The organism is Flagellimonas ochracea (assembly GCF_009903685.1).
GTDB classification, from domain to species: domain Bacteria; phylum Bacteroidota; class Bacteroidia; order Flavobacteriales; family Flavobacteriaceae; genus Flagellimonas; species Flagellimonas ochracea.
The window spans coordinates 344,071-401,741 of sequence record NZ_JAAABI010000002.1; the positions used below are offsets into that span (position 1 = coordinate 344,071).

Genomic DNA, 57,671 nt, shown 5'->3' on the forward strand with positions numbered 1-57,671 from the left:
CTCAGCGAGCGGTTTCGATGGAAACTATGAAGTTGAAATTAGCGGTTCTGGCGCCTGTTTAGAGCGCTCTGCTCCAGTGACTGTAAATAATCTTGGGAATTTTGAAGTCACCAGACAAAATGCTTCGGAAATTGTGCTTTTACCGGCCCAATCGGCAATACTTTCGGCGACCACGACGGCAACATCACCAAACTATCAATGGTTCAAGGATGGAAGCCCTATTACTGGTGCAACCAACAGTACATTAAATATCTCTGAAACAGGAAACTACTTTGTAAGGGTTACTGAAACAAGTGGTGGTTGCTCCGGTTCTCCAGTGGATTCGGATACAACAACCATAGTTTCACCAGATTCCTTTGAATTTGTAATTGCCTATGTAGGGGCTTATACAGCTTGCGAAAGTTCAGATGCGACCCTAAGCCTTTCCGCCATTAATGCGGTAAGCAGCTCTGGAGCAAAAACTGATGTGACTTCGGAGGTTCAGTCTTCTTTTGCCTATCAATGGAAAAAAGATGGTGCTTCCATCGGCGGTGAAACATCTAAAACAATTACGCTATCGAGCTTTGAGGATAATGGAGGCTACACCTTAGAGGGTGTTTTGGATAGCTTCAATGCTGCGTCCAACAACCTCAATGTAAAGTTGTCTACCAGTGAGGTTTTGGAAATATCTTCCAACGGCACAGTCCTATGTGACGGGGCCGCCCCAATTGTTTTGACCACATCCAAGGATTTAACAAGTGAGACGTTCCAATGGTTAAGAAATGGCCAAGTTGTGGATTCCTCGGCAGAAACCTTAACCGCAGACGAAGTGGGAGACTATCAATTGGTGATTACAACAAACGATTGTCCTTTGAACTCAAACGTTATTACCGTTAACGCTTTTGATGAATCCTTGCTGTCCTTGGACAAGCCACAAGACCTAGTGATTATAGAAGGTGAAACGGAAACTGTCACGGCAAGTGGTGGTCAATCTTATGAATGGTTTGATTCTAACAACACCCTCTTGGGCACCCAAGATTTTTACAGCTTTCAGCAAGAAGGTGAATATTTGTTGGTAGCCAGTTTCGGCAACTGTACAATAAGCCGGGTCATAACAATCACCTATAGAGATACGTTTGCTGTTCCCAATGTGATTACCGTAAATGGTGATGGCATCAATGACCTGTGGGTATTGCCTAACACCTTTTCAAGAAACAGCGATGTTCTGGTCACCATTTATGATGAGACCGGAAAAGAAATATTCAGTCAAGCCAACTACGAAAACAACTGGCCGCAATCGACAACGACCTTCAACAAATCGAGCATGATTTTCTATTACAAAATCACGAAAGGAGGATCTAGTTTAAAACAAGGAACCATAACCGTTATTAGATAAAACTAATGCAAGCCAAAAAACCTCAACTTCTTATCTTGCTCTTTCTCTTGGCCTTTTCAGGATTACAGGCCCAAGAGGAAGACCCCTTTGTGGACTATAATGTTCCATCACAGAACCTGTTGAAATTCAATAGATTCTTAATTAACCCTACATTTTCCACGGTAAGGGAAGATAAGTCCTATATTAATCTCTTTCATAGAAACCAATCGGTATCATTTAACGATAACAATCAGGTTTATTTCTTAAGTTATAGTGGAAGGGTTAGTGATAGGAGTGGGGTTGGCCTTAGTCTATTTACAAACCGAGAGGGTCTTTTCAACAATTTCGGGGTGCACGCCAACTACGCCTATGGCGTTCGTCTAAGCCCAAAAAGCAACTTTACCTTTGGAGCTAATTTTTCCTATTATCAAAGTGCTTTCAACCAAGACCGTGCAAACGCCTTGGAGGAAGATCCACTGCTCAATACCCTGGAAAGCACTTCGCTAATTAGTTTCCAGCCCGGATTTAATTTATCCTTTGGACAATTCGACATTGGTGGTTTTGCAGAAAATCTGTTTGATTATAACCTAAAAAGCAGTGAATCAGTCACCGAATTCAACGAGAAAACCTACTCCGGGCACCTTCAATATACCCATCAGTTTAAAAATGCAGCGGGCATCCTTGAAAAAGGTAGGTTAATGCCTTTGGCTCGTGTTAGAAAAGTTGGAGAAGAAAATCTGGTTCTTGGTGGAAACCTAATACTAGATCTACCAAAACTGGGATGGCTACAGGCAGGTTATGATGATTTTTATGGAGCTTCCGCTGGTTTGGGTTTCAATTTGAACAAGAATCTTTCATTGGGATATACCGTAGAAAAAGGCCTGACCAACAATTTTGAAAACTTTGGGGTAAGCCATGAGATTTCCTTGGCCTATTCTTTCACTCCAAACCTGACCGAAGATCGCGTGTTGCTTGAAAAAGAAAACGAAGATTTGGTCGAAGCTGATAATACTCCAGAAGAAACGCTAAATCTGACTGATAAAGACCTAAGGATTGCCGAGCTGCAAGAAAAATTGGCTGAAAACGATGCCATTTTAGACGAGCTATTGCTAAGACAGGACTCTATTGAGACTACCCGAAAAAGTGATTTGGAAAAACGTTTTGAAACAGTGATGAAAATGGTACGACGTGAAACCCAAGGGGAGCGTCCAGATTTAGAAGAAAAAGCCAAGGAAGTTTACTTTGCCAATATGGATAGTATGGATGTCGTTAAAAAACGTCCTTCTCAGCCATTGGCCAATCATGGACTTTCCAATGCCTCTTCCACCAAGAAAATCATCCGTTTGGACAAGGCACCCAGGACTACCTCTAAAGTAGCCAAAAACACAGGTGTTAAAAGAGATAAAACCAAGCGGTATTCTTCAAAAAGCAGAACTCGCTTCAAGCCTTTTGAAATCCCCGCAGTGGAAAGTGGCCATTATTTAATAGCCAATGTTTTTAGAGACCCGGAAAACGTAACCGCCTTTATTGGCGAACTGCGTGCTCAAGGAATCAACGCGGATTACTTTAAAAACCCAAAAAACGGACTCAACTACGTATACCTCGAGAATTATCAGAATAAACAAGATGCCGTTTATGCACACAGCACACAGTTCAATGGAGCTTATCAAGGTGACGCTTGGATTATGAACGTAAATAATATGGATGTTGTTTCTCACATAGATTATGTAGCCGTCAAAAATGAATCCAACTCAAAATACGGGGATAATTTCTTAAGCAAAAATGTAGCTCAATCCAAGGGCAATATCTCCAAAGCGTCCTATGCATCGCACAAAATCAACGGTTTGCCAGAAGGCTACTATATCATTGCAGATGTTTTCGAAACCGCTTCTGACGCATCCCGTTTTGTAAAAGATCTAAATGCCAAAGGGCTTCATGCCAGTTATTTCATTAATCCAGAAGACAATCTAAGATACGTCTATCTAAAAAAACATGAGACCTGGAACAATGCCCTAACCTCATACTACACCAAACTTAATGCCTCGTATGACGAAGAAATGTGGATCATGCGGGTAAAACCAAACTTCAACAGCTAAAATGACAAAACACATTGTTAAATCAGCTTTATTCCTAGCAATAGGACTTGTTTCCCACGCCCTCTTTTCGCAGGAATACAACAGTTTTGATATACGCTACCAAGACAATATAAAGGGTGATCTTACTTTTATTGCCAACAACATTGTCAACCGTGATGGGGGAACAGGCTCTACAGAGCCTGAAGATTCTTATAACGCCACAGGAAGTTCTTCCACCTATAACGATTGGTTGAACATGCAGTATGTTGATGTGGACAGTGACCCAACAACTTTTAGTTCCAGTAGGGCAACGTTCACATTTCCACAGACCAACTGTAACCTTATCAGATATGCGGGATTGTATTGGTCTGGAACCTATCCCAGTGAACAGGCTGGACAAGCGGTTGGAACCAATAGGCAAAACGATTTCAATCAGGTAAAATTCATGGTGCCAGGTGGTTCTTATGTGGACATTACCGCAGACGAAATCATATATGATGGTTTTACCAGTGGCGATTCTTCCATGAGGCGCAATAGCCCTTATGCTTGCTACGCCGATGTTACTACGTTGGTTTCGGCCTTGGCAAATCCAACAGGGGATTATACCATAGCCAACGTACGAGCTGTGACAGGTTCCCTTTCTCCGGGAGGTGGAGCTTCCGCAGGATGGACTCTGATCATTGTTTATGAAAACCCAACCCTTACCGGTAAGCTAATCACCACCTTTGATGGGTTTGCTCGTGTAAACAGCGCTAATCCATCAGTAGATATTAATTATAGTGGCTTTAACACAATTCCAGCGGGTCCGGTAAATGCCAATATTGGTGTGGCCGCTCTTGAGGGAGATAACAGAATCACGGGTGACCGTGTAAGAATAAGGGCCGCCAGTAGTGGTTCCTTTACAACCATAAGCAATGCCACCAATCCATCAGACAACTTCTTCAACAGTAACATTACATTAAACGGAGTTGTAACCACAAACAGGGATGTAAACAGTGTGAACACCTTGGGATATGATACGGATATGTTTTTGCTAAACAACCCCTTAAACTCCGTAATACCAAACAGCGAAACCGCTGCAACTTTTCGTTTTACGTCAAGCGGTGACCAATATTATCCATTTTTCAACTCATTCAATGTAGAAATAATTGAGCCGGAAATTGTTCTGGAAAAAAGGGTAGAAGATATTGCTGGTAATGATATCACCGGTGCGGGGGTAAACCTCGGTCAGTATTTGGACTACGTCCTATCGTTCGAAAATACAGGGAACGACGACGCAACCAACTATACCATACGCGATGTGCTCCCCATCAATACAACACTGGATGAAACAGCATTAACACTGCCTGCAGGGGTAACTTATGTTTATAATGCCCCAACTCGTGAAATAACTTTTACAATTCCAGACAATCTGGTTGAAGAAGGTGATCCCGTTTCTGAAATAAGAATGAGGGTGCAAGTAGCAGAAAACTGTTTCGATTTCATCGATGCCTGTACGGATCAGATCCAAAACTTGGCTTACTCTACCTATCAAGGCGTTATTAATAACAATCAAATTACAGATGACCCAAGTGTGTCCGATTTTGACAATTGTGGATTTACTACGCCCGGGGCCACCAACTTCCTGTTGGATGATTTGGAAAGCTGTGACTTTACCAGAACCGTTCAATTATGTGGGGATGATGTGCTTTTGGATGCAGGGGATAATTTTGATGCGTACACATGGTACAGGGACGAAAACGGAAATGGCCAAATAGATCTTGGAACGGACACCGTAATCAACGATGGAGACCCAGATGGAGATCCAAGCACATTATTGGTCACCGATATCGGCACCTACATTGTGGACAAAGAAGTGGCAGATCCTTGTAAAGGATTTCAAGAAATAATTATTGTTGAGCTCTTTGGGGCCATTCAATCCAATCCCATTTCGGCATTGATCAACGACACTACCAATACTGTGGATGGTGAAATAGTTGTCTGCCCCAACGATGGTAGCGAACTCCCTGAAATCTTCCTTTGTGGACTAAACGACACCGAACTCATTCAGGTAAATATTCCTGACGCGTTAAGCATAGAATGGCAACAATTGGACGAGGCCAGCTGTGCCGCGGCCACACCAGATTGTGCCAACACAAATAACAGCTGTACCTGGAACACCGTTGACACGGGCAACGATTTTACAGCTTCCGACGCTGGAGAATATCGTTTGGTCATCAACTATCAAGATGGATGTTTTACCCGTTTCTATTTCAATATCTTCAAAAACCCATTGGATCCGCAATACACGACTAGGGATATTGTTTGTGATACAGATGGCAATATTACGGTAACCAACATGCCTTTGGACTATGAATATCAGCTCATAGATCAAGCAACAGGAAATGTAGTGGTTGCCTACAATCCAAGTCCAAGTTTTGATATTGCTGACAATGGTTCCTATCGGGTAGAAATGAGACAGCAAGGTGTAACCGATGGCTGTATTTTCATTTTAGAGAACATCGGAATCTTGGAAAGAAATTTTCAGGTTGACATAACAACTACAGATACTGATTGTAATGGTTTCGGGACTATTTCCATTTCCGCCCTGAATGTCTTTCCACAATATTATTACGAAATATCGCAAGGGGGAACTATTGTGGACACTTTTGGTCCATCAAACGACAACAACTACACCTTTGAAAACCTTAACGATGGCGTGTACGACGTCTCTGTAAGAACAGACGATAACTGTACCTACACCGAGCAGGTGACCATTCAAGACCTTAACAATCTAGAGCTCAATGCACGGGTTTCTCAACACATTACCTGTCGAGAAGGCAACATCCAAATGGAATCCACAGGTGGTCAAACTCCACATACCTATGCCATTTGGTCTTATGTAGACGAAGGGGGCAACACGGTCATCTCGTATCCTACGGTAGACGATATTCCTTCGAGTGCTTACCAGACCAGTGTAATCTTTGACATCTTGGATCCTGGTGATTATACTTTCGTAGTGGTGGACAGAAACAACTGTCATGATATCTCCAACACGGTGACCATCGAATTTAGGCCCGCCGCCGATTTCAATGCCACCAGTGTTATCGATGTGCTTTGTTATGGTGATTCCACAGGAGCCATAAACTTCAATCTTGTAAGCAGTAATGGGTATCAACTTACCTATTATTTGTTCGATGCAACAGGTTTTGATGAGAACAACTATGATTTGAACAATGCTTTGGCCACCAATTCTTCGGGCAATTTCACTGGATTGCCAAGCGGCGATTATGTAGTGGTTATTAACCAGCGAAAAGGAAGCGCAGCTTGTGATTATTTTGAATATCACACAATTTCCGCGCCATCCAATCCCCTTGACGCCGACGCCGTTCTGGTACAAGATTACACCTGTCTACAAAACGGAATCGTAGAAGCACAAAACATCACAGGAGGAACCGCGCCTTACGAATATAGTATCGATGGGGTTAACTTTGGGGTAAGCCCCACATTCAGCAATCTCACCGATGGAACCTATACCATCACCGTAAGGGATGACAATGGGTGTACTTTCCCTACCAACACCATTACGTTGGACCCATTAAATCCACCTTCGGATCTAACCTTTGTAGCCACTGCGCCTAACTGTCCTGCTTTAACTTCAGATGTTACAGCAACCGTTGTGGATGGCAATGCTCCTTTTGTTTTTGAAATAATAGCCCCTGCTACAACTGCCGCTACCTCCATAACCGGAGCTTCTGCCAATTTTGATGGGTTGGCACCGGGCACTTATACCTTTAGGGTAACCGATGATAAAGGTTGTGTTTATGATGAATCTTTTACAATTGACCCGGTCACCCAAATCAATGTTACAGGCCAGCTGGTAAGCAACATCACCTGTTTTAATGATACAGATGGGGAGCTGTTGTTTACAATTACAGATTTCAATACCGATTATGACTATACTGTTTCAGGACCGGCTAACTTTTCTGGAAGCAACGAATCCAGCGGTACCGTTTCTTTAACTGGATTGGATGATGGAACCTACACCATTACTGTTACTGATAACTTGACCAACTGTACCGACACAGCAAGCGTAACCATCAATGCTCCTCCTTCAATGTTGACGATAAACGCTACAGAAACACAGCCTACTTGCGTTTCCGACGGTAGCGTTACCCTTACTTCATCTGGAGGGTGGGGTGGAAATTCTTTCACTTTAACCAATCCGGACACTACCCTTTTTGGAACAAACAGCACAGGTGTCTTCACAGGGTTGACACAAACAGGAACCTACACGGCTTCAGTAACGGATACTAACGGTTGTGTGGTCACCACTACGTTTGACTTGAATGCCGCAATTGCGCCCGTTCTTGACATTGTGCCCAGTGACCTATGTTACGACGACGCTGTTGGTTTGACCCTGACTGCCAATGTTACTTCAGGCGGTGATGGAAATTATGAATATAGCCTTAATGGAGGTCCTTTTGGTGCCAGTAATATTTTTTCCGGACTTACCCCAGGAACCCATACCATTGATGTTCGTGACGGAAACAATTGTACTGATACTGCTTCTATAACAATTAACCCTGAATTGAGTGTAATTGCTTCAGCTCCAAATATCACTGCCTGTGGTACCGACACGGACATTACGATTACTGCAGCAGGTGGCGATGGAAATTATGTTTATGCAGTGGTTGGTGATGGAGTTGCTCCTGTAGGTGGTGACTTTTCAATTACAAATCCTGTAACTGTGACTGGTGCTGGAGATTATGATGTCTACGTGCGGGATAATGCCGGTGCGGCAGGTTTTTGTGAAGCTTCATATGATATTACAATAATTCAAGATGTTCCACTTGCCATTGCGCCAACCGTGACCGACGTAACTTGCTTTGGCGGTTCAGACGGAGCCATAACTTTAAGTGCTTCTGGTGGAGAAGGACCTTATTTGTTTAGTATAGATAATGGTTCCACTTACCAAACCTCCAACAGTTTTGTAAATCTGGGTGCTGGATCTTACGATGTAAGGATAAGGGATGCCAATAACTGCGAAGCTACCTTGACCGTTGTCGTCAACCAACCAAATCAACTGGTTGCTGAAGCCCTACAAACCCAAGCCTATACTTGTCTACAGCTTGGTGAAATTACCGTGGGAAGTATTACTCCCACCTCTGGTGGCTCTGGTGACTATCAGTATAATATTAATGGAGGCCCTTGGACTACTTCAACAACTGGCGGAACTGTTTTTACAGGTCTGATGAATGGAACATATACCATCCAAGTACGTGATGCTAATCAAATTGATTGTTTCATCACACTGTCCGATGTTATAATCGCACCCCTCCCAACAGAGCCCACATTAAGCACCTCGATAACATACAATTGTGATGGAACGGGGGATATCACTGTACTTCCAAACGACCCTTCATACACCTATAGCTTAAATGGTGGCGCACCACAGGCTGGAAATATGTTTGCCAATGTTGCGGTGGGAACCCATACCATCGACGTTGATTATGGAAGTGGTTGTGTTACTCAAACAACGGTGGTTTTGGAGCCAGGAAACTCATTTGGTTCAACAGTAACGGCATTCTCCGACATCACATGTAACGGTGGCGCAGATGGATCAATCACTTTTGAAGTGGAAAATTTTGAGCCAGGAACTGGCTTTACGTATCAAGTGGATGCCGGTCCCGTTTCGGCAGCCCAATTTGCAAGTCCTATTACAATAAACGGTCTAACTGCAGGAAATTACTCCATAACCGTAATTGACCTTAGAGATCCTACTTGTTCCATTATCCTAAACCAAACACTTGCTGAACCAGCAGCTTTAATTGCCTCAGCTTCAATTACTAGTGTTGCAACCTGTACCAACGGTGGTGCAACTATTACGGCCTCCGCATCCGGGGGAACGCCCTCCTACGAATTTCAATTGGAGGATGGTGTTGGTGGTATAATTGCAGGTTTTGATTATGTAACCAATGGAAATAATACCGTTTTCGCCGGGCTAGCTGCCGGTGATTACGTTATTCGGGCAAGAGACACTAATCTTTGTGAAGATCCTATTGATGCTGTATTAACAGTGATTCCAGCAGCTACAATAACATTTACTACAACCCCGACTGCCTGTTACAGCGGAAATAATGATGGAACTATCCAAGTGGATGTTACGGCTGGAAATGGAGATTATCAGTTTAGTTTAAACGGTGGTCCTTGGATAACACCAACACCCACTACCGCAACAACACATACCTTCGCTTCGCTGACTTCGGGGAACTACACCATAAATGTCAGGGATGGTTTTGGTTGTGTGGGAACACTTCAGAACGTAACCATCAACGATGATTTGGTCGCCTCAGTAGATGTCGTGGATGTAAGCACTTGTGCCGATGGAAGTATATCTGTAACGGCTTCTGGCGGAACCCCTGTATTGGAATACGCCTTTGTGCCAACAACTACAGACCCTACTGGGTTGTTCTCAACAACGAGCACATTTACGATAACCGCAGGGAATGAAGGAGACTATGATATTTATGTAAGGGACAATTCGGCCACGGTTCCTTTTTGTGAATACATGGAAACGGTAACGGTGAACCCGGCGACGCCTTTGAACATTACTGCCACACCAACCGACCCACTTTGTCATGACGGTACCGGTTCCATTCTAGTGGACATTACATCCGGTATTGCTCCATACACTATCCAAATAATAGACTTGGATAATGGTGGTGCTTCAGACCAAACGGATACGAATGTACTCAATACGAGCAGAACGTATTTTAACCTCATGCCAGGTGACTACACAATCAACGTAACTGATGCTACAGGATGCGTTGTGACAGAAACTCCGGTAACCCTCAACAATCCAGATGAACTTACCGCAAGTATTATAGGAATCACTCCAGCTACTTGTACTGGTGACCCCAACGATTTTGGTTTTGGGTTCTCAGGCTATCCTACAACGCTAGGTACAATTGAGTTCAGTGCTGATGGTGGAACTACTTGGATAGGGAACAACTCCGTTCCAGGCACTACCGACCAATTCACGGGATACAATTCCGGAGATACCGTCTATCCCTCCATGCGTACGGTGGACGGTTTTGGAAACACTGTTTGTCAAACCAATTTGCCTCCGTTCATCATTCCATATCCTTTGGATGACTTAGACATTACCATATTGCCGATTGTTGTCAATTGTAATGAGCTTCAAGTAACCGTTAGGGGGCAAAACGGAACCGCTCCCTACGAGTATACCTATTCAGACGATCCAGCAAACTTTGACCCAGCGACCGCTACATGGACGGCCCCATTGCCCTTGGGGACAACCCATACCTTTGTTGGACTTGTGCCCGGTAGATCCTACACGTTCTATGTAAGGGATGCCGCGGGTTGTGTGCGTCAGAGTAATGTGAATGTAAATGATATAATTACAGTTCCCCTAGAAATCACATCTTCCATTACCCCCAGTTGTGCCGGGGCCAGCAATGGTAGTATAACCTATACGGTCACTGACAATCAAGCTCCTTTTGAAACACAGTTCAGGTGGGATTTTTACGACATGAGCTCTGGTTCTGCTGTTTTAGTAACCAGCAGTGGTGGAATAGTTCCCTATTCCTCCCCACAGGACATCGTAATTGGTGGTTTGCCAGCAGGAAACTATTTCATTGAAGTCGTTGAAGTTGATGGGGGTGGTGTTGACAGCTGCGTTGGGGCAACCGAAAACGAGCTCTTAATAGAATTAGATCCTTTATCGGGAACACCTGTTGTTTTACAAAATATCAGCTGTAATGCCCCGGGCCTAATTCAAGTCCAAAACCCACTAGGTGGTGGAGGGGTTTATACCTACACCGTAACTGGGCCGGCTCCATTTGTTACCATTACATCAACCTCCGATAACCCTATAGAAATTCCTGCAAATTCACCTGCCGGAAACTATGACGTTACCATGGAGGATCAATATGGTTGTTCCGTAAATTTGGGCACTGTTCCGTTGACACTTACTCCCAACCCTACTGTAGACTCCATTGTTGTGAACAATTGCTCAACTCCAATTTCAGTAACTATAAATGCAACAAGTGTCGCTGCACAGATTTTTTATTCTATAGATGGCGGGGTTACTTATTTGGATAATGGCGGAATTTTCAACAATGTTGCCCCTGGATCCTATAATGTTTCGATCATTGACGGTAATGGCTGTACCGACACTGACACATTCGATGTGTATCCTATCTTGGAATTTACCGCAATTCAAACCGTAGCTCTAGATTGTGAACCAGGAGCAGCGGCTAATGCCGAAATCGAGATTGATGTGATTTCTGGATCTGGAAACTACGAATTTATCATTGATGGCCCTGGTGCAAACGATCAGGCCCGGACCGTACTCCCAACCAATCCGTTTACATGGACCGGCGCTGCAGCGGCAGGAAGTTATGAAGTAATCGTATTTGATATTGGAACAGCTCCACCTAACTGCTCGCAAACAATTACCATAGATGTGCCGGATGCTCCACTACCAAGCTTTACAGAAACCCATACGGATATTACCTGTAATGGGGCCAATGATGGTAGCATTACCCTTACTGAAGTTGACACTGGAGTGGGGCCATTAAACTATACGCTAACACCTATGCCGGGCGGCGCGGTATTGAATGGCAATACTTTTGAAAACCTTCCCGCAGGCACATACAGTGTTCGTGGAGCAGGAACCAACAGTTGCTTCACCGATATCTTCAACATTCAGATAGCCGAACCCAATCCAGTGGTTGTCCCAGCACCCACTGTGGTTGAATTTGGATGCGTTTCTGGCAACAATACCAACAATGCCTCCATTACAGTGGATACAGCTTCTATTACAGGTGGAAGTGGAACATATGTGATTTATGAGTTCATCAATGACCAAAGCACTCCGGCAACAGGGGATGATATTGTGGTTCAAACTGGGCCAAACAATGTTTACATAGAAACAGATATTAATGGAGGAAGCTATACTATCAATGTATACGATGAAAATGGCTGTGTTGGAACAACAAATGTGGCAATTGCGCCATTTGACAGCCTCGATGCAGCCAACATTGTGGTAGATGCCATAGCCACTTGTGTTGCCGGTGAAGATATAACCATTACAGCGGTGGGTTCAATCACAAATTCAACTACACATCCAGCCAACTATGAATTTAGGGAATTACCTTCCGGAGTGTTCCAGGCTTCAGGTAGTTTTACTGGATTGTCTGTCGGTACCCACAACTTTGAGGTGAGAAACACAATAACTGGATGTGTTATTACCATACCACATGAAGTCGCAGATCCTGAAGTACTGGATTTGATTGTGGTTGGAACAACAAACATCACTTGTTTTGGTGATACCGATGGCGCTGTAGACCTAAACCTGGTTGACGCTTCCGTTGTGGCCTATCCAAGCGCTACTAGCTATACATTATACTACGATATAAACAACACTCCTGGAAACTTGGCTGATGATGTTACTTCTTCTGGTTCTGATGCTGACGGCAGCTTCACCATCAGCGGTCTTGCGGCCGGTGCCTACTATATTGAGGTTACCGATACGAATCCTCCAGGAGCTGCTTGCGTGTATATTGAATCCTTTAACATTGCTGGACCAAGTGCTTCAATTGCAGGATCTACGGTGGTAACCGAAATCACCTGTGTCGGAAACGATGGTGCCATTCAAATTACCAACGTTACCGGAGGATGGGGAGGCTACAGTTACTATGTAGGCACTTCTGCCCCTACAGGTCCCAGTGATTATGTGGTAGGTGACAGCTTTGCCGGCCTTCCTGTAGGCACCTATGAAGCATGGGTGATTGACTCTAGTGGTTGTGAACAATTGGTGGATACCGTTTCACTATCAGACCCATTGCCAATTACCGCTTCGATTCAAATAAATCAAGAAAACTGTACTGACCTCCAAGGTGAAATTGAAGTTCTTGGAACTGCTGGTGGTCAGGGTAGTAACTATACGTACCAACTTATCCGTAATGGGTCAAATATCGGTTCTCCACAAACCAATACTGTTTTCTCTGGTTTGGGTGCAGGATCTTATGAAGTAATGATTGCTGATCAATGGTCATGTACAACAACCGTTGGCCCTGTAGTACTTACAAATGCTATGACTGCAACGACCACCGTTGTAAAACCCATTGACTGTACGCTTGATTCAGGAGGTCATGTCACCGTAAGTGTAAGCGGCGGTTCTTCTAACCTTACTTTCGATGTGGTTTTTCCAGATGGATTTACCACAGCTAGCAACGCAACAGGGGTCTTTACAGGACTCACGCAACCTGGAGTCTATACATTCACGGTTACCGACAATAACACAACTACCCCCTGTACGTTTGTCATCACACAAGAACTGGATGACAAAGTTGACCCCATTATTGATGATGTGCTGATGGATCCTGTAAGCTGTAATGGCGGTGCTGATGGCAACTTGACCGTAGTATTGGATCCTACGACCATAGTTGATCCCGTGTACACGTACGAGCTATATGAGGCGTCCAATTTGGTGACACCATATCGATTCGCACAGACGACTCCTACATTCGATAACCTACCAGCAGGAGATTACCGAGTACGCGTTATCTCATCAAGAGCTTGTGATGATTTCTACGATGCCACAGTTACGGAACCTGTTGTTCTATCTGCATCTGCATCTGCTACCACATTTGTGTGTAATCCAAACAATACGGTAAATACATCAACAATTACCGTAACCGGCGGTGGTGGAACAGGCCCATACTTATACAGTTTGGACAATACAAATTTCCAGTCCGCCAACACATTTGATGTGGTTGATACTGGTGTGGACCAAAATATCACAGTATATGTTGAAGATGCCAATGGTTGTACGACCACAGCGGCAGTCTTTATACCAACAATAAACACATTCACCGTTGGTATAACACAAAATGCAGCCATCAGCTGTGCCAACCCTGAAGAAGTACTGTTGACCGTTTCTGATGATGGGAACCCTGCTAATACCTATACTTTTGAGTTGTTGCCCCTTGGAAATCCGAATGGTTCGTTAACCGCAACACTTACAAACACAACGGCTACATTTGAATTGATCGCCCCTGGAAACTACACATTCAGGGTTACCGATGACGCAACAGGTTGCTATGTTGATACCACACATAATATCGCTCCGTACGATTTGATTGATGTAGTGGCAACGGCAACAGCGCCAGCTGTTTGTTTTGGAGACGCAGGCACTTTGGAAATCAACGTAACAGGATACTCCGGAACCTATGATTACGAAGTGTTCCTATCTGATGGTTCTGTGACCGGAATTACTGGAAGTGCAAACACTTCGACCAATCCATTGTCCATTACCGACCCTGCCCTAATAGGTGGAAATTACTTTGTAAGGGTCACTGAGACTGCCAACCCATTGTGCGTGGAGGATTCCAATGTCATTACCATTGTTTCACCAAGCAGTGCTTTGGTAGTGACGCCTCAAGAAGTCGCCAATGTTACCTGTAGTAACGATCAAGGTGAAATAGTTGTAGCCCCAACTGGGGGTTACGCTCCTTACGATATTGTGTTGACCAATACCACGACATCACAAGTATATACTGTCAATGATGTTCCAAGTTATTTGTTCACTGGTTTATCGGCTGGAACATTTGATGTACAGATAACGGACGATAACGGTTGCGTCATCAACGAACCTATTGTTCTGGTTCAGCCAATTCCAATTACTGCGGATATCAATGCTACACCCACAACTTTGTTGTGCTATGGTGATACCAATGCATCCGTCTGGGCGGAAAACGAAGCTGGAGGTGAGGGCGTATACGATTATCAACTAAACATATATGATCCAACGGGCACAACGATAGTGTTCACGTCTGGAGAACAGTCGTCTCCAACCTTTAACAACTTGGGCGCTGGAATTTATAGTATTACCGTGTCCGATAACTGGAATTGTGACGTGGAAACCATTCAGGTTACCATAAGCGAACCTACAGATGTCATGGCATCCTTAATTGAGTTAAGCGCAATGACCTGTATTAATCAAGCGCAATTACAGCTTGATGCTTCCGGAGGCACAGCCCCCTACGAATATAGCGTCGATGGAACCAACTATTTTGCCATGAGCGGCGGTAGTACCCATATATTCAATGTTGGCGCTGGAATCTATCAATACTATGTGCGCGATGCCTTTGGTTGTGAAGCTCAAATCTCCAACCAGGTAAGCGTGGACATGGTTCCCCCGTTAACTATTGACATAGATGATTCTGCGGCCATGATCAATTGTACCGGGGAGGCTTCAGCAACTATTGTGGCCAACACCACCGGCGGATTGGGCAATTATAGCTACGAACTATTTGGTGATGCGGCCTTGACCAATTTAATAGCTGGTCCTCAAACAAACGACACCTTTAGTGGTTTAGTGGCAGGCAGTTACTACGTAAGGGTAACCAGTCAAGATTGTGTTGAGGTTTCACCGGAAATAATAATCACAGATCCTGCTCCATTGCAGGTAGACCGTGAAGAGTTCACCAATGTAACATGCTCTGGATTGAATGACGGAACGATCACGGTCGAAGTTTCAGGAGGTACCGGTGAAATTTTCTATGCTATTACACCGAATCTTAATCAGTTTGATACCGTAAACGTATTCGAGGATTTGGCCCCAGGCATTTATGATGTGATTGCGCAGGATAGAAACGGTTGTTTCATGACCTTCCAGTTTGAAATAGAACAGCCAGAACCTATCCAGGCCGAGGCCATTAATATAATGCATGAAGTGTGCTTCAACAGTGCCGATGGCTCATTTGAACTTCAAATCACCGGAGGTACTGCACCATACGAAACTGCTTTGAACTCAAACGCTGACGCTGATTATGTTCAGGATCAAATCTTGTTCCAAAATCTTCCTGCAGGAACACATGTAGTGTTTGTGCGTGATTCCCAAGGATGTGAAACCAATGTTTTTGTGGAAATAGAACCAGGGGTAAACCTTGAGGCCACGGTTACGCCCATGTATGAGTGTACTGGCAATATTCCTGAAAATTACCTGAACATTGTATTTACAGATCCTTCAGTCTCTGCGGATGTGCTATATGCCCTGGACTCAACTGACCCAGGTGATATGCAGCTTTCAGATGATTTCAGAAATATGGCTCCGGGCGATCATTACATCACCATAGCACACGCCAATGGATGTATGGTCACTTATGACTTCACCATAGAAGGGTATGAACCTTTGACCCTGATATTGGAAAACAACAATATAAATGAAATAACAGCGGTTGCCGAGGGTGGACTGGAAGATTATACCTTCTATTTCGGAGATGTAGACAACGGAACGGACAATACCTTCTATATCAATAGAACGGATACCTATACCGTTACTGTTGTAGACCAAAACGGTTGCGAGGTTCAGGCAGAAATATTTATGGAATTCATTGATATTGAGATTCCTAACTTTTTCACTCCCGACGGAGATGGTCTCAACGACATGTGGTTGCCAAACAACTTAGAAACGTTCCCCAACGTACTAATGATTGTTTTTGATCGTTATGGTAGAGAGCTCTATCGTATGGAATATGGCGATAGTGGTTGGGATGGTATTTACAACAACAAAGAGCTCCCCACCGGTGATTACTGGTATATTGTTAAACTGCAAGGTGAAAACGATGACCGTGAATTCATTGGACATTTTACCCTATATCGAGATTGACCTTAACCTGCTTGACCATGTTGAAAAAAACTTGTTTTCTAATTCTTCTTGCTCTTTTGGCCCATGGCGCTCGCGGTCAAGAGTTGACCATACCGCAGTTGTCCCAGTACATTGCGGATAATCCCTTTTTGATGTCCCCGACCTATGCGGGTATTGGGGACCACATAAAGGTTAGATTGAACGGCCTTACCCAATGGGTGGGTATTGAAGATGCACCAGACACTCAAACTTTGGCCGCCGATGCACGAATTGGAAACAGGTCTGGTTTGGGCATGTTATTATATAACGATAGCAACGGAGAAACCAAGCAAAGAGGTGCCAGGGTTTCATTTGCACACCATTTGGTTTTAGATCGATATGATGATTTTTTCCTTTCTCTTGGTATCTCATACAACTTTAACCAGTTTCGGATAGATGTAGAAAACTTTACCGATTTCAATGGACAACTTCCTACGGACGACAAAGCAACTACGAACCACAATTTTGATCTTGGTGCCCTTATTCGCTACAACAAGTTTTATTTCAGTGTCAATGCTTCCAATATTTTGCCTAAAAATCTAGAGCAATTCAATCCGGTGTTCGAACCCAACACCTTGAGAAATTATTATGTGTATACCGGATACAGCATTTCCAAAAACAAGAACAGTAAACTAGAGTTGGAACCCTCTGTATTTTTTCAATGGTTTGAAAGCGATGGGCGCTCAGTTACCGACCTTAATGCCAAATTCCGTTTTCACGATTTTGAGGACTATTATTATGTGGGCGCCACTTATCGTTTCTTAAACGACCAGTTGGGTAAACCGCTATATATTGCTCCTATTGCCGGGCTAAAGAAAAGTAATTTCTATTTTGGCTATTCGTATCAAGTAATTACCAATGAAATTTTGGGCTATAGCACCGGAACTCACGTGGTTACGGTTGGTATGGATTTGTTCCAGGGCATTAGCAACTGTAGGTGTATGTACTGATTAAATGGTTTTACCCTATTTTTGTCCCGCAAAATCCTAAACATTGTGGGAAAGATAAGGTTGAACAATATTAGAGTACACTCCAACCACGGATGCCTAAAAGAAGAAATGCTCATTGGTAGTGACTATAGAGTGGATTTAGTGGTAGAAACCGATCTATCTGTTCCCGCAAAATCAGATAAGCTTATCGAAACAGTTGATTACGTTCACCTGAACAACATCGTAAAAGATGAAATGGCCACTCGTTCCAATTTGTTGGAACATGTTGCGCAAAGAATCATTTCTCGTATTTTCCAAGAAATTATTGAGGTAACAGAAGTAGAAGTAACAGTATCAAAAATAAACCCGCCCATTGGTGGTGATGTGGAAAGCGTAAGCGCAATTTTGAGTGCCAAAAGGTCCAGTAAGTAGTTTGGGCAAGCTAAAAAAAGTAGTACATTTGCAGCACAAAAATGGCATCGTGGCCGAGTGGCTAGGCACAGCTCTGCAAAAGCTTGTACAGCGGTTCGAATCCGCTCGATGCCTCTAAAACACCCAACATTTCGTTGGGTTTTTTTATGCTGCTAATCCGCTCGATGCCTTCTTTAATATCAAACTTATCCTTGGGTAAAAACCCCTTGGTTATCAATACGACCCCACAGATAATCAAAACAATGCCCAACCCTTTTTTAATGAGTACAATACGGTCTTTGGTAAGGTATCCTTTCAATTGTTTTGCCAGCAATATTTTAATTAAGTCGGTAGCAAAATAAACGGCTAGAACGGTGCTAAAAAAAACGAATATCCTATCAGGGTCGTTGTCCAAACTTGGACCGACAATAACAATGAGCCCCAACCAAAAAGCAAGCACTCCAATATTTATAAAGTTCAACAAAAACCCTTTTACTATAAGCGTAAAATAGGTTCCCTTTGTAACTTTTAGGTTAGCCTTTTTAGACTCTTTTTTGGCAAATATTACAATACCATAAACCAAAAGTATCATTCCGCCAAATACAAAAAGACCTGGTTGATTACTAAGGTTCTCCAAAAGTTGAAAACTAGTAAAATAAGCTACCAACAAAAACAAAATATCCGCAATAATAACTCCGATATCCAAGCAAACTCCCGCTCTAAAGCCCTTAGTTGCGCTGGTTTCCAGTAACACAAAGAACACCGGTCCTATCATAAAGCTTAATAGGAATCCCAATGGAATCGCTGCCTGAATATCATCAATCATAGCATTAGTCCACCCGTTTTATTTTTCCTCCGAAAACCTTTTTTTCATCCATTTTTGCCGGATTTCCATAAACCAAAACTTCTCCGCCTCCCTTTACATTGGCCTTGACATAGTCCGTAGCATAGATTTCACCATTGCCTCCAGCACTTACTTCAATCGTGGTAAAACTGGTCTTAAACGTCTTTCCGTCGTAAGCGCCTCCGGTATTGATAATTACGTCTTGGTTTTTTCCAAACCCAGAGGTAACTATTTCACCTCCCGAAACTGCCTTTACCAAAAGTTGGTCCACTTGGCAATTTAATTCTATTTCACCTCCTTCTTGTGCTTTTAGCTCCAAAACATCCTGAATGTAAGTGTCATCTGATGAAATTCTGGCGTCTTCATTTACATCAATTATATTTAGCCCTCCGTTATGATAAAGATCAACATATGTCCTATATCCGCTGAACATTTTGTCAATTTCCATTCTAATTTTCAATATACCATCGTTGTTCACCACGGCAACCTTATCGGTATTGACACCTGAAATGACCACTTTGTTTTCATTGGATTTTATCAACTGAAGAGATATCCCATCAAAAACCTTAACCTCGTTAAACTTTTCAAGGTTTCTTGTAATCTCACTCTCCTGTGCCTCCAAAACTTGAAGCGATAGCATCAAAAATAATATCGCAATAGATTTCATACAGTAAAATTTGGTTGTCGATACAATAACAAATTTTATTCCAATATAGTGCCCATTACTCCTTTTTTCCGACCAATGAAAAATCCAAATGTCTTTTAATCAAATCTGTGTCCTTTACCATAACATACACTTCATCACCCAATTGGTAGACACGTTTAAAGCGTTCTCCAACAATGGCATATTGCCGTTCATCGAAAATATAATAATCATCTTTTAAATCACGGATACGAATCATGCCCTCACATTTGTTTTCAATGATTTCCACATAAATGCCCCATTCGGTCACCCCAGATATTACCCCAAGAAATTTTTGGTCCCTGTGGTCTTCCATAAATTTTATCTGCATGTATTTTATGGAGTCGCGCTCTGCGCTGGATGCAAGTATTTCCATATCTGAAGAATGTTTACATTTCTCCTCATACACAATAGATTTTGGCGGTTTCCCGCCATCTAAATAATGCTGCAACAACCTGTGGACCATTACATCAGGATATCTTCTTATCGGAGATGTAAAATGAGTATAATAATCGAATCCCAGACCGTAATGTCCTATATTTTCCGTGGTATAAATCGCCTTGCTCATACTACGTATGGCCAAAGTGTCCACTAGGTTTTGTTCTTTTTGCCCTTTTACATCTTCCAGCAATTGATTCAGCGAACTGTTGATGCTCTTTTTATCCTTAAGATTGATACTGTGTCCAAATCTTGAAATAACACCATTCAACGCTATCAATTTTTCTTCGTCCGGCTCATCATGCACCCGGTATACAAATGTCTTTTTCTTTTTACCAATAAATTGTGCTACTTTTCTATTGGCCAAAAGCATAAATTCTTCAATGAGCTTGTTCGCATCCTTTGCTTCTTTGAAGTAAACACTTTCTGGTTCATTTTGTTCTGTAAGGTTGAACCGCACTTCAATCTTATCAAAGGAAATGGCCCCAGCATCCATTCGTGCCCTGCGCATTTTCTTTGCTAAAGAGTCTAAAGAAAGAATGGCCTTAACCACTTCTTTAGATACCTCATAAGGTTTTTCCCGGATTGATATTTCTTCTGGAATATGCGGTTTTTTTGTCTCTATAATATGCTGTGCCTCTTCATAGGCAAACCGTTCATCGGAGTTTATGACGGTTCTACCAAACCACTGATCATGAATCTGTGCATCATCATCTATTTCAAAAACTGCAGAGAACGTATATTTTTCTTCATGTGGGCGAAGGGAACAGGCCATATTGGAAAGAATTTCCGGAAGCATGGGTACCACCCTGTCCACTAAATATACCGAAGTGGCCCTGTTATACGCTTCTTCGTCCAAAATGGTATTGGGTTCTAAATAATGTGAAACATCGGCGATATGAATTCCTATTTCATAGTTTCCACTTTCCAAGATTCTAAATGAAAGTGCATCATCAAAATCTTTTGCATCCTTTGGGTCAATAGTGAAAGTGAGCACTTCACGCATATCCCTCCTTTTAGATATTTCCGGTTTGGTGATGGAGGTGTCCAAGGTTTTGGCAAATTGCTCCACTTCGTAAGGAAATTCATAGGGCAGGCCATACTCCGCCAAAATGGAATGTATTTCGGTTTGGTGCTCCCCAGGCTTTCCCAAAATATCCACTACTTCTCCATAAGGAGAATCCGCATCTTCAGGCCAGTTTCCCAAACGTACCAAAACTTTTTCACCATCTTTGGCTTTTTTCAGCTTTTCCAAGGGAACAAAGATATCAGTGTACATTCTGGTATCCGTTGGTCTAACAAAAGCAAAGGTTTTTTGTTTGTCAACAATGCCAACAAAAGTATCTTTCTTTCTTTCCAGTACTTTGGAAATCTCACCCTCCATCTTTCTGCCATTGCGTTTGGGTTTCATGAACACCTCAACAAGGTCACCATGGAACGCTCTATTCAACTTATTGTACGGCACAAAAACATCATCTTCCAACTCATCAATCAAAATATAGGCATTACCACTTGTGGTAAGATCAACCTTGCCAGTGAAACAGGTATGCACAGAAGGTTTCTTTTTGTACCTCCCTCGTTCCGATTCCAATATTCTATTGGTGGCCTTGAGTTGCCCTAAACGCTTTATCAATAAGTTACGATCTTGGGTTTCCGTTATTCCTAATTTGGAAGCTATTTGTTTATAGTTCAGGCTTTTATTTGGTTCTTTTTCCAGTACATTGAAAATGCCTTTTGTAATCTCATTCTTCCGTTGACTCCTTACCCTCTTTTTTTTATTTGACATTTACATTATTATTTTTTTGAAAAATACAAATTATAATACTGCATACCCAGTAATTGACTATTATGAATAGCAATTCTAATGTTATCAACAATCATTAAATAGTATTTATTTCTTTTTTAAAATTTAAATCAAAAAAGATGGTAATGATTGTTTGTTGATTTGTGCAATAAAAATATGTACTGAAAATTGCTATGAACAAATAAATTCTTTTGTTCACAATTTTTCAGTTTAGGGATGATTTAAGAATCAACCTATTAGATTTTTTATTAACCATATTTGATAAGTGGTTTCAACAAGAGTTTATTGAAAAGTAAATACCATTTAAATGTTTATTACTTCAATTTAATGTTCTTAATTGGTTGATTGTTTTGTGATCGATTTTTTGTTTGTTGTAAAAAATATGTTGTAATGTGAAAAAGAAATAAGAAATAAAAATTCATTTTTTCAAAGTTTTCTTAAAACCATCAACAAAGGCGGTTTTATGCTAAACCGCTGCTGTTTAATGATATGGGTATATTATTACTGTTTTTATGAACATTGCTGCTTAAAAAGAATTGTACCTTTGTTATATAGGCATTTAACTCTTCAAATATGAAAATAGCCATAGGAAACGATCACGCAGGAACAGATTATAAATTGGCCATCGTTGGAATGTTGAAATCCAAGGGCATTGAAGTTACCAATTATGGAACTGATGGTACGGATAGTGTGGACTACCCGGACTTCACCCACCCGGTGGCGAGAGATGTGGAGGAAGGCAAGGTGGACATGGGCATTGTGATTTGCGGAAGCGGCAATGGAGCCACCATGACCATAAACAAACATCAAAACGTGAGGGGTGCACTCTGTTGGAACAAGGAAATTACTGCTTTGGCCAGAGAGCATAACGATGCCAATATATTGAGTTTGCCCGCAAGATTTATAGCGTTGCCCCAAGCCCTGGAAATGGTGGAAACTTTCCTAAATACTGAATTCGAGGGAGGCCGACACGAACGTAGAATCGAAAAAATACCCTGTCGATAGCGTTATGGGCCACCATCACCATCATGCTCATTCACATACCCATAATGATTTAAAGGGAAGGAATCTTCTCATTTCCATTCTTTTGAATATTGCCATAACCGTTTCCCAGGTAATTGGTGGAATCATTTCAGGGAGTTTAGCATTATTGTCCGATGCGCTTCACAACTTTAGTGATGTTATTTCACTGATTATTAGTTATGCAGCAGCACGTTTGGGTAAGAAAAGAGCGTCCAGTTTAAAAACCTTTGGTTATAAACGCGCCGAAATCATGGCCGCCTTTGTCAATGCGGCAACCTTGATGGTGGTAGCGATAATATTGATGAAGGAGGCGGTGAAGCGCTTGTTGGAGCCCCAAGAGATTGAATCCAACCTGGTGATTTGGCTGTCCTTGTTGGGTGTTGTGGCCAATGGTTTCAGTGTATTGTTGCTTAAAAAAGATTCCAAGGAAAACATGAACATGAAATCAGCATATCTGCATTTATTAACGGATATGATGGCCTCGGTAGCGGTGCTGGTCGGGGGATTGTTGATGAAGTTCTATCAAGTTTATTGGGTAGATGCCGTTTTGACCATGCTTATTGGTCTCTATCTTATTTATATGGGGTATGATTTGTTAAAAGAATCTACAAAGGTATTGATGCTTTTTACACCAAGATCTATCGTTGTCCAAGAAATTGTGGAATCCATTTGCACCTTAGAACCCGTTAAAAACGTACATCATGTGCATATATGGCAACTCAATGAAGAAGAAGTGCACATGGAGGCCCATATCGACTTTAAAGAAGACATCAAACTTTCAGAATTCGATGTTATTTTGGAACGAATAGAGGAGCACGTATACCACAAGCATGGCATCAACCACGTCAATATTCAGCCAGAGTTTGACAAATGCGATTCCAAAAACGTAATCGTACAGGACTGATGCAAATACAGGTCAAAACATTTGATGAACTTACCACCAAAGAATTGTACCAGATCATGCGACTGCGTAGCGCAGTTTTTGTAGTGGAACAGGATTGTGCGTACCAAGATTTGGACGGCAAAGACCAAAAAGCACTGCATGTAATGGGTATAAAAGACGGTGAGCTTGTAGCCTATACCCGAGTGTTTGGACCTGGGGATTATTTTGAAAACGTAAGCATTGGCAGGGTAGTGGTGGACCAGGACCAACGAAAATTTGGTTATGGAAAGCAAATTATGCTCGCCTCCTTGGCCGCAGTTGAAGAAAAATTTCACAAACCGGCCATCGAAATATCGGCCCAGACTTATTTGGTAAAATTTTATTCGGACCTGGGCTTTACACCAACTGGTGAAGAATACTTGGAAGATGGCATTCCACATGTAAGGATGCTCAAAGAATGATTAAACCAATCTTTTAGCAACTCCGATTTCAATCAAGTAGTCCAGTTTTAAAATCAAATTGATAGGTTTTTCTGCCTTATTTTTTGTTGAAAAGAAGAGATAACCTTCCCTTTTGGGATGGAGTTGCTTCAATTCAACCTTTCCATGGGATGAATCTTGGTGACCAAGGACAATTCTTCCCAGAACATCTTCAGTTAACGCCAAATCGTCCAAGTGTCGGATTAGCTTTTTCCGATTCACAAAAGTGATATTACAAGAGGTGAAAACATTTTCTTCATCAACAAAGATGCTGGTCACCAAAGCATAAAAGTGCGTCTTTTTTGAAGTATCGAAAAGCCACCCCTGTTTTTTAGCACCCCTCTTGTTATAGCACAGTTCAAATGCAAAGGTGGGCAAGCGTTCGTTCACATAGTCCAGCTGTGCTTTTTCATCAACGTAGTATATGCTATCAGTATTCCTTTTACGCATAATAAGGTCTATGCCCGACAGTTGTTCTTTTAGATTGGAAACACGCTCAAAACAATACTGCTTCAAATGCTTTTTGTAATAAGAATCCAATAAAGGGGCCAATTGTTTTTCTTTGGACAAATCCTCTTTAAAACTGCTTTTCAACTTGGTCTATTTTGTGGAACAGGGCCGCGCCTATCTTTTCCACAATACCGACCACTAATGCATTTCCCATAAAAAATGCCCGTTTAGTATCAGAGATTCCCTCCAAAAAAGTGTGGTTATCCGGAAACATATTCAACCGTTCCAATTCTACTGGTGAAAGTCTTCGCGGCCCCTTGGAGGTTTGGACTACGTGCTTGAACCGCGAGGGGGACTTTCCGCCCTCTCCGGTAATAATGGTTCTGGAAGGTTGATTTATCGCATCAGGAAACATCATGCTTCCTTCGCTATACTTGTATTCAAAACCTGCTTTGGTCTTGCGTATTTCTTTTTTGGAACCCTTTAGATATTCCCACTTGGGCAAGCTTTCCTCGTGAATGAAAAGGGAAGGGTCCGCAGAGCCATTTTCCAACACATCCCCAAGCACAGCCCTAGGACCATCATAAACAGGCTTGGTTTTTAAAGTGACCACTCGACCTTCAACGCAAACTCCAGAATTTAGAAAGGGTGAAGGTCCCTTTTCAGCATTAAAATGTTCGGACAATGAAGCCAAATCTTCTTCAAGTTCAAGGGAATGAAAAACCTTTTTATGGTGTTCTACAGGAAATGTAGAAGCGATGGTGCCATCGCTTAACACCCAATCTGAAGGATTGGAATCTTGTAAGGCTTCAAAAATAGCTGTTGATTTGTGATAGGCCAGAAAAAAAACACGTCTTCGGCGTTGGGGCATACCATATTCGGCAGCATTAATCACACGCCACTCCACAGCATAGCCTAGGTTTGACAAACTGCGTAGCATTACGGCAAAATCCCGGCCCCTTTGTGTGGAAGGGGACTTCAATAACCGATCTACATTTTCCAAAAAAAGGTATTTGGGTTTGTTCTTTTTCTCTGAGAGGATACGGTGAATGGACCACCATAAAACACCTTTTTTGCCGATTAATCCTTTAGAGTTTTTAAGGGTGGTGGCTACAGAATAGTCTTGACAAGGAAATCCACCCACCAAAATGTCGTGGTCCGGAATTTCAGAGGTTGGAACATCTTCAATATTGGCGTTCGAATGATTTTTTGCGCCAAAACGGGCTTCATAAACCATGGAAGCATGCTGGGTTTTGGTGGAAGGCTCCCATTGATTGCTCCACACAATGTTATAACGCCCCGTTTTTTCCAATCCCAAACGAAATCCACCCACACCGGCAAAAAGTTCACAGACCTCAAGTTGTTGCATATCCAAAAATAGGATTATTCTATCTTGTTTTCGTCAGCATCGTACAGGCCGACCAAAATACTGTTTCCCTCATCGTCCACTTTAATCCCCCCGTATTTGGCGGACTCATATTTTTCAGCTTCGGTTTCTTGAAAGAAGTAGAATTCTGCTCCAATGTTGATGCCAACATAAGCTTTTGAAGTGTATTCAATGACCAACTGATTATTGTCTTTGGGCAATACATCTTCTTGAAGGCGCACCTTTTTTCCGATACCAAGAGAATCCAACGTTACGACCAAAAAACCACGTTTTGCAACGCTGTCTGTATAAATATCTTCTGAGATGGCATATCGCAAATTCATATAATCCCCCTGCATTAAGGATCGAGGGTCGACCGGGGCCAATTCCAATAACACCAACTTTCCATTGGATAGAAGGCGCTCTTTTTCTGTTATGGAATAATTAAACAACCCCAAGAAAAAAATAAGGTTTACAACAATAAGAATTAGGCTATACTTTTTCATTTGGAACCAAGCTTTTTGTTGAAAACCATATAGAAAACAAGAAGTAACACACCTGACAAAAACAGGATAATGGATTTGGTCAACAAGGTGAAACTAAGATCATAATAGTATTGACCAATGGAATAGATCAAGGAAATGATTCCAATGATAAACCCTGTCTTGTAATTCACCTTAAAACACAACAATACAATTAAAAGCGATCCGGAAATACCAGGCGCAAAAAGAGTTGGCACTAGTGAAATAAAACTCAGAAAAAGAATCCAATATTGCCTTTTTTTTGGGTTTCCCCAAAATCCAACAATACACTCCTAATCATATAGAGTGTCAGTAAGATAATTACCAAGGAAGAAATCCACAAGGTGCCATTGTAAACCGGAATAAGTCCTTCTTTGCCAAGGGCAAGAAGCCCAAATAAAAATGAAAAAATAAAACCAATACGCAGGGGGTCATAAAGTTGCAGCATTCTTGGGGCAAAGGCCATTAGTGATCCCTCCTCTAAAACAAAAAAGGTGAGACCCACTGCGTATAGCACAGTATAAACATGAATGACCTCATAAACATCATTTGAAATTATCAACAAAATAAAACAAACGCCAACGGTAAGCATTGAAATGAAGGAAAGCACGTAGTTTTTGACTAGGAAAAGCGTTATAAGGGCAAGCACTATTACCATTAACAGAACATCGTCTTCTCGGAAATCAAACGAAAACAAGGCAACTACAAATAAACTAAACCCCAGAATATAACAGGAAACACCAAAGGTGTCAATAATCAGCTTCTCAAACCGGTTGGTCATCATGATAGCTCCAATAATGAATCCCAAACCCACCACAAACATGCCCGTAGTTGAATTGTAAATACCCAAAATCATCAAAAACCCTAGAAACCCCAAAGAACTTAGAAGTCCACCAAAGATGGAAAGTATTTTAATGGCCAAATTCGCTTTATTGTCACGTCTTTTTTGATATTCAGTGAAAACCGCATCCTCATCAACTTTGAAATCATCGTTTTCTTCCGACCGTATCTTTTGCAGTAAGCGCATGTTGTTTTCTAACTCGCCCATTTTTTCTGAATTTGATTGAGAAAACGTATTAAAAAGGTAACGGCCGTAACAATGAAAACTCCAATGGTTAAAAGCATGCCGGCATCATCCGATTCATTCAAAAGAAATGCACTTATAATAATTATGATGCTAAAAGGAACAATGGCGAGGTAAAAGCCCCTTTTCATGACCAAACCATACCAAATTCCTAGACCATAAACCACAGGTGTCATTATTAGTAGGACATTAAAAAAAACATCTTGCCCCCTGCCTATTCCTTTTATAATTCCGATGGTACTAAATGCGATAGCCGTTAAAGCCAACACATTGGTGAACCAAACAGGAGAAACTTTTAAAGGCAGAAATTTTGGAAGCCAGAGAAACAAAACCAAAAACAGCACATTAATAGTAAAAAGAAGTGCAAAAACATACATTTCCGACCAATCGTTGGCCACTTGCTCTGCATAGAGGACAACTGTAATGTTTACCAGCGCAATGTAGATTACCCATAATGGAGGAAAATTGGAAACGATTGCCCATACTGTTACAAAAAGGGTCCAACCCAAGAAAAAGTCATACGCGTTTGCCCCTGTCTGATATACTTGACCAAAAACTGCATACAAAACCCCCACCAGCATAGTAGTTGCTGTGAGAATTATCCTTTGTATCAGTGGTTTTCTTTGGGCAACAAGAACCCCGAGAACTCCAATAATTACCAGCCCTTCCAAAATTCCAATTTTGATGAATTTATGAAGCTTATCCCAATTATAGGCAAAAAAGAAAATTATGCCCAAAACAGTAAATGAAACGCCGAGAACCAACAGAAATAGGGAAATAAAACGATGCCAGGCTTTTTTTCCAGTATAGACATGGTTCTTCAAAGCTTTTGCCACGGAATTTTCTGGCCAATTGCTGTGCTTGGTTATAATTTGGATGTCTTCCCTGGTTATTTTAGGCATAGGCTATAGTAGAACCAACGGAAATATACCAAAATAAGTGCTATTCTTAATATGGAATTGACGGTTTGCCCATTTCAGTTCATCAATATCATATTAAAAAGTAAGAATAAAGAGTTCATTTTTGAAAGGGTAGAGAAAGTCATTTAAAATTGGGATAGACAAGTTGCAGTAATTGGTTCAATGAGGCTACCTGAGCTGTATTTGAAGATTGCATGATTCCATTTTTTCTTACAAAGGCCCTAGCGAAGAGGTCATATTTGACGCGGGCGGCCATTTTTTTAATTTCATCACCTTCTTTTTCGGCCAATACTTCCAATTTTCCCAATTCCTTTTCCCACCAATTGTAATTAAACGTATTTGAGTTCTCGAATTCTTGTGAGAATCTAGATCTAAACTTGGAGCTAAATTTTTCTTCAATGTTTAATGCACGATTTAATGCCGCCACCGACTTTTTGTAATGTTTTGAATTTTTAAACAGATGATACTTGGTCTCAAGACTGTCAACCTGAATATGGTCCTTGTAATCCTTGATGATTCGTTCGTACTGTTCCGCAGCAAAAAGCCATTTCTTATTGTCTAAAAATTGTTGCAAAAGATTGTAGTCCGTTTTATAAAAAGACAAAACGGCATCAATCTGTACTGGAGGGCTATTCTTGGTTCGTTGCAAGTATAACCAATCAAATGCACGAAGTATCTGCCCGGATGGGGGCCAACTATGATTGTCGTCATACGTTATCAGCGCGCTATTGAAGTTTATAAGATTTAAGTATGCTTTGTTTTCAAGCATTTCCCTATAGTTCATATCTCTGTTTCCGCAAAGTCCTACGTAAGCATAGTTTTGGGTAGAGGGCATATGCTCCTGAAGCCCTGAAAATCCAGCCCCACAGCCAATAACACCGGAAAATTTGTTGGTTAAAGAGGCTATGGCACTGGCCAATCGGGATCCCCCAGAAAATCCAGCAGCAAACATTTCATCATCTTTAATATTAAAATTGGAAAAAACATGATTAAATAGGTTGTTGGCAATGGCAAAGTTTTGGTCGTAAGGCCCGTTTTTGGAATTGTTTGAGCAAACCAAAATCAAACCATATTTTTCCGAAGCGGCTATAAAGGGCTGAACCCCAATAGTACCCCTCCCCATTGGTTCATAAATATAGAGAATGGGCTGGGGCGTCTCGCTCATAAAAGATTCAGGAAGATAGAGCGAAAATGTTTCATTTTGAGCTTGTGAAACGGCAATGGAGTCGATTATTTTACCTTTCTCGTAATTGGATTGAGCATTAACAAGAGTTACGACAGCAAAACAGGCACACAACAACAAAAAGAAAGGCCGCATAATCTATTTCAAGATACTATGGTACTTGGAGGTGTCTTTCAACAAGGATTTTGCAGAAACAATAGCATCGTCGTGGGTTAGATAATGATCATAAAGACCCGCCCGATAAAAGTAGCGTTTGATAATTTCGTCCTCTAATTTCTTTTTGATTTCTTTCTGATAGTTGTCCAAAGCAGAAATTTTGCCCCTGCTCACAGCCAAAAGAAGATCTTTATACTTTTCTTGAACCTCTGCCCCAAGCAAATGCTCATCTGTGTTTATGGATTGTTCCAACAGCGTTTCGGTTTCGGTTTGAAAAGTAAAATTCTGAGCTTGGGCGTAACGCTTGAATGCCTCATAGTCCGAATCAGGGAACGAAAAATCGGCCACTGAATCAAAAGAATGATCGTAATAGTAATCGGTGGCAAAATCGAAAATAATGTTGTTTTGCTGCAACGCATCAATAAGGGTATTGGATTGAAGGGATGCAATCTCAACGTCTGGCATTACACCTCCACCGTCCCGGACTTTGCGGCCATTTTTAGTGGTAAATTCCTTGAAATTGGTATTTCTTACCGCATTACCCTCTGTATCCCTATTCCAATAATCCAAAGACTGAATACAACGCCCAGAAGGCGTGTAATAACGAGAAATGGTGACCTTGAGCTGAGTTCCATAGGTGAGTTTTAGTGGTCGTTGCACTAACCCTTTTCCAAAACTTCGGGCTCCAATTATAATGGCACGATCTAAATCTTGCAATCCTCCAGAAACAATTTCACTGGCAGATGCACTACGGCCATCTATTAAAACGGCCAATGGTATTTCCAGGTCTTCCGGTTTGTTTTTGGTTCTATATTCCTGATTGAATTTTTTTACCTTGGACTTTGTGGTTACAATCAGTTCGCCCTTAGGCACAAACAAATTGGTCACATTAATTGCCTCGGAAAGCAACCCCCCCGGGTTTCCCCTAAGGTCCAGCACCAATCTTTCAGCCCCTTTTCCTTTAAGGTCTTGCAAGGCAGATTTTGTTTGGCTCGATGCCTTTCGGTTAAAACGGGAAAGCACAATGTAACCTGTTTTGTCATCAATCATGCTATAAAAAGGCACGGCATCGACCTCTACAGCTTCCCTTGTGATCGTGGCTGTTTTCGTTTCGCCCTGGCGAACAAAGGTTACGTTTACCTGGGTGTTGTTTGCCCCTTTGAGCAATTCACCGGCATCATCGTTAAAATCTGAAACCTTAGTATCGCCAATTTTAATGATTTCATCTCCTGCTTTTAATCCTGCCTTATCTGCTGCATATCCTTCATATGTTTCCACAATAAGCAACTTGCTTTCGTAGGAACGCACCAAGGCCCCAATACCGGAGTACTCACCCGCATTGTTAATTCTGTAGGCCTCAACATCCTGTTCATTCAAAAACTGGGTGTACGGGTCAAGCTCACCGAGCATATTCTTTATGGCTGAATCCATGAGCTCTGCAGGATTGGTCTCATCCACGTAGTTCATGTTCAGCTCTTTAAAAAGTGTTGTGAAGATTTCTATCTGCTTGGCAATCTCGAAAAAATCACTTTTAAAACTGCTTGCCCCAATCAATATGCCAATGGCCAAGATGGGAATTAATATGTGCTTTCTACGCATTTTTCTCATTGCATTCTTTGTTTATAAAAGAGGCCAAAATTTGCTTCATGCCTTTGTTAACGTCTTTAAAATTGGGCATCTGGTCTCCAATATATAAAAATAAGAACGCAAACTTTCCCTCCATGTTGTTAAAAACTAGCGGTTTGTTCAAACGATATGCTTCACGCATCAACCGCTTGATACGGTTTCTACTTACGGCACTTTTGAATTTTTTTTTGGGTGTTACAAACCCAGCTTTGATTGGAACATCTTCTTCAAAATAGGTTTTTATGTACATCAGCTTCAAGGGATACTCACGAATATTTTTGCCCTCGTCGAACAGCCTCTTGAACAAGGCCCTGCTTTTAAGCTTTTCTTTTTTAGGGAAAGAAGACTTGGCAGTGTCCCCTTGAGGGAACTTTGGGGATTTTAAAGAATGACTTAAGAGCTTGTCATTCTCTTTTCTAATCTGAGAAATAACATCCTTGAGAACATGTAATACATGGAACATATCGTCTTTTACTTCGTTGTCGGAAAACCTAACAACTTGTACACCCACCTTGGCCAATTCACACTCCCGCTGCAAATCTTTTTCATATTTATAATCATGGGATATCCCGTCAATTTCAATAGCCAACTTTAGTTCATAACAATAGAAGTCCACAATAAATTCCAATAAAGGAACTTGCCTGTGAAACTGAACCCCCAAGGCACGCTGTTTTAGTTTTTGCCAAAGCAAAACCTCAGAAAGCGTACTGTTTTTTCTTAGTTGCTTTGCAAATTCTTTGAGTTTGGGATTGTATGGAATGATTTTGTTCTTCACTGGACACCCCTAAAGTCCCCTTAAGGGGATATTTGCTTATAATGCCAAGTTAGTCAAATTAAAACTTGAAACAGATTAATTCGGCGATTACACTATGATTTAGAATCCTTCGGAGAGTAAAAGAATTCAGGATAAAACTTTCGTAAGGAGACGAATTTTCGCCCCCTATGTTCTGTTTAAATAAGCCAATATTAAGGATCGGACTGGTACACGTTATTTTCCTCGTTAACATCTGCCATCAGTTGGGAAGGATCGAGCACGATAACCTTCACGTCATCAATGGGAACATTAAGCGTGAATTCGTAAGTGGGGTGGGTCCAAGACCAGTCTTTCAAAACAGTGCGCTTCAAGTTGGAATAGGGATTCTCCTTTTCACCCCGCATCATTCTTAAGGGAACATAACAAGTTTCCTGATTGCCCTCTGCATCTACTATCAGAATATCTAGGGGCATGGGCATTTCTCCTATCCGCTCAAGGACAACTTTGGTTTTGTCTTCACTTGCCTCCACGCTTTTAATGCCATAGTCTATCGTGTTGGTGGTTTGGGTCCAATCAGTCAAATACCAGTCTAGCTCCATACCAGAAACTTTTTCTGCAGTTCTTTTGATATCATTAGGAACAGGATGCTTGAATTTGAAATCTTCATAATATTTCCTTATGGCCTCCATTAATTTATCCTGCCCAATAACATACCCTAGTTGGGACAGAAATATGGAGCCTTTGCTATAGGCTGCGATACCATACGCAAAATTCGTTGCATAGCGGTCCGCATGGGTGGTCTGTGGCTTTTCCAAACCGGAGTTGACCAATGCGTAATATCCTTTATAGGAGTTTTCGAAAGGATTTTCCTTGTTCTGTTCCATAATTTCGTTCATGCAAAGACTACTGATAAAGGACGTGAAACCTTCGTCCATCCATTCATGCTTGGACTCATTGGTGGCCAACACATGTTGAAACCAGGAATGGGCCATTTCGTGCACCATGACCCCAACCAAACTGGAGAATGTCCTTTTGCCTGTAATAAGGGTGCTCATGGCATATTCCATGCCACCGTCCCCGCCTTGCACAACAGAATATTGATCATACGGATATTTACCAATGTTTTTGTTGAAGAACGCCATGGCGGCCTCGGTTTTTGGCTGTAATTTTTTCCAATTCTCAATAATTTCAGGGTCGTTCTTATAATAAAAATGCAATGTGGGACCATCAGCCATTTCAACGGTGTCATGAATATAATCTGGGTCTGCTGCCCACATAAAATCGTGCACATTTGGAGCTTTAAAGTGCCAAGTAATCGTCTTTCCTCTGGTTTTTACTTTGCTCCCTGGCCTCTCATATCCATGGCCTACTTCATTGGGGTTTTGCAAATAACCGGTCCCTCCCACGGTGTAATCCTTATCTAAGGTGAGCTTTACATCAAAATCTCCCCACACCCCATGAAACTCTCGGGCAATGTAGGGATTGGGATGCCACCCCTCATAATCATATTCTGAAAGCTTTGGATACCATTGACTCATGGAAAGCGCAATACCTTCTGCATTGTTTCTTCCAGACCTCCGGATTTGTAGTGGCACTTGTCCTTCAAATTTCATGTCTAAGGTGGTCTTTCCCCCAGAAGGAATGGGGCTGGCCAAATCGACCACCAAAATAGTACCTTCCTCATGGAAGGCAACCGGCTGTCCATCTTGTGTAAGGGAAGTAGCATGTATATAGCCCATTTCACTTTCTGAAAGGGAGGCAATCCTACTTTTCCCATCTTCCATCATCCTTTTATCGGGGTCTTTGACATTTTGAAGCCTCACATCCATATCACTACCTGGCTGAAAAGCATTGAAATAGAGGTGATAATACACACGTTTCAGTTCATCTGGAGAATTGTTGGTATAGACCAATTTTTGTGTTCCTGAATATTGAAAAGTCTTAACATCCATTACCACATCCATGGTATAATCTACATGCTGTTGCCAATAGCTGGAATTGTTTTGCGATGTTGCAAAAAATATCCCAGAACAAATTGTCATTAGAAATACTATTATTTTTTTCATATTACTTTGCATTGCTGTTTAGGGTTAATTTGCCTTTGGAAATACTCTCGGCCAATAGCAACGCATTGTAGGCATTGACCATTTTCCCTGATTTTGATATTTGATTGAACGTGGTTGCTTGGGACGCATCTCCCGATACAATTACCGATGCTTTTGAGCGTAATCCTGATTGCATCAGAACCTGTTTGACTTGGGAAGCCTTAAGTTTTGGATAGTGTGATCGAATTAGAGCGGCGATGCCAGCAACGGCCGGAGCCGCCATTGAGGTGCCGCCCTGAAAATCGTATTCGTTGTTGGGCATGGTCGAGTAGATGTCGCTGCCTGGCGCGAAAACATCCACATTTTGATTTCCATAATTGGAAAAAGAAGCTACCATTTTAGAACCATAGCTACTGGTTAATGCACCAACAGTGATGACATTATCCGAGAATTCCGAATCGGAGAACATGTGATCGTTGGGATAGTTGGGATTTTCGGGTTGGTCTAAATTACTGCCATCGTTGCCTGCAGCGTGAACAATCAGCACATCTTTTAAAGCGGCATATTTAATGGCATCATAGACCCATTTAGGATTTGGTGAAAAGGATTTCCCAAAACTGCAGTTTATAATTTTTGCACCATTGTCCACCGCATATCGGATGGCCAAAGCGATGTCTTTATCGTACTCATCACCATTGGGAACAGCGCGCAAACTCATCAATTTCACGTTGTTGGCCACACCATTGATGCCGACTCCATTGTTCCTTTCTGCCGCAATAATGCCCGCCACATGGGTTCCATGGCTTTCGGTATCTACCTGGTTTTTAGGGTTGCCGTTGCCATAATCTCGGTCCGAGAAATTATAAGGATCATCTCCAACGGGCTCCCTTCCATTAAAATCTTTGTTGAGATTGTAGTTTACCTGATCTGTAAAATAGTCGATTCCATCGGTCAATTCTTCCAAAACGGATGGGATGTCATCACCATAGGCAAACATCTGGGTCAGCACAGCAACATGTTGCTGCATTTGTTCCGTTTTAGCCTCAATGCCCACCAAATCCTTTTTGGTATAGGTGTCTTTTCCCAATTCTTTTTTAACGGCCTCATCTGCATTTTTCACAACCTGGAGAATTTGTTCGTACTGTTGTTTGTTTTGCAGCGCAGAAGGATATTCTTCATCCAACTTTAGACGTGCTTTTGCCCTTTCAGCGGAGTCGCCTATGCCCAAGCGCAGCATGCGGACATATTCCAGTTGTTCGTTATAGGATTCACCCAAAAAATTATAGCCGTGTATATCGTCCACATATCCGTTGCCATCATCATCTTTCCCGTTGTTTGGCTGTTCATCTTTATTGGTCCAAAGTACCCCATCCAGGTCTTCGTGTTCCAAATCAATACCTGAATCAACAACGGCCACCACAACGGTTTTTCCTTTTTTGTTTTTAATGATTTCGTTGTATGCTCTATTTAGGCTTATCCCAGGAACGGTGTCGGCAATAAGGTCGGCATGCGCCCAGTCTTTCTTCTGGTCCTCGGAAAGCTCTGAAATCTTTAAAGGAACTTTATCTATGTTTTCTACAGGAGTCGAAACCAATGTGGTTGCCCCACAGCCAACAAGCAACAAGGCCAAAAAGCATGTAACAAATGATGTTTGAATACGGATAAATGTCATATAGGAAATTGTATAGTAAGTAATTTATTATGGTTTAAATATTTCGTTAAAAGTGTATAATTCATCAAGGCGAACCCCTTTTTCGGTCTTTTTCAAGCTGCAAATTTCGTTGTGGGCATCATGTTCAAATAACAGTAGCCAATCATTCTCGGCAGCATCGTTCAAAAATTTGGCCTTCTCTTCCAAGGTTAACAAAGGTCGGGTGTCGTATCCCATAACATAAGACAAGGGTATGTGTCCCACAGTTGGAACTAAATCGGCCACAAAAACTATGGTTTTGTCTTTATAGTGAATGTGTGGAAGCATTTGTTTTTCGGTATGACCATCAACAAAATGGATGCCGAATCCCAATTCTGATTTTTCTATAAAAGAAGTTTTATCCTGTTCAACAAAGTTGAGCTGACCACTTTCCTGCATGGGCAAAAGGTTTTCCTCTAAAAAAGAGGCTTTTTCACGGGCATTCGGAATAGTGGCCCATTCCCAATGATTTTTGTTGGTCCAAAAACGTGCATTTTTAAAGGCCGGCTCGTATCCGGTTCGGTCTTTGTTCCATTGCACACTTCCCCCGCAATGATCAAAATGAAGATGGGTTAAAAAAACATCGGTGATATCATTCCTATGAAACCCTAATTTTTTTAGGGAGCCGTCCAAAGAATGGTCGCCCCACAAATAATAATAGCTGAAAAACTTCTCCGATTGTTTGTTTCCCAAACCATTGTCGATCAAAATAAGCTTTTCGCCATTTTCCACCAAAAGGCATCTTGCAGCAAGGTCGATCATGTTATTGGCGTCGGCGGGATTGGTCTTGTTCCAAAGCACTTTTGGGACCACCCCGAACATAGCACCGCCATCCAACTTAAAATTACCGGTCTCAACAGGATAAATAGTCATTTAGAAAGTAAATGGCATGCAAAATAAGAAAAGCCCGACGCAAATGATTAAAAAATAGGCTTTTATTGATGCTATTTTAACAAAAAAGAATCACCAATAATCTTTGATGTCAATTTTTGCCCAGCACTAACTCAACACCAAAAATCATCGAATATGGAGTATACCAAACCTCAATGTGCTATATGTACCAAAATTCTAAAAGAAAAACTGTAAATTTCAAAAAAACTAAAAAGATGCTGGAACTTGCGGGAATTATAATTCTTGGAATAATTGCGCAATGGGTGGCTTGGCGATTTAAATTACCGGCCATCTTACCCCTTATTTTGATTGGGCTTTTGGTGGGACCTATAGCTACTTTGTATACCGAGGATGGCTCCAAACTAATAGAACCCATCTGGAACGGGGAAAAGGGACTGTTCCCAGGTGACGGGCTTTACTATTTTGTCTCTTTGGCCATCAGCATTATCCTTTTTGAAGGAGGACTGACTTTAAAAAGGGCGGAAATTGCCAACGTGGGGCCTGTAATCACAAAACTCATCACTGTTGGGACCGTGGTTACCTTCTTTGGTGCAGGAATGGCCGCACATTATATATTTGACCTTAGCTGGCAAATGTCTTTCCTTTTTTCGGCACTTATTATCGTTACTGGACCTACGGTGATTACACCAATATTGAGAAACATTCCTTTAAAGAAAGATGTTTCTGCTGTACTGAAATGGGAGGGGATTTTAATAGACCCAATTGGGGCACTGGTTGCGGTTTTGGTTTTTGAATTTATCAGCGTAGGAGAGGGACAGGCATTCACCAAAACGGCATTGATAGAGTTTGGAAAGATTTTACTTTTTGGAACCACTTTCGGATTCACTTTTGCCCATGCACTTGGTTTTGCGATTAAAAAAGGATTTATACCGCACTACCTGTTGAATGTGGTATCACTATCCGTGGTTTTGCTCGTTTTTGTGGAATCCGACATTTTTGCCCACGAATCTGGGCTTTTGGCCGTAGTGGTGATGGGAATGGTGATGGGGAACATGAACCTGCCCAACCTCAAAGAACTGTTATATTTTAAGGAATCTTTGAGTGTGTTGCTCATTTCCATACTCTTTATCCTTTTGGCGGCTAATATCAGCATAAGTGATATGCAGTTGGTATATACTTGGAATTCCGCCGCTCTTTTTGCGGTGATTGTTTTCGTTATACGGCCTCTAGGTGTCTTCTTGAGCGCCCAGGGCTCCAACTTAAAGCTTAGGGAAAAGCTTTTTATCGGATGGGTGGGTCCCCGGGGTATAGTTGCCGCAGGTATTGCCTCCCTGTTTGGTTCCAAATTGTTGGCCAAGGGCGAGCCCGGTGCTGAGTATATCACACCACTGGTGTTCATGATTGTGTTGGGGACCGTTTTATTGAATGCGACCACGGCGCGGCTGTTTGCCAAGTTGGTGGGGGTATTCTTGAAGAAATCGGAAGGAATTTTGATTATAGGGGCGTCCAGACTTTCCCGATTGATTGCCAATTATCTTAAAAATAACAATCGGCACGTGGTGTTGATAGACAATAACCAAAGCAATGTGGACAAGGCCAAAAATTTGGGATTGGAGGCCATTACTGCAGATATTTTTTCCGATAACCTCACGGACAATATTGAGTTGAACGATATGGGCTATCTAATGGCGCTTACTGGGAATGCAGACATAAACAGCTATGCGATTGATAAGTTTCAAAAGCAATTTGGGGAAAACGGAGCGTTCCGATTGGTCAATACCGAGGAGGTAAGGGATCCCAAAAAGAATCCCAAGGAAGGTTTATTTTCGCATACCGATGACTTCATCAGGTTGATGGAAACTGTTAGAAGCTATCCAACCATTCGGGAAATTGACCTTGTTGACAAAGCTCACTATGATGGCTTGATAGACATCACCCAAAAAGAAAAGGATATCATTCCGGTGTTTACTAAATCTCCTGATGGCAGCATTGAAATAATTCCGGCAAACAGCAAGGATTTTGAACCTCAGGGGGAAGGGTACAAGCTCGTGTATTTGGGAAAACAATTCGAAATAGAAAAAGAAAACTCTTAGTTGTGGTCGGTCTCACATCTCATCGAGACACCCCAAATATCCTATAATCCATCAACTCAATTGGTGCATACGTCAATTGTGGCAGCTACTGGCCTTGTCACAAACTTACTTTTGCTTTAAATGAATTGGCAAAATGAGAAATTTAATGGTATTGGCAACAGTATTGTTGTCAATGCTGTGCAAAGGATGTTCAAAAGAGGAAAACAATTCTTGTGATTCATGTAGGATTCAAGATCAAAGAGTTAGCTTTTGTGATAACGGAGATGGAACAATTGATTTGTCATCTGGTGGGGAGTCCATAAGGTATTCATTAGAGGAATTGGATTCCATGGGATTAACGTTTGACGAAATGAAAGAGGAAATGTGTTCAAGCGGCCAAATCATTCACAAGAAGTAAACCAAACCAAACCTTTTTATGAGCGGTCAATTCATTTGCGCCATAGATCAATCGGCCTCAATTTATTTGTAGGACACTATATATTTTTCCCAATAAACACTAAAACTTTTTATTATGAAAAAACTGATTTATTGCACTCTAGCTGCGTCGCTATTTGTAATGGCGTGCTCCAAAGATGATAAGAAGTGTGATTCATGTACAGGTGCTTCTGGAACAAAATACGAAATTTGCGATAACGGAGATGGGACATATTCTTCTCGAGTTGGTGATGAAACAACAACCATTACCGAAGGGGAACTAGAGGGATTTACGCCTAAACAAGTGGTAGAACTAGCTTGTGAAATAGACGGGGAGTTGACATTTTAAGAGAAAAAAGGTCGGCTAAAAAATGGAAGGGTCACACTTCCTAGTCATTCAGCTTTAAAACGGCCATAAAGGCCTGTTGTGGAATTTCCACATTACCGACCTGTCTCATGCGCTTTTTACCCTTTTTCTGTTTTTCCAAAAGCTTCCGTTTTCGGGAAATATCACCACCGTAACATTTGGCAGTAACATCCTTGCGCAACGCTTTGATGGTTTCCCTTGAGATAATTTTAGAACCAATGGCCGCTTGTATCGGGATATCAAATTGTTGTCTTGGAATAAGCTCTTTAAGTTTTTCACACATTTTTTTGCCCAGAGTTTGGGCATTATCAAAATGAACCAATGCAGATAAAGCGTCAACAGGCTGGGCATTTAAGAGGATATCCACGCGTACCAATTTGGACACGCGCATTCCTATGGGGGTATAGTCGAAAGAGGCGTAACCTTTGGACACGGTTTTCAATCGGTCGTAGAAATCAAAAACGATTTCAGCTAAGGGCATATCAAAAATAAGCTCTACGCGCTCTGTGGTCAAATACGTTTGGTTTACAATTTGCCCTCTTTTTTCAATACAAAGGGACATTACATTCCCGACAAAATCGGATTTGGTAATAATGGTGGCCTTTATATAGGGTTCTTCAACCCTGGATAGAGTGGAAGGGTCTGGCAGGTCGGAGGGGTTATTCACAATAATTGGGGTTTCCTCGTCCTTTGTGGAGTAAGCGTGATAGCTAACATTGGGAACCGTAGTAATTACGGTCATATCAAACTCCCGCTCCAAACGTTCCTGTATAATTTCCATGTGGAGCATTCCCAAGAACCCACACCTAAAACCAAATCCTAAAGCAGCACTGCTTTCGGGAGTAAAAACCAACGATGCGTCATTGAGTTGTAGTTTCTCCATGGACGAGCGCAATTCTTCAAAATCCTCCGTGTCCACAGGGTAAATTCCCGCAAAAACCATCGGCTTTACATCTTCAAAGCCTGCAATGGCATTTTGTGTAGGTTTTGCCGCATCGGTAATAGTATCACCTACCTTAACTTCGCGTGCATCCTTTATTCCCGTTATCAGATAACCTACATCCCCTGCTGAAATCTTGTTTTTAGGAACCTGGACCAATTTCAAAGTGCCCACTTCATCAGCATCATATGATTTGCCTGTGGCCACAAACTTGATTTTTTGTCCTTTTTTGATTTCTCCATTGATTACCCTAAAATAGGTCTCCACACCTCTAAATGGGTTATACACAGAGTCGAACACCAATGCCTGTAGTGGTTCGTTGGGGTTTCCCTTAGGAGCTGGAATGCGTTCTATAATTGCCGTCAGAATGTCTTCAACACCGAGACCTGTTTTGGCACTTGCTGGTATAACCTCTTCGGATCTGCATCCCAAAAGGTCCACGATGTCATCGGTAACTTCTTCTGGATTGGCACTGGGTAAATCTACTTTGTTCAGCACAGGAATAATTTCCAGATCATTTTCGAGTGCCAGATATAAGTTGGAAATGGTCTGGGCCTGAATGCTTTGTGCGGCGTCCACAACCAAAAGGGCTCCTTCGCAAGCCGCGATCGAGCGGGAGACCTCATAGGAGAAATCCACATGACCTGGAGTATCAATTAAATTAAGAACGTAGTGTTCGCCATCGTGAACATATTCCATTTGTATGGCGTGGCTTTTAATGGTAATACCACGCTCACGTTCCAAATCCATATTGTCCAACAGTTGGTCCTGTTTCTCCCTTTCGGTCACAGAACCAGTAAAGTCCAACAAACGATCTGCCAAGGTGCTCTTACCATGGTCTATATGGGCTATTATGCAAAAATTTCGGATGTTCTTCATATAAAATATTGCTAAGCAATAGTTGGTTTATAAACCACTGCAAATATAGATGTTTTAGGCACCTGAAAAATGCGTTTTATCCAATAATGAGAAGGGGCATTCCTACCGCTCTAAAATATTTTCTTAGATTTGGGTGCTAACCCCATCTATAAATGAAGCGCAGCACCTATGTACTGTTAATGGCATTGCTATGTTCCAGTTATTTTGTTGGGCAGACCCACCAAATTAAGGGAAAGGTGGTCGATGAGAAGAACGAGGTTATACCTTTTGCCAACATATTGTTATTACGGGCATCGGACACTACGTTCGTACAAGGAACTTCGGCAGATGACAATGGCCTGTTTTTATTGCGGGGGGTGCAAACGGGTCTTTATCTTTTACAAGCAAGTTATGTGGGTCGTGGCTCTAAGCCATTGGCACTGGACATTTCTGAGGATATTGCCTTGGGCGCATTGATTATCCCAGTGCAACATAATGAATTGGATGAGGTAGTGGTCACTGCACAGCGTCCTAAGTTGCAAAAATTAGCGGACAGACTGGTCTTTTCAGTTGAAAATACTGTGGTATCCCAAGGAACTTCGTGGGATATACTCAAAAACACTCCAGGGGTCATTGTTAATCAAGACGAACTATTGATTCGCGGAGAAAATGCCACAGTATATCTAAACGACCGAAAAATCCAATTGTCGGGACAGGAAGTGCAGGATTTGCTCCAAGGCCTTTCCGGAACCAACATCAAATCTGTTGAAGTCATTGCGAACCCTCCTGCCCGCTATGATGCCGAAGGAGGCCCGATTCTCAATATTGTTACCAGCAAAAACATTGTTCCCGGATATAAGGGAAGTGTAAATGGTGCTTATACACAGGCCGTCTTTCCGAAATACAATATAGGTACCAGCCACTACTACAAAACAGAAAAGCTTAATCTGTTTGCCAATTACAACATCAACCCAAAAAAGGAATTGCAAAAAACCGATAAGGGAATCAACTTTCAAGAGGATAATGGTCAAGTATTTTCCATATGGGACACAGAGTATAACCGAACAAACAGATCCCAATCGCAAAACGTCAATTTTATATTGGATTATGACTTTGATGATCACAATAGCCTAAACTTTACTTCGAACCTAATCTTCAATTTGGACCAAGAGCAGCAAACCAGATTGAACAATGCAATCAACAACGGTCAAAATCAGTTGGACTCAACTTTTACCACGCTGAACAATACGGACATGGACAATACCAATCTGGCTTTTGACTTATCTTATGTGCACAAGCTCAAAAAACCTGGGGCGAGCATAGCGGTCAATGGACATTACACCTACTATAATGGTGAATCCTTTCAAGATTTGAACTCGAATTATTTTGCTGCTAATGGCGATTTTCTTCGCAGCTTTGGTTTTAATTCGGATTCACAACAGGATATAGAAATTTTTACTGGGCAGGTAGATTATTCCACCCCAATTGGCAATGCATCTCTTGAAACAGGCGCAAAAGTATCCTCTATAAACTCGGATAGTCGAGTGGATTTTTTCAATTTTGCCGGCTCGAGCAACACGGTGGATGCCTCGCTATCTGATAGATTCAATTATACGGAAAACGTGTTTGCAGCCTATTTCAGCATTGTAAAGAATTGGGAAAAGTGGTCTGTTAAATTAGGACTAAGGGGCGAGTTGACGGATGCCGATGGAACTTCATTGACCCTTAATCAAACGAATACCCAAGATTTTTTCGAACCGTTTCCGTCCCTGTACTTGCTTTATTCGCCTTCCGACAAGCACAGCTTTTCTTTTGATTATGGAAGAAATGTGGACCGACCGAAATACAACGACCTGAATCCGTTTCGGTTCTTTTTCAACGAAAATGATTTTGAAGAAGGAAATCCAAGACTTTTTCCTAGCTTCAGTCATAACTTCAATTTGAACTATACACTGAACAGCGAGTATTTTTTTGATGTGTATTATCGGGACAATGGCCGCAACATTGCTGATTTAGTATTTCAAGACAATGACAACCAAACCCTGGTAGAGTTGAAACAAAATGTGCTGGAAAGCAAATCCTATGGCTTGGATTTCACCATTAGCAAAGCTATTTCACCATCTTGGTTTTTATATGCCTACACCTCATTTTTTCATGAAGAAGAGACTTTTCTGGCGGTTCAAAGCAACAATCAGGAATTTACCAATGAAGTCAACGGGGTGTACGGTTATTTGGCCAATTACCTTACGCTTTCCAAAGATGGCACTTTTACGGGCGAACTTGCACTGACCTATATTTCGCAATTTCTGTTCGGCTCCTATGTTTCGGATGAACAACTAAACCTTACCCTTGGCCTTAGAAAGTCACTCTTTAACAATCGAATGGTAGTTTCCTTGGCGGCAGAGGATATTTTGGAGCAATATGTCCCCACCTATACCTCTAAGTATCTAAATCAGGATAATTTTTATAGAAGACGGCCCGAAACCCAGTTTATCCGATTTGGCTTTACTTATAACTTCGGGAACTTTAGGCTCGAAGACAATCAACGGGCCATTGATAAAAATGAACGTGATAGACTCAATAAAGAGGAATAAAAAATTGTTTTACGCCTATTTTGTATTTTTGCAATCCAAAAAAAATAGGATTGACCAAGATTGCCGACATAGAACTTCCTGATTTTCCATTGCTTTTGGCTCCCATGGAAGATGTAAGCGACCCACCGTTTCGTGCCCTGTGCAAGGAACAAGGTGCCGATGTGGTGTACACAGAGTTCATTTCTTCGGAAGGATTGATCAGGGATGCTGCCAAAAGCGTTATTAAACTGGATATTTATGAAAAAGAACGTCCTGTAGGGATTCAAATATTTGGTGCTGAATTGGATTCCATGCTACAAGCTGTGGACATTGTTGAAAAATCTAAACCCGACATCATTGACATTAATTTTGGATGCCCGGTAAAAAAAGTGGTTTGCAAAAATGCCGGTGCTGGAATTTTGCGGGATATTCCATTAATGGTAAAACTAACAGAGGCTTTGGTGAAGCGGACCAATTTACCTGTAACCGTGAAGACTAGATTGGGGTGGGACCAGAATTCCATTAAAATTGTAGAGGTTGCCGAACGTCTTCAGGATGTAGGGATAAAAGCCATTTCGATACATGGGCGTACCCGAGTGCAGATGTACAAGGGCGAGGCCGATTGGAAGCCCATTTGCGCGGTGAAGAACAATCCGAGAATGCATATCCCCGTTTTTGGCAATGGCGATGTGGATTCTCCCGAAGCTGCCGTTAAAATGAGAGATGAATATGGATTGGACGGCGCCATGATTGGTCGTGCCAGTATAGGATATCCATGGTTCTTCAAAGAGGTGAAACACTATTTTGAAACAGGAAAACACTTACCCCCACCGACAATGGAGGAGCGTGTGGAAGCAGCACGAAGGCATTTGCAGATGGCCATTGATTGGAAGGGAGAGAAACTGGGCGTATTCGAAACAAGAAGACATTATACCAATTACTTCAAGGGAATCCCACACTTTAAGGAATATCGCATGAAAATGGTCACCAATGATGATTCAGCCGATGTTTTTGCCGTGTTTGATGAGGTACTTGAAAAATTCGGGGACCATCAATTTGCTTAGGCAGCAATCAGTTTACGGGTAATTCTATTGCTGGCAATTTTTGATGAAATGACACCCAGGACCACGATGGTGGCTAGCACCAACAAAACGTTAATCACGTTATATTCCACAGGATAGGCTAAGGACGGGGTGATTTTTAGCCATTCAAACATTAATTGGGAAGCAATCAACAGCGAACCAATCAGAACTCCGATGAAACCACCAAAAGAAGTCACTAAAACCCCTTGAATAAAATAAACCCTTCGAAGCTCTTTGATGGTGGCGCCCAAACTGAAAAGAGTCTTTGAATTTTGTTGTTTGTCCAGAATCATCATAATAATGGCCCCTACAACATTGAAAAGTGCAATGATAAGCACCAAGGTGAAAATAAGATAGGTTGCCAGATTTTCGGTATTCAGCATACGGTAAAGTGTGCTGTTCAGCTCCCGGCGGGAAAGCACCAGAACCTTGTCGCCCAGCGTATTTTTAAGTTGGCTTTGCACTTCATTTAAGCTGGCCCCATCATTCAATTTAAAATTGATTCCTGAGATTTGGGCACTATCTTTTTCCAGCAGGGCCTGAACCAACGGAAGTTGGACAAAAACATACTTTTTATCGAGATTTTCTTCGACCGAATATACCCCGCTAATGGAAACGTTCAATTGATTATAGGGCTTGGCATTGAAGCCTTGATTGGTCAGAGAGCCTTTGCCCGGTTTGGGGACCAGAATGGTCAAAGGACTTCTGAAGTTGTTCAGCGGCACGGCAAGTTGATTGTATATTCCAATTCCAGTGACCGCATTGAGTTCCGACACACCCCAATTGCCAAAATACAGGGTGCTGTCAATCCCAGTGATGTTCCTAAAATTGTCATCCACACCTTTTATATAGGCAATACAGCTTTTTTCCCTGAAGGTGAGATAGGCCCGTTCTTCAATTTCTTTGGAATAACCTATTAAACCCTCAATAGTTTCCAGAGCTATCTCGTCTTCTGGTGAAAGCGAAAAATACTTTCCAGTGGCCGGAATAGCCTTGAGGTCAGGATCAAAAGTATTGGTAAATGAAAGACTAAAAGTTTTGAGCCCAGCAAAAGCCGAAAGCACAATAAAGAGGGCCGCCGAACCGATTACAATCACCAAGAACGTGATAAAATTGATAATGTTCACCGCATTTTGGTTGCTTTTGGAGACCAAATACCGCTTGGCGATGTAGAACGGAAAGTTCAAAATCAGGATTTCTTTCGTTTATCGAGTAAATCCCTATTTTCAATGGGGTTTTCATCCCCTTTCAGGGATTGCTCTATCTTATCGATGTAGTCTAGGGAATCATCAAGATAAAAAATGAGCTCCGGGACACGTCGTAATTGGTTTTTGGTTCGTTGGGCCAATTCATAACGAATGGCTACTTGATTGGCCTTGATGCCGTCCAATAATTCTTGTGCTTCCTTATTGGGAAAAATGCTCACATACACCTTGGCCAGCGATAAGTCAACAGTTACAAATACCTTGGAAATTGAAATCAAAGTCCCCTGAAGCCCCCCATCGGTGGCTGCGCGCTGCAATATGTCCGCTAAATCCCTTTGGATTATTCCAGCTATCTTTTTTTGCCTTTGAGTTTCTTCCATAATGCAAAAATAAGCGATTTAATGACTAACCTCATGATATGGTACTCAAACAGTCTGTAATTTTGCACTATTGTATGGAAAAGGGACCCTTAAAAACATATCATGGATAAAATTGAACATATTGGCATTGCGGTCAAAAATTTGGAAGCCTCGAACGAGTTGTTCGCCAAAATTTTTGGATCCCCTCATTATAAGGTAGAAGAAGTGGCTTCCGAAGGAGTAAGGACTTCGTTCTTTAAATCAGGACCAAACAAGGTGGAATTGTTGGAAGCTACAAACCCTAGCAGCCCCATAGCCAAATTCTTGGAGAAAAAAGGAGAGGGCATTCACCATATAGCCTTCGCCGTTGAGGATTTGGAAGCAGAGATGAAACGTTTAGAAGGGGAAGGGCTTGTTATTTTGCCTGGATTTCCTAAAAAAGGAGCTGACAACAAGCAAGTTGCCTTTTTACATCCCAAGGGTACTAACGGTGTTCTTGTGGAGCTTTGCCAAGAGATAAATAAGGGTTAGGGACGTTAAAACCTTGCGGTAAAGCAAAATAAACATTAATATTGCATCCGCAAAAATGCGGGTCCTATAGCTCAGTTGGTTAGAGCACCTGACTCATAATCAGGGGGTCCCTGGTTCGAGCCCAGGTGGGACCACCAAAAGAATCCGTAACACATTGATAAAAAGATGGTTGCGGATTTTTAATTTAATATTTGTACGGTATTTGTACTGTTAATACACCTTGCCAGATACAGTTTTAATAAGTAGTTTGAAAATTGCTATGTTTGGGTGACTACAGTAAAGTTAAGATTTCTTCGAGTTTTCAACTTTACTTTCCCATCTAATGATATCAAAGGTGAAGTGGAATATTTCCATCTTCCGATCAGGTAAGTCTCCTGAAAAACTTTGATTCCATGGGATTTCATAAGAAGGCAATGAAGTGGGTTAAGCTACTCATGAAAATTGTCCAGATTATTAAAGAAATCGCTTGGATAATTGGAACTTTGTGGTAAGACACGTTAAAATTTGTATTCCAATTAAATTAAATTAAATTAAATCAAAGTTTCAGTTAGACAGGCTGATTGAAGGGGTGGTGCTAAGGCGCCGCCCCTATTTTTTTGCCACAACTTATAGGAAGGCATAACCTAAGCAACAAAAATCAAAGGCGTTGATTTTGTTAATTAATCAAATTAGGGCAATTGACATATCGACTAAACCCAAAAAAGTTAAAAGATTACATACTCATTTGAGGCCTAAAACCCCGCCCCCCCTTGAAAAATTGGTTTTCTTTTTACAAGAACCACCCCCTAATTATAGTATCACCTTACTCCAAAAATGAAAGACTCCAAAAAAATTAAGGATAAGACAAGCGAATAGAACCCTAATCCACAGAATATCTGTGTCTTATGTGATCACTTTTGTTAATTTTAGGATTATTCACCATCAGAGTAAGTCAATTGTTATATCCTTGTGGGGGATGGAGATATGACAGGTTTTTTACCTAAATGAAATGATATTTCGCGAATAAAAATATGAGGGTAACGAAAAGGAATAAGTATTCATTTATGTCCTTGGGAAGTATTTAGGTGAACTTAATTGTCTTATGGAAATGACTATATTCGTAAGACAGAAGAAAAGCAGATTTTTCTAACCGTTGTCAATTTATGAGGTATAATAATGCTCCCATCAAGGAAGCGATTTTTGATATTAGAATCGATAAACTCGAGAATGGTTCATTGGAAAATCTCGAAAAGTTTCACGAAAGAATTATCAAAGACTATCCCGAGAAAAAGAAGCAAATTTCATTTGTTGGGAAGATTCAGCTGAAAGATGGTGTAAAAGTTAAGGATGAAACAGACTCCCATATGAAGGGATATGTATTTTCGTCGAAAGATTCAAAAACGCAAGTTCAAGTAAAAATTGATGGATTTACGCTTAACCGTATAAGTTCATATGAAAGCTGGGATAAGTTCTCCTCTGAAGCAATGAGAATTTGGAAGATGTACCAGCGAAGTTTTGGACCCCTAAACATAACAAGGATTGCGGTAAGATATATCAATAGAATTGAGATCCCTTTGCCTTTAGACAAGTTTCAAGATTATATTATTAACATGCCTCCAATTCCAAGAAATTTGCCTCAGTCTTTTGAAGGTTTTTTCATGCAAATACAAGTCCCTGGATCAGGAAACGGCACAAGTGTTATTCTAAATGAAACTATTGAAAAACCTACAAAATCTCATTTGCCATTTATCTTGGATATTGATGTATTCCGAATAGGGGAGTTAAGTATGGAAACAAAAGACTTGAAAGAAGCATTTGAACAATTACGTGTAATAAAGAACAACACATTCGAAAGTTGTATTACTGACAAAACAAGAGAATTATTCAACTAACATGAGTTCAATAATCAAAACAGAAACCGTACAACCTGCTGGCCTTACTGATACTGCTCAAACTTTGGACATAAATTTCTCCAATGCCTTCAACATGTATTTAGGAGAGAGTGTTTTGATGACCCAAAAATTTGAGAAAAAGGGGTATAAAAAATTCCTTAAGCTTAAGGATCAATGGTTAGAAGAGACCATGTTTGCCTCCAATAGCTCTGATATATTTTCTAATTCTGCTTACGAACAAATTATTTCTATGGGAGAGCTGGCTATCCCTTGGATTATCCGTGACCTAAAAAGGTCTAACAATCACTGGTTTTATGCCCTACGAAATATCACAGGAGAAAATCCCATACCTCAGGAGCACGCTGGTGCTATTGATCAAATGAAGGAGGATTGGGTTGATTGGGCTGAAATCAATGATTACTTATGACACGAATAAGTTTTCCAAATTTTCCAAATAGCCATAGAGACCCTTTTCTTATAACAAGCACCTTTACCACTAATTATAACTGCATAGCCTGGGCATATGGCGATGATACAAAATGGTACTGGCCTGATCCGGACTATATTTTCTATTGGCCGCCGGGAATACCAAGGGAGATTACTATCGAGGCATTCATCGAGCTATTTAGGTCAATAGGATATGATATATGCCCAAATGGCGATAAAGAGGAAAATATAGAAAAAATTGCAATTTTTACGGATAATAACGGAGAGCCTAAACATGCAGCGAGGCAATTGCCGGAGGGTATTTGGACAAGCAAACTGGGCCCTAATATAGATGTAAGCCATTCGATCACCTCTATGGAGGGGGGTGAATATGGAAATGTACGAGTATACATGTTCAGAAATTTATAATCTTCATTACAAATACCAGTTGCATTGAGCTTCCAAAAAATATTAGATAAATACAGAAAAATATCATTCTCAGAACGAGACAAAGGCGAGCGCTTCGAAAGGCTGATGCAAGCCTATTTACAAACCGACCCTAAATATGCCTTCAAACTAAAGAATGTTTGGTTATGGAATGAGTTCCCAGGTAAACTCGAATTAGGCGGCGGGGACACCGGAATAGATTTAGTGGCACTGACCCACGAAGGGGATTATTGGGCGATTCAATGTAAATGTTACCAAGAAAATTCGTTGATAGACAAGCCAGCGGTAGATAGCTTTCTCTCCACTTCCAGCCGGACCTTCTTGAACGAACAAATGCAAACCACACGGTTCGCTCAACGTATTTGGATTTCCACTACTAATCGCTGGGGCTCCAATGCTTCTGAGGCAATCAGAAACCAGGACCCACCTGTAACCCGGATTAACCTCTTTGATCTCATTGAAGCACCTGTTGATTGGGTCAAACTTGAGGAAGGTATCCACGGCGAACAGGCAAGGACCCCGAAAAAATCTCTCTACAAACACCAGAAAGAGGCTTTAGAAAAAGCTCACGAGCATTTCAAAGAAGATGATCGTGGGAAACTTATTATGGCTTGTGGTACGGGAAAAACGTTTACAGCGCTTCGTATAGCAGAGCACGAGACTGATGGAAGGGGGCTGATTCTCTTCCTGGTTCCATCTATTGCTTTGCTCGGTCAAACACTCAGAGAATGGAGCGCGGATGCAAATGAGCCAATAAATGCTATCGCGATCTGCTCAGATCCAGCCATTACAAAACAAAAATCAAAGAATCCAGATACAGATTCTTTTAGTGTTGTTGACTTGGCTTTTCCTGCATCGACGGATTCGGATTTTATCCTACACCAATTCGAGCAGATCAAACAAACTGGAAGCCAGGGGATGACTGTAGTCTTCTCCACATATCAGTCTATTGAAGTGATTGCAGAAGCCCAAAATGTATTGCTGAAGAACGGCTTCTCTGAATTTGATTTGATCATTTGCGATGAAGCTCACCGTACGACGGGTGTTTCATTAGCCGGGGATGATGAATCAGCCTTTACCAAAGTTCATGATTCAGGTTTCTTGAAGGCTAAAAAGCGCCTGTATATGACTGCAACTCCCCGGCTGTATAGCGACGAATCTAAAAGCAAAGCAGCTCAGGCAGAGGCAATCCTTTGCTCAATGGATGATCCGGCCTTATATGGAAATGAAATCTATCGCATTGGTTTTGGTGAAGCCGTGGAGCGGGATTTACTTACCGACTATAAGGTTCTCATACTTACGTTAAACGACAAAGATGTACCTCCCGCAGTACAGCGCATGATCTCAGATGGTGAGTTTGAAATTAACACGGATGATGTTTCCAAGATTATTGGAACCATCAATGCTCTGTCCAAACAATTTTTAGGTGATGGGGGGGAAACAAAGGAATCTGATCCGGCACCTATGAAACGTGCGGTGGCATTTTGTTCCAACATTGCTACCTCAAAGAAGATAGCAGCTACGTATAACACTGCAAACGAGACCTACCTCAGCCAATTACCGTCTGAGAAGAAAACTCAGATGGTTACAACCGATGCCAAACACATGGACGGAACAATGGCTGCTCCGGAACGGGACGAAATGTTGACCTGGCTCAAAGAAGAAACACCTGATAACGAATGCCGAATTATAAGCAATGTACGGGTGCTAAGTGAAGGGGTTGATGTGCCAACCTTGGATTCTGTTCTCTTTCTCTCAGCCCGAAACTCCCAAGTAGATGTGGTCCAATCCGTAGGACGGGTTATGCGGAAGGCCCCTGGTAAGAAATACGGCTACATTGTTATTCCAGTCGTAGTCCCTTTTGATGTAGAAGCAGATAAGGCGCTGGACGACAATGAGCGCTACAAGGTTGTATGGACTGTTCTGAACGCTCTTCGTGCGCATGACGACCGCTTCAATGCTACTGTAAATAAAATTGAACTCAACAAGAGAAAACCTAACAATATCCTGGTTGGCCGCCCCGAATATTCATTCGATGAGAATGGAAACCCTCAAGCCTGGAATGAAGATCAGGCTGGGTACGGAACACCTAAAGACATAGCACAACAGCTTGCATTGCAATTTGAAGAATTACAATCTGTGGTTTTTGCCAGGATGGTTGAAAAAGTGGGCGATCGAAGATATTGGGAGCAATGGGCAAAAGATGTGGCCCAAATTGCCGACCGTCAAATAGAGCGTATAACTTATCTAATCCAGAATAAAACAGATCAACGAAAGGCCTTTGACAACTTCTTAGAAGGACTTCAAAAAAATATCAATCCAAGTATTGCTGAGAGCCAGGCTGTTGAGATGTTAGCGCAGCACATAATAACTAAACCAATATTTGAAGCATTATTTGAGGGTTACTCTTTTGAGAATAATAATGCAGTCTCAGTAGCCATGCAGGGAATGCTGGACGCTTTGGAAGATGGGAGTAACCTGGCAGAGCAGGAAGACACTCTGCAAAAATTTTACGATTCAGTAAGGAAGCGGGCAGAGGGTATTGATAACGCAGAAGGTAAGCAGCGCATAATCATTGAGCTTTACGATAAGTTTTTCAAAACTGCTTTTCCAAAAATGGTGGAACAGTTGGGGATCGTATATACACCGGTTGAAGTCGTAGACTTTATTATTCACTCGGTAAACGATGTTTTGAAAAAGGAATTTGGTCGTAGCATTTCAGACGAAAATATCCATGTTCTTGATCCATTTACGGGCACAGGAACTTTTATCACCAGGTTATTGCAAAGCGGATTGATTGATTCCAGAGATTTAGATAGAAAGTATAGAAATGAGCTACATGCAAATGAAATAGTCTTGTTAGCATACTATATCGCTGCTGTGAATATTGAAAACGCTTATCATGATCAAATTGGAGAAGATAACGAATATGAGCCGTTTGAGGGAATCGTATTGACTGACACATTCCAATTAGGAGAAATAGAAACAGGAGAACAGCTATTCTCTGAAATGTTTCCTCAAAACTCGGCACGTGTAGAGCGCCAGAAAGATGCTCCACTAAGGGTGATTCTTGGAAATCCACCATATTCAGTTGGACAGCAAAGTGCAAACGACAACGCTGCAAATCAAAAGTATGACCATCTCGAAGATAGAATAGCAGAAACCTATGCCTCACTTTCAACAGCAACAAATCGAGGGGCGCTCTATGATGCTTATATTAAGGCCTTTCGCTGGAGTACAGATCGATTAGATTCTGAGAATGGTGGGGTAATTGGATTTGTTACAAATGGTGCCTGGTTAGACAGTAATAGTACGGATGGCTTTCGAAAATCCATTGAAAAAGAGTTTTCAAGCATTTGGGTTTTCAATACCAGGGGAAATGCCAGGACTCAAGGTGAGCTTAGGAGAAAGGAAGCAGGAAATGTATTTGGCCATGGGTCAAGAACTCCCATTTCGATAACATTACTTGTAAAGAAACCCGGGGATAACAGGAACAAGGCAGAAATCAATTATTACGACATTGGCGACTATCTCAGCAAAGAAGAGAAGTTGGATATCATCGGAAATCATAAATCGGTATTTAGTGATCAAATAAAATGGAGGAAATTAAGTCCAAATATTCATGGTGATTGGCTTAATAAGCGTAATGAGTTATTTGAAACTTTTATTCCTCTTGGCGACAAAAAGGGAGATGAAGAGTATAAATCCTTTTTTACTCCATTCTATAGCAATGGTGTGAAAACAAATCGCGATGCCTGGGTTTACAATTTTGACAAACAAACATTAACCAAAAATATGCACGAGACGATTCGTCTCTATAATGAAGGGTTAAAGGTTTTTATTGAAAAAAGCGCTGGGAAGAAAAAGCCAAAGGCAGACGATTACATAGACTTTTCTCAAAGAATGATTTCTTGGACACGTGAAATTAAGTGGGATATAGAAAAAGGAAAGGAATATACTTTCGAGCCAGATTGTTTGACATATGGATTATACCGTCCTTTTGTAAAGCAGCATTTGTATTTCAATAGCGGGTGGAATAATATGCAATACTTAATGCCTAAGTTATTTCCCACTGGAAATTCTGAGAATCAGGTAATATGTTTACCAGCTCCAGGAGGCAAGAAAGACTTTACGGTTATTATTTCAAATTTAATCCCAGACATTCATCTTAATGGCGACAATCAATGTTTCCCTTTGTATTACTACGAAAAACGGGAGAAAAATACTCTTAGTTTATTTGACGAAGCAGGAGATAATGAATTTGTACGTAAGGAGGGGGTTTCTGACTTTATTCTAAACAGATCCAAAAAAGTTTATGGAAAAAATGTAGAAAGAAAGGACATCTTCTACTACGTCTACGGCATTTTACATAGCCCAGACTATCGTATGTCTTTTGCGAACGACCTAAAAAAAATGCTCCCCAGGATTCCATTAGTGGAAGATGTTAGAGACTTCTGGAAATTAAGTAAAGCAGGCCGAAAATTAGCCGATCTTCATCTAAACTATGAAAATGTTGAAGGGTATCGAGAAGTTGAGGTTATCGGAGAAGAATCAAATTATTTCAGGGTTGAGAAGATGCGCTTCCCAAAAAAGGGAAAGACGGACACCATTATTTACAATAGTAAGATCACTATTACTAACATCCCTGCAAAGGCATACGAGTATGTTGTAAATGGTAAATCTGCCATCGAATGGATCATGGAGCGCTACCAGCTAAAAACCGATAATAAAAGTGGCATTACCAATGATCCCAATGATTGGGCTAAGGAGGTTGACAACCCTCGGTATATTCTGGATTTACTACTGAGTATTATCAACGTTAGTATGCAAACTGTTGAGATTGTGGAAGGGTTGCCGGAACTTGAATTTGAAACCGATTAACCTGGACTAAGCTATTTTATTTTAACACTATTTTAGGAGTGTACTCATAAAGCCTGAAGAAGTTGAAAATCAGCATATTATAAGCTAATAATTTCTACAATTAACAGAATCACCAACATTAGGGGTAAAGGAAGGGGATTCTATTCTAAGTATCTCCTACTATAATTAGAATATTGTCTTAGCATATTCCTTTTGTTTAGATTTTGTAGAGTCCTCCCCCAATACTCCAATTCCAATTTTGGCTCGAGACCAGTAAGTTCATATAAGGATTCGGCCGCCTGCTTCTGAAGTTTGCGCGCAAAAGGCCTTGATGTGATCAACGCATCGTGAAGACTAAATATAGGCATGTCTACGTTTCTTCTATGAAGAGTGCGTGCAACTTCATCAAGCAGACAATGCGCTTCCACATAGCTAACTAACCTACTAACTTTCAAGCCTTCATCGATTATAAACGAAAAGAGCCTGGAGATTTCGGGAAATTCCTTTCGCAAGGCAACGATTGCAGTTTCCTTGTATTGCTGTCCCGCGTTGAAGAATACCAGTAGGACCTCCTTAACCAAATCTCGCTTAGAATTGAAGTGCTTTTTTACTTTGGGGCGACCATATACATCTTTAGGCCAGACCATTCTGAAGTATCCTTCATGATCCTTTTCCGTCGGAATTACTGATGCCAAATTCTGGTATATATCCCCCTGGAGTACAAAATTTACAAAATGACGTAAGTTAGATACGTCAAGGTCCAACCTGAGCAATTTTCTTGTCAGTTTTATCCCAAGTACTTTGGTTACGCCGATTTTGGAAAGGTATTTCAGGTCCTTCTTCATTACTCCCTTCAAAATGGCGCACAAAAAATAGGGCTGTGAAGTTTTGATGTCCAAAGCCGCAAGCACCTCTCCATCATACCGGATATGCTTTCTTAACTCCCTATTTGTTCTTGTAAGTAGAGTGTGAAGCCTATAGTCTGTTTCGGAGCTAACAGAATAATGCCAGGCTTTTTCACCCCATTCTAAAATTAACTGGGAGGCACTTATGTATTTTATTTGATTTCTCCTTAGATGGGCTGTAATTGCCTCTGATGCGGATTCAGTGTCCATTTCCAGGAGGTCATTGAAATAGCGAATCAAATGAGCTCGTTTGCTCAAGGCGAATTGCACCTTCTTTTTTCGCCGATGATCACGCTCCTGGGAAGTAATTTTCAGAAGAAGGCCCTTGTCGGTGAATCTGTGTTGTATTGTTTCATCATAAAAATATGAGTCATTGAGCTTATAGGCAATACACTTTTTACTGTGAGTCCCATAATTCTTGATTCTTATGATAAATTTCTCCTTCGTAAGAAAGCGAACATAGTTATTATATCGATTATGAATCTTTTGGAGCTTACGGGAGCATAAGTTAGCCGAATAATCCTTGAAATCATCATCCCTGTTTAGGGTAGGCAGTCTTATTATCAGGCCAATGAAATAGACGCAGTAATCTAATTTCAAAGGATATGAGCCTTTGGTATTATGCAGCTCAAGTTTGTGCTTTAGGTCTATGAGCAGGTTAACTGGAATTATCGCCGTTTTCATTCTTCAAGAGTTTATCTGAATGAGTGCCTCCTGAATATCATGATGCTTGTAATAGACTCGGTTACCCAGCCCATAACAAGGTATCCGGCCTTCCTTGGTCCACCTGTAAATGGTAATTGGAGAGACTTTCAGAGCCTTTGCGGCTTCTTCTCTGGTTAAAAGCTGGGTGCCTTCAGCTTGGGGGATTCCATCCTTGAATGCCTCAAGAATCTCTTTTATCTCTTCGATCAGGGCCTCCTTGAAGCTCTGTTGATCTAATAATGAAATTGATAAGTTTTGCATTGAAATATGATTTAGTTTCAATGCGAAGCACGGAAGTACGAGGTACGAACTCCAGAACCAATAAATTCTATTTTGAGAACCTTAATTGGTCCGACTCAAGAAGAGGTCTTTGAGTTGGGAGTAAAGAGAGTTTCTTTTTTGTGAAGAGATTTGGTGTAGAGATTTTACCTTTTCAATTTCCACTTCATCAGTTTCCAATACAAAATCGATATAAATACTCTGCTTAACATCTTGATATATGAAACCATCCTGGGTCATCTTCCGGAATACGTAAGCATAGTCATCTTTATTACTAATGAATTTCTCTTTCAATAGGAGGTAAAACTTATATCCATGATTTGTAAATAACCGAGGGAATGGATTTTCATGTTCGTCCGAGCTTGGCGGCAGCAAATCATTTGATGCAGAGGCCCCGTGTAATTTGAAGAAGTCAGCGAGCACCTCTTGTTGGATGGATAGGAACTCCTGAAGATTAACACTTTGTAGAATAATCGTTTTGAGAAGCT

Annotated in this window: 37 protein-coding genes, 2 tRNA genes and 1 pseudogene (2 of these 40 only partly in view); 19 read left to right on the forward strand and 21 right to left on the reverse strand. The window is 41.4% G+C overall.

Annotation, left to right across the window (positions count from 1 at the left end; all coding sequences use genetic code 11):
* The 6 genes from GTQ34_RS07145 to GTQ34_RS07170 form a co-directional block, all read left to right on the forward strand.
* Nucleotides 1-1,375: the 3' portion of a T9SS type B sorting domain-containing protein gene (locus GTQ34_RS07145; RefSeq protein WP_166523091.1), read on the forward strand. The gene continues 887 nt to the left of window position 1, outside the view; only the last 1,375 of its 2,262 coding nucleotides appear in the window; the start codon falls outside the window, past its left edge; its stop codon occupies nt 1,373-1,375.
* A gap of 5 nt (nt 1,376-1,380) precedes the next feature.
* On the forward strand, nt 1,381-3,450 hold the full coding sequence (locus tag GTQ34_RS07150; RefSeq protein WP_166523092.1) for a PorP/SprF family type IX secretion system membrane protein: 2,070 nt from the start codon (nt 1,381-1,383) through the stop codon (nt 3,448-3,450).
* Nucleotide 3,451: 1 nt separating this feature from the next.
* Entirely contained in the window at nt 3,452-17,110 is a 13,659-nt protein-coding gene (locus tag GTQ34_RS07155; RefSeq protein ID WP_166523093.1) for a T9SS type B sorting domain-containing protein, read from the forward strand.
* 17 nt (nt 17,111-17,127) lie between these two features.
* A complete protein-coding gene (locus GTQ34_RS07160; RefSeq protein WP_166523094.1) occupies nt 17,128-18,078 on the forward strand; it encodes a PorP/SprF family type IX secretion system membrane protein in 951 nt (316 codons plus the stop codon).
* Between the two features lie 45 nt (nt 18,079-18,123).
* A complete protein-coding gene (gene folB, locus GTQ34_RS07165) occupies nt 18,124-18,489 on the forward strand; it encodes a dihydroneopterin aldolase (protein WP_166523095.1) in 366 nt (121 codons plus the stop codon).
* Nucleotides 18,490-18,532: 43 nt separating this feature from the next.
* Nucleotides 18,533-18,603 (forward strand) — tRNA-Cys (locus GTQ34_RS07170).
* Nucleotides 18,604-18,643: 40 nt separating this feature from the next.
* Here the strand turns inward: GTQ34_RS07170 and GTQ34_RS07175 are convergent.
* From GTQ34_RS07175 to rnr, 3 genes and pseudogenes are all read right to left on the reverse strand, one after another.
* Nucleotides 18,644-19,294, reverse strand: a pseudogene (locus GTQ34_RS07175) (LysE family translocator); the annotation flags it as partial.
* Nucleotides 19,295-19,298: 4 nt separating this feature from the next.
* Entirely contained in the window at nt 19,299-19,979 is a 681-nt protein-coding gene (locus GTQ34_RS07180; RefSeq protein ID WP_166523096.1) for a head GIN domain-containing protein, read from the reverse strand.
* 55 nt (nt 19,980-20,034) lie between these two features.
* Nucleotides 20,035-22,218 (reverse strand): ribonuclease R, encoded by a 2,184-nt coding sequence (gene rnr, locus GTQ34_RS07185; protein WP_166523097.1) that lies wholly within the window; start codon nt 22,216-22,218, stop codon nt 20,035-20,037.
* A 591-nt stretch (nt 22,219-22,809) separates the two neighbouring features.
* On the opposite strand from rnr, the gene rpiB reads away from it, so the two are divergent.
* From rpiB to GTQ34_RS07200, 3 genes are read left to right on the forward strand one after another with little or no spacing between them, the layout of a single operon-like run.
* Complete coding sequence (rpiB, locus tag GTQ34_RS07190; RefSeq protein WP_166523098.1) at nt 22,810-23,241, forward strand: ribose 5-phosphate isomerase B; 432 nt, start codon at nt 22,810-22,812, stop codon at nt 23,239-23,241.
* Nucleotides 23,242-23,245: 4 nt separating this feature from the next.
* On the forward strand, nt 23,246-24,163 hold the full coding sequence (locus tag GTQ34_RS07195) for a cation diffusion facilitator family transporter (RefSeq protein WP_166523099.1): 918 nt from the start codon (nt 23,246-23,248) through the stop codon (nt 24,161-24,163).
* Entirely contained in the window at nt 24,163-24,603 is a 441-nt protein-coding gene (locus GTQ34_RS07200) for a GNAT family N-acetyltransferase (protein WP_166523100.1), read from the forward strand. Before GTQ34_RS07195 ends, GTQ34_RS07200 begins: the two co-directional genes overlap by 1 nt.
* Here GTQ34_RS07200 and GTQ34_RS07205 read toward each other — a convergent pair whose 3' ends face one another.
* The 12 genes from GTQ34_RS07205 to GTQ34_RS07260 form a co-directional block, all read right to left on the reverse strand.
* A complete protein-coding gene (locus tag GTQ34_RS07205) occupies nt 24,604-25,215 on the reverse strand; it encodes a hypothetical protein (protein WP_166523101.1) in 612 nt (203 codons plus the stop codon).
* Nucleotides 25,199-26,440, reverse strand: coding sequence for a DNA (cytosine-5-)-methyltransferase (dcm, locus tag GTQ34_RS07210; RefSeq protein ID WP_166523102.1), 1,242 nt, complete (start codon nt 26,438-26,440; stop codon nt 25,199-25,201). Before dcm ends, GTQ34_RS07205 begins: the two co-directional genes overlap by 17 nt.
* Nucleotides 26,441-26,454: 14 nt before the next feature.
* Nucleotides 26,455-26,943, reverse strand: coding sequence for a GDYXXLXY domain-containing protein (locus GTQ34_RS07215; protein WP_166523103.1), 489 nt, complete (start codon nt 26,941-26,943; stop codon nt 26,455-26,457).
* Entirely contained in the window at nt 26,940-27,176 is a 237-nt protein-coding gene (locus GTQ34_RS17000) for a DUF4401 domain-containing protein (protein WP_417936263.1), read from the reverse strand. The genes GTQ34_RS07215 and GTQ34_RS17000 overlap by 4 nt, the downstream gene beginning before the upstream one ends.
* 14 nt (nt 27,177-27,190) lie before the next feature.
* A complete protein-coding gene (locus tag GTQ34_RS07225) occupies nt 27,191-28,006 on the reverse strand; it encodes a DUF4401 domain-containing protein (protein WP_166523104.1) in 816 nt (271 codons plus the stop codon).
* The gene (locus GTQ34_RS07230; RefSeq protein WP_166523105.1) at nt 27,994-28,944 is read right to left on the reverse strand and encodes a DUF2157 domain-containing protein; all 951 of its coding nucleotides are present in this window, start codon (nt 28,942-28,944) and stop codon (nt 27,994-27,996) included. Before GTQ34_RS07230 ends, GTQ34_RS07225 begins: the two co-directional genes overlap by 13 nt.
* 139 nt (nt 28,945-29,083) lie before the next feature.
* Nucleotides 29,084-30,280 carry a hypothetical protein gene (locus GTQ34_RS07235; RefSeq protein WP_166523106.1) on the reverse strand — a complete coding sequence of 399 codons (1,197 nt, stop codon included), beginning with the start codon at nt 30,278-30,280 and terminating at the stop codon, nt 29,084-29,086.
* Nucleotides 30,281-30,283: 3 nt separating this feature from the next.
* Nucleotides 30,284-31,909, reverse strand: a complete 1,626-nt coding sequence (locus GTQ34_RS07240; RefSeq protein WP_166523107.1) for a S41 family peptidase — start codon at nt 31,907-31,909, stop codon at nt 30,284-30,286.
* Complete coding sequence (locus GTQ34_RS16935; protein ID WP_166523108.1) at nt 31,893-32,702, reverse strand: ribonuclease P protein component; 810 nt, start codon at nt 32,700-32,702, stop codon at nt 31,893-31,895. Before GTQ34_RS16935 ends, GTQ34_RS07240 begins: the two co-directional genes overlap by 17 nt.
* A gap of 191 nt (nt 32,703-32,893) precedes the next feature.
* Nucleotides 32,894-34,747 carry a M1 family metallopeptidase gene (locus GTQ34_RS07250; RefSeq protein ID WP_166523109.1) on the reverse strand — a complete coding sequence of 618 codons (1,854 nt, stop codon included), beginning with the start codon at nt 34,745-34,747 and terminating at the stop codon, nt 32,894-32,896.
* A gap of 1 nt (nt 34,748) precedes the next feature.
* Nucleotides 34,749-36,398 (reverse strand): S8 family peptidase, encoded by a 1,650-nt coding sequence (locus GTQ34_RS07255; protein WP_166523110.1) that lies wholly within the window; start codon nt 36,396-36,398, stop codon nt 34,749-34,751.
* Nucleotides 36,399-36,425: 27 nt separating this feature from the next.
* Nucleotides 36,426-37,289, reverse strand: coding sequence for an MBL fold metallo-hydrolase (locus tag GTQ34_RS07260; protein ID WP_166523111.1), 864 nt, complete (start codon nt 37,287-37,289; stop codon nt 36,426-36,428).
* Between the two features lie 233 nt (nt 37,290-37,522).
* Between GTQ34_RS07260 and GTQ34_RS07265 the strand changes: the two genes are divergently transcribed.
* Nucleotides 37,523-39,361, forward strand: a complete 1,839-nt coding sequence (locus GTQ34_RS07265; protein WP_166523112.1) for a cation:proton antiporter — start codon at nt 37,523-37,525, stop codon at nt 39,359-39,361.
* Nucleotides 39,362-39,872: 511 nt separating this feature from the next.
* Nucleotides 39,873-40,124 carry a hypothetical protein gene (locus GTQ34_RS07270; RefSeq protein WP_166523113.1) on the forward strand — a complete coding sequence of 84 codons (252 nt, stop codon included), beginning with the start codon at nt 39,873-39,875 and terminating at the stop codon, nt 40,122-40,124.
* Between the two features lie 40 nt (nt 40,125-40,164).
* Here the strand turns inward: GTQ34_RS07270 and lepA are convergent, their stop codons facing one another.
* Nucleotides 40,165-41,961 (reverse strand): translation elongation factor 4, encoded by a 1,797-nt coding sequence (gene lepA, locus GTQ34_RS07275; RefSeq protein WP_166523114.1) that lies wholly within the window; start codon nt 41,959-41,961, stop codon nt 40,165-40,167.
* 152 nt (nt 41,962-42,113) lie between these two features.
* Between lepA and GTQ34_RS07280 the strand changes: the two genes are divergently transcribed.
* Nucleotides 42,114-44,534: a TonB-dependent receptor gene (locus GTQ34_RS07280; RefSeq protein ID WP_166523115.1), complete on the forward strand. Its 2,421-nt coding sequence runs from the start codon at nt 42,114-42,116 to the stop codon at nt 44,532-44,534.
* A gap of 50 nt (nt 44,535-44,584) precedes the next feature.
* Nucleotides 44,585-45,577, forward strand: coding sequence for a tRNA dihydrouridine synthase DusB (gene dusB, locus GTQ34_RS07285; protein ID WP_166523116.1), 993 nt, complete (start codon nt 44,585-44,587; stop codon nt 45,575-45,577).
* On the opposite strand, the gene GTQ34_RS07290 is transcribed toward dusB, so the two are convergent.
* Both GTQ34_RS07290 and rbfA read right to left on the reverse strand, forming a co-directional pair.
* Nucleotides 45,574-46,782, reverse strand: a complete 1,209-nt coding sequence (locus tag GTQ34_RS07290) for an ABC transporter permease (protein WP_166523117.1) — start codon at nt 46,780-46,782, stop codon at nt 45,574-45,576. The genes dusB and GTQ34_RS07290 overlap by 4 nt on opposite strands.
* A gap of 2 nt (nt 46,783-46,784) precedes the next feature.
* Entirely contained in the window at nt 46,785-47,180 is a 396-nt protein-coding gene (rbfA, locus tag GTQ34_RS07295; RefSeq protein WP_166523118.1) for a 30S ribosome-binding factor RbfA, read from the reverse strand.
* Nucleotides 47,181-47,282: 102 nt separating this feature from the next.
* Here rbfA and mce point away from each other — a divergent pair, with 102 nt between their 5' ends.
* From mce to GTQ34_RS07325, 6 genes are all read left to right on the forward strand, one after another.
* Entirely contained in the window at nt 47,283-47,690 is a 408-nt protein-coding gene (gene mce, locus GTQ34_RS07300; protein WP_166523119.1) for a methylmalonyl-CoA epimerase, read from the forward strand.
* A 60-nt stretch (nt 47,691-47,750) separates the two neighbouring features.
* Nucleotides 47,751-47,827, forward strand: a tRNA-Ile gene (locus GTQ34_RS07305).
* Nucleotides 47,828-48,832: 1,005 nt separating this feature from the next.
* Entirely contained in the window at nt 48,833-49,561 is a 729-nt protein-coding gene (locus tag GTQ34_RS07310; RefSeq protein WP_166523120.1) for a TIGR04255 family protein, read from the forward strand.
* A 1-nt stretch (nt 49,562) separates the two neighbouring features.
* Nucleotides 49,563-49,988: a hypothetical protein gene (locus tag GTQ34_RS07315; protein ID WP_166523121.1), complete on the forward strand. Its 426-nt coding sequence runs from the start codon at nt 49,563-49,565 to the stop codon at nt 49,986-49,988.
* Nucleotides 49,985-50,416 (forward strand): DUF7689 domain-containing protein, encoded by a 432-nt coding sequence (locus GTQ34_RS07320; protein WP_166523122.1) that lies wholly within the window; start codon nt 49,985-49,987, stop codon nt 50,414-50,416. The genes GTQ34_RS07315 and GTQ34_RS07320 overlap by 4 nt, the downstream gene beginning before the upstream one ends.
* Before the next feature lie 24 nt (nt 50,417-50,440).
* Nucleotides 50,441-55,315: a DEAD/DEAH box helicase gene (locus GTQ34_RS07325; protein ID WP_235914989.1), complete on the forward strand. Its 4,875-nt coding sequence runs from the start codon at nt 50,441-50,443 to the stop codon at nt 55,313-55,315.
* Nucleotides 55,316-55,455: 140 nt separating this feature from the next.
* On the opposite strand, the gene GTQ34_RS07330 is transcribed toward GTQ34_RS07325, so the two are convergent.
* From GTQ34_RS07330 to GTQ34_RS07340, 3 genes are all read right to left on the reverse strand, one after another.
* On the reverse strand, nt 55,456-56,883 hold the full coding sequence (locus tag GTQ34_RS07330) for a hypothetical protein (RefSeq protein ID WP_166523123.1): 1,428 nt from the start codon (nt 56,881-56,883) through the stop codon (nt 55,456-55,458).
* Nucleotides 56,884-56,886: 3 nt separating this feature from the next.
* Nucleotides 56,887-57,165, reverse strand: coding sequence for a helix-turn-helix domain-containing protein (locus GTQ34_RS07335; RefSeq protein ID WP_166523124.1), 279 nt, complete (start codon nt 57,163-57,165; stop codon nt 56,887-56,889).
* A gap of 81 nt (nt 57,166-57,246) precedes the next feature.
* Nucleotides 57,247-57,671, reverse strand: partial view of a hypothetical protein gene (locus tag GTQ34_RS07340; protein WP_166523125.1) — the 3' portion only. The gene runs 322 nt beyond the window's last position; the window shows 425 of its 747 coding nt (coding positions 323-747); its start codon lies beyond the right edge, outside the window; it ends in the stop codon at nt 57,247-57,249.

Excerpts from the sequence above, each read along its gene's own strand:
- GTQ34_RS07150 (WP_166523092.1), top strand. The coding sequence starts at position 1,381 with ATGCAAGCCAAAAAACCTCAACTTCTTATCTTGCTCTTTCTCTTGGCC.
- GTQ34_RS07155 (WP_166523093.1), top strand. The coding sequence starts at position 3,452 with ATGACAAAACACATTGTTAAATCAGCTTTATTCCTAGCAATAGGACTT.
- GTQ34_RS07160 (WP_166523094.1), top strand. The coding sequence starts at position 17,128 with ATGTTGAAAAAAACTTGTTTTCTAATTCTTCTTGCTCTTTTGGCCCAT.
- GTQ34_RS07180 (WP_166523096.1), bottom strand. The coding sequence starts at position 19,979 with ATGAAATCTATTGCGATATTATTTTTGATGCTATCGCTTCAAGTTTTG.
- rnr (WP_166523097.1), bottom strand. The coding sequence starts at position 22,218 with ATGTCAAATAAAAAAAAGAGGGTAAGGAGTCAACGGAAGAATGAGATT.
- rpiB (WP_166523098.1), top strand. The coding sequence starts at position 22,810 with ATGAAAATAGCCATAGGAAACGATCACGCAGGAACAGATTATAAATTG.
- GTQ34_RS07195 (WP_166523099.1), top strand. The coding sequence starts at position 23,246 with ATGGGCCACCATCACCATCATGCTCATTCACATACCCATAATGATTTA.
- GTQ34_RS07200 (WP_166523100.1), top strand. The coding sequence starts at position 24,163 with ATGCAAATACAGGTCAAAACATTTGATGAACTTACCACCAAAGAATTG.
- dcm (WP_166523102.1), bottom strand. The coding sequence starts at position 26,440 with ATGCAACAACTTGAGGTCTGTGAACTTTTTGCCGGTGTGGGTGGATTT.
- GTQ34_RS07215 (WP_166523103.1), bottom strand. The coding sequence starts at position 26,943 with ATGAAAAAGTATAGCCTAATTCTTATTGTTGTAAACCTTATTTTTTTC.
- GTQ34_RS07225 (WP_166523104.1), bottom strand. The coding sequence starts at position 28,006 with ATGGGCGAGTTAGAAAACAACATGCGCTTACTGCAAAAGATACGGTCG.
- GTQ34_RS07230 (WP_166523105.1), bottom strand. The coding sequence starts at position 28,944 with ATGCCTAAAATAACCAGGGAAGACATCCAAATTATAACCAAGCACAGC.
- GTQ34_RS07235 (WP_166523106.1), bottom strand. The coding sequence starts at position 30,280 with ATGCGGCCTTTCTTTTTGTTGTTGTGTGCCTGTTTTGCTGTCGTAACT.
- GTQ34_RS07240 (WP_166523107.1), bottom strand. The coding sequence starts at position 31,909 with ATGAGAAAAATGCGTAGAAAGCACATATTAATTCCCATCTTGGCCATT.
- GTQ34_RS07250 (WP_166523109.1), bottom strand. The coding sequence starts at position 34,747 with ATGAAAAAAATAATAGTATTTCTAATGACAATTTGTTCTGGGATATTT.
- GTQ34_RS07255 (WP_166523110.1), bottom strand. The coding sequence starts at position 36,398 with ATGACATTTATCCGTATTCAAACATCATTTGTTACATGCTTTTTGGCC.
- GTQ34_RS07260 (WP_166523111.1), bottom strand. The coding sequence starts at position 37,289 with ATGACTATTTATCCTGTTGAGACCGGTAATTTTAAGTTGGATGGCGGT.
- GTQ34_RS07265 (WP_166523112.1), top strand. The coding sequence starts at position 37,523 with ATGCTGGAACTTGCGGGAATTATAATTCTTGGAATAATTGCGCAATGG.
- GTQ34_RS07270 (WP_166523113.1), top strand. The coding sequence starts at position 39,873 with ATGAAAAAACTGATTTATTGCACTCTAGCTGCGTCGCTATTTGTAATG.
- lepA (WP_166523114.1), bottom strand. The coding sequence starts at position 41,961 with ATGAAGAACATCCGAAATTTTTGCATAATAGCCCATATAGACCATGGT.
- GTQ34_RS07280 (WP_166523115.1), top strand. The coding sequence starts at position 42,114 with ATGAAGCGCAGCACCTATGTACTGTTAATGGCATTGCTATGTTCCAGT.
- rbfA (WP_166523118.1), bottom strand. The coding sequence starts at position 47,180 with ATGGAAGAAACTCAAAGGCAAAAAAAGATAGCTGGAATAATCCAAAGG.
- mce (WP_166523119.1), top strand. The coding sequence starts at position 47,283 with ATGGATAAAATTGAACATATTGGCATTGCGGTCAAAAATTTGGAAGCC.
- GTQ34_RS07310 (WP_166523120.1), top strand. The coding sequence starts at position 48,833 with ATGAGGTATAATAATGCTCCCATCAAGGAAGCGATTTTTGATATTAGA.
- GTQ34_RS07315 (WP_166523121.1), top strand. The coding sequence starts at position 49,563 with ATGAGTTCAATAATCAAAACAGAAACCGTACAACCTGCTGGCCTTACT.
- GTQ34_RS07320 (WP_166523122.1), top strand. The coding sequence starts at position 49,985 with ATGACACGAATAAGTTTTCCAAATTTTCCAAATAGCCATAGAGACCCT.
- GTQ34_RS07330 (WP_166523123.1), bottom strand. The coding sequence starts at position 56,883 with ATGAAAACGGCGATAATTCCAGTTAACCTGCTCATAGACCTAAAGCAC.
- GTQ34_RS07335 (WP_166523124.1), bottom strand. The coding sequence starts at position 57,165 with ATGCAAAACTTATCAATTTCATTATTAGATCAACAGAGCTTCAAGGAG.